Source organism: Novosphingobium sp. AAP1 (assembly GCF_001295765.1).
Taxonomy (GTDB): Bacteria; Pseudomonadota; Alphaproteobacteria; order Sphingomonadales; family Sphingomonadaceae; genus Novosphingobium; species Novosphingobium capsulatum.
On sequence record NZ_LJHO01000012.1, the window covers coordinates 1 to 54533 of the forward strand.

Here is a 54533-nt window from a genome sequence, read left to right on the forward strand (position 1 = left end):
GACGGCAGGAGTGTTGTTCATGACCACCGGTTTTTCCGCCCCCTGCATGTGGATGCGCGGCGGCACGTCGAAGGGCGGCTATTTCCTCAAGAGCGATCTGCCCACCGACGTGGCGGCGCGCGATGCCTTTCTGCTGGCGGTGATGGGCTCGCCCGATCCGCGCCAGATCGACGGGATGGGCGGCGCCGATCCGCTGACCAGCAAGGTGGCCGTGGTGAGCAAGTCCACGCGCGAGGGGATCGATGTCGATTACCTGTTCCTGCAGGTCTTCGTCGACCAGGCGATCGTGACCGACGCGCAGAACTGCGGCAATATCCTGGCGGGCGTTGGCCCGTTTGCGATCGAGCGCGGGCTGGTGGCGGCGACGGGCGATGAAACCCGCGTGGCGATCTTCATGGAAAACACCGGGCAAGTGGCCGTGGCGACGGTGCAGACTCCGGGCGGCACGGTCAGCTATGCCGGCCAGGCCGCGATCGATGGCGTGCCCGGCACCCATGCCCCGGTGCCGCTGGAATTTCGCGATACGGCCGGTTCCTCGTGCGGGGCGCTGCTGCCCACCGGCAACGTGGCCGATACGATCCAAGGCGTGGCCGTGACGCTGATCGACAATGGCATGCCCTGCGTGGTGATGAAGGCGCAAGACGTGGGCATCACCGGCTATGAAGACCGCGAATGGCTGGACAATGCGACCGACCTGAAAGCGCGGATCGAGGCGATCCGGCTGGAAGTGGGCCCGCTGATGAACCTGGGCGACGTGAAGGAAAAGTCGGTGCCCAAGATGATGCTGGTGGCCCCGCCCAAGCACGGTGGCGCGATCACGGTGCGCAGCTTCATCCCGCATCGCGCACATGCCACGATCGGCGTGCTGGGCGCGGTGTCGGTGGCGACGGCCTGCCTGCTCGAAGGCTCTCCGGCGGCCGAGGTCGCGCAAGTGGGCGAAGGCAGCCGCAAGACCCTGTCGGTGGAGCATCCCACCGGCGAAATGAGCTGCGTGCTGGAGGTAGACGAGAGCGGCGCGGTCAAGACCGCCGCCCTGCTGCGCACCGCGCGCAAGCTGATGGATGGGGTGGTGTTCGGGTGAACGTGTGCTTCTCGCCCTGCGACAGGCTCAGGGCGAACGGCGTGCGAGATTTCAAATAGGTTGCCGTTCGGGCTGAGCGTGTCGAAGCCCGGTTTTCAAGGACAAGACCATGACCGACCGTATCATTTCCTGGCACGGCAACCCGTCGAAGCCGCGCTATACGCCGCCGGCCGGCGCGATTGATGCGCATTGCCATGTGTTTGGCCCGATGGCGCAGTTTCCGTTCAGCGCCAAGGCCAAGTACCTGCCCGAAGACGCCGGGCCGGATATGCTGTTTGCGCTGCGCGATCACCTGGGCTTTGCCAAGAACGTGATCGTCCAGGCGAGCTGCCATGGCACCGACAATGCCGCCACGCTCGATGCCATTGCCAAGAGCCAAGGCAAGGCGCGCGGCGTGGCCGTGGTCGATCCGGCGATTTCCGAGGCTGATCTCGCCGCGCTGCACGTGGGCGGCATCCGTGGCATCCGCTTCAATTTCCTGAAGCGGCTGGTGGATGATGCGCCCAAGGACAAGTTCCTGGACGTGGCCAAGCGCCTGCCCGCTGGCTGGCACGTGGTGATCTATTTCGAGGCCGATATCCTGGACGAACTGCGCCCGTTCATGGACGCCATTCCAGTGCCCTTGGTGATCGACCACATGGGCCGGCCTGACGTGACCCAGGGACCCGACGGGGCCGACATGAAGGCGTTTCGCGCGTTCCTCGATTCGCGGCCCGATATCTGGTTCAAGGCGACCTGCCCCGACCGGCTCGACCCATCAGGGGACCCGTGGAATGCCTTTGCCGATGCGGTGGCGCCGCTGGTGGCGGACTATCAGGACCGGGTGCTGTGGGGCACCGACTGGCCGCATCCCAACATGCAGGATGCCATTCCCGATGACGGGCACCTGGTCGACATGATCCCGCGCATCGCGCCGACCGAGGAATTGCAGCGCAAGCTGCTGATCGACAATCCGACCAAGCTTTATTGGGCCGATTGAGCAACGAAGGGGGCGAGATGATCGCCCCCTTTCTTGTGGGTCAGAACGCATAGCCCAGGGTGAGCACCGCGGAGCGCCCTTCACCCGGCACGGCCCAGCCATTGTTGCGGATCGACGTGTAGTACTTCTCGTCGGTCAGGTTCTGCACGTTGATCTGTGCCGAAAGGCCGTTGTCCAGCTTGTAACCCAGCGAAATGCGGTGGGTGAGGTATGACGGCGCCTTGTACATCGGCGCGCCGGTGGAATTGGTGAGATACCAGCTGCCCTGGTAGGTGAGGCCATAGCCCACCTCCAGCCCGAACGGCAGGTGATAGCTGGTGTAGAGGCTGCCCGACCAGCGTGGCGTGTTGGTGACCGGGTTGCCGGCCTGCACGTCGCTGGTGGGGCAGGTCACGCTACCGCCCGTGGGCAGCGTCTGCGTGGCGCCCAGGTGGTTCTTGCAGTAATTCGAGATCGACTGCTTGATCACGCCATCGAGGTACATGGCGTTGGCAAAGATCGTCCAGGCGGGCGTGATCTTGCCCGACAGGCCCAGCGACACGCCATCGACCTGGCTGCGCCCGTCGAGCACGTTGGTGGTGCCGACCAGCGGATCGTTGGCGGCGACGGGATAGTTGGTGCGCTCGTTGCGGAACACCGAGGCGGTGAATTGCAGCTTGCCCTGCGCCAGATCGACCTTGCCGCCCAGTTCGAAATTGACGGCGGTTTGCGGGGCAACGTTGCAGGGGTCGCCCAGCAGAGTCGTGCTGGTCACGCCGCAACCGCTGCGCACGGTGGACGAGGCCGGTGTCTTGCTGTTGCCGTAGGCGACATAGAGGCTGGCGTTGGCCACCGGCTTGTAGACCAGGCCCAGGCGATAGCTGAACAAGTCGTCGGTGTTGTTCTGCGGCGCGCCGGTGGTCACCGCGCCGCTGACCGCCACGGTATCGCTGCGATAGCGGGCGCGGTTGCTTTCCCAGCGAATGCCGCCATTCACTTCGAACCCGCCGCCCAGCTTGACCGCATCGAACGCATAGAGCGCGATGTTGCGGGTGGAGCCATGGGCAATGGCCGTGGTGATGTAGTTTACCGGCCCGGTATAGATGGCATTGGGATTGGCGATGTTGATCGCATCGAGTGTGGGCGTGGTGCCATTGGCATTGCGCAACCCGTTGCCGGAATCGACGTCATAATCTTCCTGCGAATATGCCGCGCCCAGTGCCAGGGTGTGTTCGAGGCCGAAAGTGGAGACCTTGGCGGAAAGATCAACCTGGTCATACCAGATCGAGGTGTCGGTCAGGCGGAACAGCCCACGCGGACCGCTGGGGTAATAGGTGCCCGCCGCCTGGGTTGGCGAGCAGGCCGTGGCCGCGCCGGTCGAATTGGCCAGCGTGCCGTTGGCCAAGCACCAGGCACCCTGCGGCGGATCGACGAAGGTATCCTGCTTGACCTTTTGGTAGCGCGCCAGATTGCGGATCGAGACCGCATCGGAAAAGCGGTGGTCGAGGATGGCGGTGGCCTGGTCCACCGTCTGTTCCTGGCGATCGTAGTTCTTGTAACCGTAATAGCCGGCATAGCTGGCGCCGGGCAGCAAGCCGCCATAGACCGCGTAATAGGGCACGCCATATTGCGGGATATTCTTGTCACGCTGGTGCAGGTACAGCAGCGTCAGGCTGGTATCGCCGGTCAGCCCGAACTTGATCGACGGCGCCACGCCCCAGCGGCGGCTGTATTCGAAATCACGGCCGGGCACATCGGCGCTGTGGCCCATGGCGTTGAGGCGCACGGCGACCTCGCTGCCCAGTTGCCAGTTGCTGTCCACCGTGCCGCGCCAGTAATTGGCCGTGCCTACCCCGCCCTGCACGGTGGTGCTGGTTTCGTCCTTGGGCCGCTTGCTGACCAGGTTGACCGTTCCGCCGATCGAGCCCGAGCCGCTGAACACCGAATTGGCGCCGTTGGTCACTTCCACCTGCTCGATATTGAACAGGTCGCTGCGGGAATACTGCGCGCTGTCGCGCACGCCATCGATCTGGATATCGGTATTTGCGCTTTGCCCACGCAGATTGATGCTGTCACCATAGCCGCCGCCGCCTTCGCCCGCGCCCAGGGTAATGCCGGGCAGGATCGACAGCGCATCCTTGAGCGACAAGAGGTTCTGCGCCTCGATCACCGCGCGGCCGACCACGGTGACCGTCTGCGGGGTATCGAGCAGCGGGCGCACATACTTGGGCGATTCCGCCCGCTCTACCTTGACCGGCGCTTGCGCGATCGCGGTATCGGTCACGGTCACCCCGCCCAGCACGGTTTGCGCGGCATCCTGGGCCTGGGCCGGCATGGCGGCGATCACGCCGATACAGCCGGCGGCGAGAAATGCGGGACGCAAGGGCGAGGCGGCAGGCACGTGCCCGCTTGGCATGGGTGACGCGCGACGAGACCGGGATGCATTGATCATGATGGAATTTTTCCCCTTTGCGCGGATCAGGCAGCGGCGCCCGGTCCGGATGGGTAGCGCTTTATTGCGAGTGATTTTCATAATCAACCATGTTGATAATGATTCTCATTTTTTATTAACCCGCGCAAAACCAGGGTGACATGGCCGGCGCCCCATGCCAGGCTGATGCGGTCATGAGCCAAGCCCTTCACCCCGCCGACGCGGTGCAAGCCGCGCCGCTGCGCCAGGCCAGCACCACGCTGACCCTGCATACGCCCGGCCCCGGCCTGCACGAATTCACCCGCGAAACCGCGCAGTGGGTGGCGGCCCAGGGCATGGACAGCGGGCTGCTCACGCTGTTCTGCCGCCACACCTCGGCCTCGCTGTGCATCCAGGAAAATGCCGCGCGCGAGGTGCGCGGCGATATCGTGCGCTGGCTCGATCGCCTGGCACCGGAAAGCGCGGCCTATGCCCACGACGATGAAGGCCCGGACGACATGCCGGCCCATTTGAAAAGCATTCTGACCGGGGTGAGCCTGTCGATCCCGCTGCTAGGTGGGCAGCTCGCGCTTGGCACCTGGCAAGGCATCTACCTGTGCGAGCACCGCCGCATGGCGCATCGCCGCCAGATCGTGCTGCACCTGTTGGGCGCGTGATCATGACGGCACAGTTCTCTTGCACGTTCACCGCCCTGCCCGAGCATATCGACGAGCTGGGCCACGTGAACAACGCGGTGTGGGTGCGCTGGATGGAACAGATCGCCACGCGGCATTGGGAAACGGTGGCGCCACCGGAACACGTGGCGGCCTATGTCTGGGTGGTGACCCGGCACGAGATCGACTATCGCGGCAATGTTGGCCAAGGCGAGAGCGTGGTGGCCACCACCTTCATTCCCGATCCGCCCCACGGCGCGCGGTTCGACCGCTGCGTCGATTTCGCCAACGCGACCGGCAAAGTGATCGTCAGCGCGCGCACGACCTGGGCCCTGATCGATAAAAGCAGCGGGCGCCTGGTTCGCGTTCCTGCAGAAGTGGCAGCGCCCTTTTACTCTCAGGCGTAAAGCATTGCTGGAACAATATGTAAAATAGCGTATTATGGCGCCAAGTTGGATCTATTCTGTTTTTTGACAAGGATCGAATCATGGCGCGCGCTGGTCTCCAACGGTGTTGCAGAGCGACACGGTATTCGGCACTTGTGTTGGCGGTTCTGCTCGCCGCGTGTGGCGATGGCGGTGGCGTTGCCAGCACGAACTCTCCCAACCCGCCGCCTTCTCCCCCGCCCAAGCCGACCAACGACGATCTGGTGGGCAGCCTGGTCAGCGAGGCCTTCGTCAACGATGCAAAAACCCAGACGGCCTATCAACCGATCACGTCCGCCCAGCCGAACACGGTTACAAGCAAGCCTTTGACGATCGAATACAAGGCATCCACGCAGACCTACACGATTGCCACGCAAGGGCGGACACAGGATTTCGGACCGGCGCAAAAGGATGCCACGCTCAGCAATGCCGCAGCCACGGTTTACAAGCGCAGCGAAGGCGCGCTGACGGAGACACTGTCGCTCAGCACGAATACGACCGATCCCGGCACGCCCGACGCACCCCTTTTCCGCTATGTCGGTGCCGGCCTTTGGCAACGGACGCAGACCGATGGGCCGAACGCCACAACGACCATGGACTATTTCACCTATGGCGTCCCCACGCCCGCATCGGCCATGCCGACCACCGGGACGGCCACATTCGGTGTGCGCCTTGATGGGCAGGCCGGCTATCCTCAGCAAAACTATGTGCTGACAGGCGGCGGTCGCTTCCAGGTGGATTTCGCCAGCGGCGGCCTGGTTGGCAGCGGCACGATCGATCGTTACAGAAATAGCCTGTATGAAGGCACTTTAAACTGGACGTCACAGGCAAAGCTGAAAGCAGGTAGCACGACGTTTTCCGGCAGCTTCAACTTCGGCGCGCGGCCGGGTGCGATCGACGGCCGTTTCTATGGCCCCCATCATGAAGAGTTCGGCGCGGTCTGGAACACCAACCTTTACGACAACGTGGTGGCGAGCGGCACGATCCTGGGCCGCGACACCGCGACGATGCCATCCAACAATGGCCTGGCGAACCTGGTAATCAACGAAGACCTGGGCGGGGCAGCCGTGGCCGTCAGCTATGGCCGCTCCACACGGTGGGACCAGCAAAACCTGACAACGCGCTCGTTGTACATTACCTATTCCGAAACGCAGAAGGCGCTGACGATACGTGCTGGGATCGACGGATATTCCGGAAATCCACGTGCGCTCACGCCCGCGATCCGCGACGCGGCGCACAGCGACGCCACGTACGATGCCTATTCCGTTACGACGCAAGCGAGTTCGTTGAGCGCGGGCACGCTGCGCGTTTCGCGCCCCGGCCCCAGCAATCCGCTGATTGCGTTGACCTATACCGGCTTTGGCACGTCTGAAACGGTACTGGCACCGTCGCAATCCTCCACATTCCCCTACACCGATTTCGCCTATGGCTTTGGCGAGGCGACGCCGGCCTCAGCGGTGCCGAGCAGCGGCAGCGCTACATACAATGGCGTGATCCTGGGCTATTCCGGGGTTCCGTCTGATGGCAACACCCGGCCCTATGCGATCAGCGGAGACGCGCGCATGGCGTACAACTTCGGCGCGGCAACCTTGACCGGCACGCTCAACCCCGTGGCGACAGACCGCGATACCGGAACGTCCTACGCGCTTGGCGCCTATGCTTTTTCCGGCACGGGCGACGCAGGCAAGGCAACGTTTGCGGGCACCTTTGACAAAATCATCAACCTGCCATTCAGCGGCGACACCCGCGGTTCGATCAAGGGGCAGTTCACCGGTCCGCATGCTGAAGAATTCTATGCGACCTGGCTCATTGGGATGCGCGATCCCAAGGGTGGCAGCAATATTCCCGTGGGCGGTGTGATCGTGGGCAAGCAGGGCAAGTGATCCAGTCCCCCTTTGCCTAGGACCGCTTTGCGCCTAAGGGCCGCGGTCATGACCGCATCGCTTGCCCTGACCCGCCTTTCGCGCCTGATCGCCGCCAGCCATTCGTGGGAAACCGCGCGCACGTTCAAGGCGTGGAGCCCGAGCGAGGACGACAAGGCGCTGATGGCCACCCGCGCGCAGGACGTGCTCAAGGTCATGGCGGGCAAGGACGTGACCGCGCCGATGCTGGGCGCTGCCTATGCCGTGCACCTGGCCCGTGCCCTCGATGCGCCGATCATGGTGGTCGAAGGCACGCTGAGCGTGGCGGGCGAAGTGGTGGCCGATGACCATGGCTGGGTAATGATCGGGCCGTGGGTGGCCGACATGGCGCTGTTTTCACGCGCCTATGCGCCCGACGCGCCGCCGCGCCTGGCTGCCCATGTGCTGCGGGCGTTTGGCCCCAACAAGGGCCTGTTCTGCGATGCCTGGCGCCGCACTGCGCGCCTGGGCCTGGGCTATGACCCGCGCCGGGTGTTGACCGAGGCAGAGGTGACCGCGCTGGTCGGCGAGGCGACCGTGGCGCTGCGGGCGGCCTGAGGGAACACCCCTCCACCACCCGCTGCGCGGGCGGACCCCCTCCCCGTCGGTGACGGGGAGGATCTATGGCCCGAAAGCATCCCCAACGGGTAACAAGCCTTTTCCCAGGCCGTTCGCCCTGAGCTTGTCGAAGGGCCATTGCCCGGTGACCGGGCATTGCAAGCCATCCGGGGTTACAGCGGGTTGCCATCCTTGTCGCGGTAGATCTCGCGGCGGCCGACGTGGTTGGCCGGGCCGACCAGGCCATCCTGCTCCATGCGTTCGACCCACTTGGACGCGGTGTTGTAGCCCACGCCCATCTGGCGCTGAATCCAGCTGGCGGAGGCCTTCTGGCTTTCGAACACGAGCTGGCAGACCTGGCGATACTTGCGGTCTTCGGGATTGTCGGAGGTGTCGAGTTCGTCGAAGCCGTACGAGCCTTCCTCGGGTTCCTCGGTGACCGAATCGACGTATTCCGGCTTGCCCTGGCCGCGCCAGTGATCGGCCACGCGCTCCACTTCCTCGTCGCTGACGAAGGGACCATGGACGCGTTTGATCGGGTCGGTGCTGGGCTTGTAGAGCATGTCGCCCTTGCCAAGCAGCTGTTCGGCGCCCTGTTCACCCAGGATCGTGCGGCTGTCGATGCGGCTGGTCACGGCAAAGGAAATGCGCGTGGGCAAGTTGGCCTTGATCACGCCGGTGATGACATCGACCGAGGGGCGTTGCGTGGCCATGATCAGGTGGATGCCGGCGGCGCGGCTCTTTTGCGAGAGGCGCTGGATCAGGACTTCGATTTCCTTGCCGACGCTGACCATGAGATCGGCCAGTTCGTCGACGATCACCACGATCTGCGGCAGCACCTGGTATTCGAGCTGCTGTTCCTCGAACAGTTCCTCGCCGGTCTCGGGATCGAAGCCGACCTGGATGCGGCGGCCGAGCGGCTTGCCCTTGGCCTGGGCAGCGCGGACCTTTTCGTTGAAGCCCGACAGGTTGCGCACGCCAATCGACGACATCTGGCGATAGCGCCGCTCCATTTCCTCGACCGCCCACTTGAGCGCGCGCACGGCCTTGGCCGGCTCGGTCACCACGGGCGAGAGGAGGTGCGGGATATCGTCGTAGGACTTGAGTTCGAGCACCTTGGGATCGACCAGGATCATGCGGCACTGCGCCGGGGTAAGCCGATAGAGCAGCGACAGCAGGATGCAGTTCAAGCCCACCGACTTGCCCGAGCCGGTGGTGCCGGCGACGAGCAGGTGGGGCATGGTGGCCAGATCGGCCACGATCGGTTCGCCGGCAATGTCCTTGCCCAGGATGATCGGCAAGAGGCCCTTGGCATTGACGAACTTGTCGCACGCCACCAACTCGCGGAACGAGACCATGTCGCGGATCTGGTTGGGCAATTCGATGCCCATCACGGTGCGGCCGGGAATGGCCGAGACGCGTGCCGACACCGCGCTCATGTTGCGGGCGATATCGTCGGCCAGGCCGATCACGCGGCTGGCCTTGATGCCGGGCGCGGGTTCGAGCTCGTACATCGTCACCACCGGGCCGGTGCGCACGGCGGTGATCTCGCCCTTGACGTTGAAATCGTCGAGCACGTTTTCGAGCAGGCGCGCGTTGCGTTCCAGCGCGAGCTTGTCGATCTTGGGCTGGGCCGAGGCGGGAATTTCCTCGAGAATGTCGATCGCGGGTAGCGCGAACTTGTCGAACAGGTCGCTTTGCCGGGCCTGCGCCTTGGCCGCAGGCGCAGGGGTGCGCTGCGGATCGCTGATCTCGGTAGGGCGGCGGGGCGCGGCAGCATCCGCCGGGATCACCGGCGCGCGGGTATCGAACGGCGGCGCGTCATCATCGGCGCCATCGTCATCATCGGCGAGCAGGGCGTCACCGCCGGCTGCGGCCTTGGCCTTGGGCGCGCGGCGCTGGCGGGCCGGGGCGCCGTCGGCCGCCGCCTCGCGCGGAGTGCGGCGCAGAAACGCCGGGATCGACAGCAGCCGCGCCCAATCGAGCGCAAAGACGCGCCCGGTCAGGAACAGGCCGCCGCCAAAGGCGAGCAACGCGATGGCCAGGATGATCCAGCCCTGCGCCACCGGCACCAGGCCAGCCAGCGCGCGCACCCCGGCCGCGCCGAGCAGGCCAGTGGCGCCGCCAAACCCGGCGGGCAGGCTGCCGCCCGGGCCGGTGAACGCCAGCGCCAGCGCCGTGCCCGACAGCATCATCGCCACCGACAGGCCGAGCGACAGGCGCCACCAGGCCGGTTCGGGCGCGGGCGCTTCTTCATCCTCGTCCACGTCGATCAGGTCACCGGCGGCATCCCACAGGCGGCGGGCAAACACGAACAGCAGCGGCACCAGCAGGCCGCCGGGCAGGCCGAACAGCACCAGCACGCGTTCCGCCGCCCAGGCGCCGGGCAGGCCCATCCAATTGTCCACCGGGCTGCCCGAGGCGGTGCTGCCGGAAGGATCGGTCTGGGTATAGCTGACCAGCGCCAGCGCGAGGAACACCATGGCGCCAAACAGCGTGGCGCCGCCGATCAGCTCGAAACTGCGGCGAAAGCTGCGCCGCAGCACGGCGCGCCAGTTGGGGTTGCCCCGGCCAGGGCCGAGTTTCCCGCCGCCAGGCGCGGTCGAACGGTTGGGGGTGAGTGCCCGCGAAGCCATGATGCTGAATATTCCCTTCTGGCGCCATCATCGCCCCAAGCGCTGCCGGGGTCAAGAATCGCCCAAGAAAACCCACGGAATTGCGCGGATTTTCACGACAGTCCGTCGATTGCGGCCCAGCCCTGCACGGCACCCTGGCGTGGCAGGCGGCGCGCGGCGGCGCGGTTCATCCCGCCCAGCGCCAGGACCGGCACCGGGCTGTGGCGCGCCAGCAGCAGGAAGCGCACCATGCCCAGCACCGGCGCGCCGGGATGGCTGCGCGTGGGCAGCACGGGAGACAGCAGCACGGCATCGGCACGCACCCGCGCCGCCGCCGCGATTTCGCGCAGGGAATGGGCCGTGGCCAGGCGCAACCCGGATTCGCGCCCCAAGGCATCCGGCGCGCCATAGCGCCCCTGCCCGCCCCGGCCGCAACGCGCGCCCGCTGCGATCAGCGCCACGCCGCGCGGCGCCGCCAGGCGGCGCAGCGCGGCCCAGCGCTGGCGGCTCGCCTCGGGCGCCAAGTGGTAGTGGCGGAACACCAGTGCACTACCGCGCGGCAGGCGCGCCAGGGCGCGGGCCAGCACGGCATCGTTGCGCGCATCGCTGAGCAGGACCAATCGCGGCACGGGGTAGCGCTTTGCCATGACGACGCTATAGCACCGCGCCATGACCGGACCAGAGCATACCCCGCTTGAAGACATTCGCGCCCGCATCGCCCAGGCTGCGCGCATTGCCCGCCGCGCCCCTGCCGAGGTGACGCTGGTGGCCGTTTCGAAAACCCACCCGGCCGAGGCGATCCGGCCGCTGATCGCCGCCGGGCAAACCGTGTTCGGCGAAAACCGCGTGCAGGAAGCCCAGGCCAAGTGGGCGCCGCTGCGCGAGGAGCATGCCGGGCTGGAACTGCACCTGGTCGGCCAGCTGCAATCGAACAAGGCCGAAGAGGCCGTGGCGCTGTTCGATTGCATCCATTCGCTCGATCGCCCCTCACTGCTGACCGCGCTCGCCCGCGCGATGGACAAGGCCGGGCGCCGCGTGCCGCTGTTCGTGCAGGTCAACATCGGCGCCGAAGAGCAGAAGGGCGGCTGCGCCATTGCCGATCTGCCTGCCTTGCTGACCGAGGCGCGATCGGCCGAACTGCCGGTGATCGGGCTGATGTGCGTACCCCCGGCGGGGATCGAGGCCGCGCCGTTCTTTGCCCTGCTCGACAAGCTGGCCGCCGACAATGGCCTGGCCGGCCGATCGATGGGCATGAGCGACGACTTTGAAACCGCGATCCAGCTGGGCGCCACGCATGTGCGCGTCGGCTCTGCCCTGTTTGGCGCGCGCGGCTGATCATCGTTAGCGGCCTGCGCCACCCATCATAGGCATTCATGCGCAGGCGCGCGTTCAGCCTGCTCCACCTGCCCTGTCCGTAAGAATGGCCGTGCCCGGCATCCCCCGGGACGATGCAGGTTTCGGAACGGGAGCTTTCTGAGCGTGGTGGACGAGCAAGCGCCATTCCTGCGTCGGCTGCGCCTGCCGGAATGGCGCGGCACCACGCGGCAGCGCCTGGGCCTGATGTATAATGGCGCGATCGCGCTGCAGCTGCTGTCCATCGCCCTGGTGGCGGTGCACGAAATGCTCGACCGCTGGCAGCCTGGCGGCAACGACATGCTGCTGGTGCTGGCGCTGGGCTTGCAGGTGGCCGTGGCCACATCGCTGCTGGGCTTTCGCACGATCCTGATCACCCATCACAACCACGAACAGCACATGCGCGCGGATTCAGAGGCAGCGCGGCGGCGCACCGCCGAACTCTTTGCCATGACCGACATGTTGCAGGCCGCCGAAACCAACGAGGAAGCCGGCGCCGTCCTGATGGTCACCGCGCGGCGCCTGCTGGGTGGGCACGGCGCGGCGCTCTATGTGCTCAACAATTCACGCGATCGGTTGGACCTGGCGCGCCAGTGGGACTTGCCGGATGGCTATGTCGCACCCGATTCGTTGGCGCCGAGCCACTGCTGGGCGTTGAAGCGCGGCAAGGCGCACGTGAATGCGCCGGTCGAAGGCGGGCTGTGCTGCTCGCACCATGGCGGCGACAATGCCGTGCTGGAAATTCCGATGATGGCCGGTGGCCAGGTACAGGGCCTGCTCGTGCTGGCGCGCAGCGATGCGCCAGTGGCGCTGGCGGGGGGCGAGGAACTGGCCAACTTGCGCCATCTCGGCACGGCGCTGGCGGATTCGATGTCGCTGGCTTTGTCCAACATCGCGCTGCGCGATCGGCTGCGCACCCAGTCGCTGCGCGATTCGCTGACCGGCCTCTATAACCGGCGCTATATGGAAGACACGCTGGAGCGCCTGATTGCGCTGTCGCAGCGATCGGGCAATCCCACCGCAGTGATCATGATCGATCTGGATAACTTCAAGGAACTCAACGACAGCTATGGCCATGCCAAGGGCGATGCGGTGCTGCGCGACGTGGCGGCGCAGATCGTTGGGGCGCTGCGCCCCACAGACGTAGTCTGCCGCTATGGCGGGGAAGAGATCATCGCCATCCTGCCCGATTGCGCGCTGGCCGATGCCGTGGCCAAGGCCGAGCAGATCCGCCTGCGCGTGCTCGGCGTGACCGATATCCAGGGCTGCCCGGTCAGCGCCTCGCTGGGCGTGGCGGCCATGCCGGAAACGTCGGTCAGGGGCGAGGAACTGATCCCCGATGCCGATGCCTCGCTCTATCTGGCCAAGGCATCGGGCAAGAACTGCGTGTTCGCGGCCGAACGCGTCACCTCGGGCCTGACGGTGGCCCGGGTGACGGACAAGACCTGAACGCGCCAGGTCTTGTCAGGGCTGCTCAGTCGGCCTGGTGCTGCTTGAGTTCGTCGCCGGTGAGGGTGACGACATGCAGCAGGTTGGTGGCCCCCGGCGTGCCGAACGGCACCCCGGCCAGCGCCACCAGCTTGGACCCGGCGGTGCCGAAATCGTGGCGCAGGGCCATGCGCTTGCCCTTGGCGATCATTTCTTCAAAGCTGCCGATGTCCTTGGTGGCAACCGCGTGGGCACCCCACAGCAGGCCGACCTTGCGCGCGGTCTTCTGGCTGGGCGTGAGCACCAGCATCGGCACGCCCGGCCGTTCACGCGCCACGCGGCGGGCGGTGGAGCCCGAACCGGTGAACACGATGATCCCCGAGATCGGCAGCGTTTCAGCGATCGAGGCGCAGGCCTGGGCCAGCGCGTCAGCCGTGGTGGGATCGGGCAGCGTTTCGATGAAGTGGACGCGGGCGGCATAGCCGGGATCGCTTTCCACCTGCACGGCGATGCGGTTCATGATGCTGACCGCCTCTTCCGGCCAGGCGCCAGCGGCGGTTTCGGCCGAGAGCATGACCGCGTCGGCACCGTCATAGACCGCGTTGGCCACGTCCGACACTTCGGCGCGGGTGGGCGTGGGCGCCTCGATCATCGATTCGAGCATCTGCGTGGCCACGACCACCGGCTTGCCCTGGCGGCGCGCGCTTTCGACGATGCGCTTTTGCAGCGGCGGCACTTCTTCGGGGTTGAGCTCGACGCCCAGGTCACCACGGGCGACCATGATGCCGTCGGACAGTTCGATGATCTCTTCCAGGCGCGAGATCGCGGCCGGCTTTTCGATCTTGGCCATCAGCGAGCCATAGCCGCCCATCAGGCGGCGCGCCTCGGCCACGTCTTCGGGGCGCTGCACGAATGACAGCGCGATCCAGTCGGCGCCATGCTCCACGGCGAAGGCCAGGTCGCGACGGTCCTTTTCGGTGAGCGCGGGCACCGGCACCACCGCGTCGGGCACGTTGACGCCCTTGCGATCGGAAATCACGCCGCCCACTTCGGCCGAGCAGAGGATTTCGCTTTCGCTGGCGCGGATCACGCGCAGGCGCAGCTTGCCATCGTCGATCAGCAGGCGCTGGCCCTTTTGCAGGATGCCGAACAATTCGGGATGAGGCAGGCAGACGCGGTTTTCATCGCCCGGCTCGGGATTGCGATCGAGCGTGAAGTGGCCCGAATGGCGGATGACGGCGCGGCCTTCCTTGAACGTGCCGACGCGCAGCTTGGGCCCCTGAAGATCGCACAGCACGGTGATCGGGCGCTTTACCCGTTCTTCCAGCGCGCGGATATTGGCGATGGTTTCGGCGTGGATGGCGTGTTCGCCATGGCTCATGTTGACGCGAAAGGCATCGGCACCGGCCAGGAAAAGCTTTTCCAGCATTTCCGGGGAACGGCTGGCCGGCCCCACCGTTGCGAGGATCTTGACCTTGCGTTCGCGCTTGTCAGGCTGGCCCATGGTGCAAAAAACTCCTCTTCACTATCGAACCCGGCAGGCTTTCATTCGGCCTGCCCTATGGCCTATGCCGGGGCAAAACCCAAGGGATGATAACCATGGATACGAATGCTTCGACCGGCCAAACCACCCATTCTGGCGCTGATCCGCTCGATCAGCTCGATGATGCGGTGGCCGCGGCTGCCTTTCGCCACCTGGTGCGCCATTTGCGCCACCGCCACGATGCCCAGAACATCGATCTGATGGGCCTGGCAGGCTTTTGCCGCAATTGCCTGGCCGACTGGATCATCGAGGCCGGCGCCCCGCTGGACAAGGCCGCCGCCCGCGAGGCGATCCACGGCCTGCCCGCCGATGAATGGAAGGCCCGCTACCAGACGCCGGCCACGCCCGAACAACTGGCACGGATGGACGAGAGCATGAAGCGCAACCCGCGCTGACACCGGCCAGAACCCGGACACAACCCGGCTTGCGCGCGACAGCGGCGCAATCTTTCCACAGGATCGGCTTTGCCAGCGTGGGCGTGGGCGGCTATTTGCCCGCGGCTGAAGGCCGCAACGGCCGCCCACACAGAGATTCGGAGCTTATCCCATGGCCGACGCCGCCGACGACCGCCTGCGCCTCTTGATCGAGCGCATCGAACGCCTGGAAGAAGAAAAGAAGGGCATCGGCGACGACATCAAGGATGTCTACAGCGAAGCCAAGTCGGCCGGCTATGACGCCAAGATCATGCGCCAGATCGTCCGCCTGCGGAAGATGAAGCCCGACGATCGCCGCGAAATGGAAGCGATTCTCGACGTTTACAAGAACGCCCTGGGCATCGACTGAGCACCAGGGACTGAGCCACGCGGCGCTTGGCCGCCCCGCTCACTGCACCAGGAATGCCACGGTTACCGCCGCCAGATTGCCCAGCGCGTGGGCAAGCATGGCGGCGGGCAGGCTGATCCGCACACGGATGAAGCCGAACACCAGCCCGGCCCACAGCTGCGGCAGCACCATCGGCACCAGCGCCAGCGTGATGCGCGGATAGTTGCTGAGGTGAAACAGCGCGAAGACCACCGCGTGCAGCATGAACAGCACCGGAAACGCCGCGACGAACCACGCCGGGGTTTCCCGCCGACGCAGCACGAACCAGCCCAGCGCCGCACCCAGCACGCCCAGCAGCAACAGCAGCAGCGCCACCGGGTGGGCCGCGCCATCGCGCACCGTCCATAGCGCGGCAGCCGCCACAACCAGCCCCGCGATCAGCGCGAGTGCGCGCGGCCGGCCCGATAGCCAGCCCCGGAACACGCATTCCTCGGCCACCGGCGCGAGCAGCGTGACAGCAGGCAGCAGCAGGGCGGGCGGCACTTTGCCAAAGGCGTCGGGTGAAGGCAGGCCCATGACCCGCTGCCACATGTGCAGAACCAGCGCGAGCACCAGCAGCCCGGCCAGATAGAGCCCGGTTGCCCCGCGCCACAGCGCCCAGCTTTCCGCGCTGCCCAGCCCCATCGGGCGCGTCCAGCGTGGATGACGCAGGAAGTGGGCCAGGGATTGCGCAGCGGGCAGGGACAGGCGGACCATGGCAAGGGCCATACCGCGCCAGCGGTTAACGCCGCGTTTGCCGATCTGCTCCGGTTGCTGGGCCGCCCCGTTGTTGGCCAGGCGCGCATTGCCGTTTTGCGCCGGTTGGTCTAGGGGCCGTGGCAAACCCCAAGTTCCCACCATCAGCCGCAAGAAGCAGATCCATGGCAGGCCATTCCAAATTCAAGAACATCATGCATCGCAAGGGCGCGCAGGACAAGAAGCGCTCGGCCATGTTCTCCAAGCTCTCCCGCGAAATCACCGTCGCGGCCAAGATGGGCATGCCCGACCCGGACATGAACCCGCGCCTGCGCGCCGCGATCAACGCCGCCAAGGCGCAGTCGATGCCCAAGGACAACATCCAGCGCGCCATCGACAAGGCGAGCAAGGGCGATGGCGAGAACTATGAAGAAGTGCGCTACGAAGGCTATGGCCCGGGCGGCGTGGCGATCATCGTCGAAGCGCTGACCGACAACCGCAACCGCACCGCCACCAACGTGCGCACCGCCTTTGCCAAGAACGGCGGCAACCTGGGCGCTTCGGGCGCGGTCAGCCATGGCTTTGAGCGCCTGGGCCTGATCGAATATCCCGCCAGCGTGGGCGACGAGGAAAAGGTGCTGGAAGCGGCCATCGAAGCCGGCGCCGACGACGTGGAATCGGACGACGATACGCATCAGATCTGGACCGCGATCGACAACCTCCACCCCGTCAGCCGCGAGCTGGAAAAGGCGCTGGGCGAAGCCGAAGCGGTGAAGCTGGCGTGGAAGCCCAGCCTCAAGACCACGGTTTCGGCCGATGACGCCGCCACCCTGCTCAAGCTGATCGACGTGCTGGACGACGACGACGACGTGCAGACCGTGTGGGGCAACTATGAAATCCCCGACGACGTGATGGAAAAGCTGGGCTGATCAGGCCCGTGGCTGCGCGCGCTGGCGATCGATCCTCCCCCTCGCAGAGGGGGAGGTGGCGGCCGTCAGGCCCTCAGAGGGGGCTCCCCCTCCACCACGCGCTGCGCGTGCGGCCCCCCTCCCCCGCGATGCGGGAGAGGATCTTGCAGTCATGATCATCCTGGGCATCGATCCCGGCCTCACCTGCACCGGCTGGGGCGTGGTGGCCAAGTCTGGCAGCCGGCTCAGCCACGTTGCCAATGGCCAGATTCGCACCGATGCCAAGGCCACCATGGCGCAGCGCCTGGTGGAACTGGATGCAGCGCTGACCGACGTGATCCTCACCCACCGCCCCGACGAAGGCGCGGTGGAAGAGGTCTTCGTCAACGTGAACCCGCAATCCACGCTCAAGCTGGGCCAGGCACGCGGCGTTGCCATGCTCAGCCTGGCGCGCTCGGGCATGCATGTGGCGGAATATCCCACCAAGGTGATCAAGAAGGCGCTGGTCGGCACCGGCGGCGCCGAAAAACAGCAGATCCAGCACATGCTCAAGATCCTGCTGCCTGGCGTGAAGCTGGCCGGCGAGGACGCCTCTGACGCGCTGGCCGTGGCGATCACCCATGCCAACATGCTGGGCAGCCACCGCTGATCCCGAACGGGCACGGGAACGCCCGCGCCCGCCCGGCGTAGCGTTCTTCATGAACATCGCCGCCACCGACGAAGCCTGGATGGCCCGCGCCATCGCCCTTGCCATCCGCGAAAAGGGCGATGACCCGGCCAATACGCCGATTGCCGCCCTGGTCGTGCGCGATGGCAGCCTGGTGGCTGGCGCGGTCAACCGCACGGTGGAACGGTGCGATGCCACCGCCCATGCCGAAGTGGAAGCGCTGCGCGCGGCGGGCCAGGCAGTGGGCGACATGAAGATCGACGGCGCCACGCTCTATACCACGCTGCAGCCCTGCGGCATGTGCACGATGGCGGCGATCTGGGCTGGGATCACCCGCATCGTCTATGGCGCCGGACGCGATCAGGTGCACGAGATGTATTTCGAGGACCGCCACCTTTCGACGGTCGATTACATCCGCGATGCCTTCAAGGACGACCTGTCGCTCGAAGGGGGCGTGGCTGCGCACGATTGCGCCAAGCTCTATTACGGCCCCGACGATGTCGTGCCCGAGGATCAACAGGCCAATACCTGAACCCCGGTTGCGCGCGGGAAAGTTCCCTGCCATAGGGAACAAACCATGATCGCCAAATTGACCGGCATGCTTGACGACACCGGCCCGGATTGGGCGATCATCGACGTGAACGGCGTCGGTTACCTGGTGCAATGTTCCGCCAAGACGCTCACGCACCTGGGCGTGCGCGGCGACAAGGTGGTGGTGCACACCGAAATGCAGGTGAGCGAAACCGACCAGCGCCTGATCGGCTTTGCCAGCGCGGGCGAACGCGCGTGGTTCCGCCTGCTCACCGCCGTGCAGGGGGTGGGATCGAAAGTGGCCCTGGCCATTCTCTCGGCCCTGTCCGTGGACGAATTGCAGCGCGCCTGCGCCGGTGGCGATGCTGCCATGGTAGCGCGCGCCAACGGGGTGGGGCCAAAGCTTGCCAGCCGCATCGTCAACGAACTCAAGGACAAGGCCGGGGGCCTTGCCGGCATGACTGGCGGCTTGGGCGTTGCGGCAGAGGCAGATGTTGCGCTGCCGGCCGGCTCGGCCAGCGCCGACGCGATCTCGGCCCTGCAGAACCTGGGCTTCAAGCCCGCCGTGGCAGCCAGCGCCGTGGCCTTTGCGATCAAGGATCTGGGCGAAGACGCCCGCCTCAACGACCTGGTGCGCGTGGCGCTCAAACGGGCGACGGGGTGATGGCCGTTACGGCGGGAAAGGCGGCATGCTGGACCCCGGATCAAGTCCGGGGTGACGGGGATTTTGAAGTCAAACGTTGCCTGCAGAACGGTCGTCACCCTGAACTTGTTTCAGGGTCCAGGGTGAGGCTTGCCCTGCCCCAACGGCGGAAAACCGAGGTCGATAGCAAGATCGCGCCAATCGGGATTGGCCGCATGGACCAGATTGAGCTTCCAGTCACGGCGCCAGTTCTTGAGTTGCTTTTCGCGGACGATCGCCTGCTCCATATCGGCGAAGATCTCGAAGTGGACCAAGCGGTAGACACCATAGCGTGCGGTGAAACCGCTGGTGATGCCTTCGCGGTGCTGCCACAACCGCTGCATCAAGGCCGACGTGACCCCGATGTACAAGGTGCCACGCACCCCGCTCGCGAGAATGTACACGCATGGTTGCCGTTCCCGTCGCATATCCCATCGTGGCCACGGGCAGATCAGTGGACAATGACCGTTGCTGCCGAATTGGCCGAAAGCCCTGATTCCGCATGACCGATAACCCCCTCCTTTCCGCCCAGGCCCAGGCCGAAGACCTCGACGCTGCATTGCGGCCCAAGACGCTGGCCGAGTTCGTTGGCCAGGAAGCCGCGCGCGAAAATCTCAAGATCTTCATCGAGAGTGCCAAGCAGCGGCGCGAGGCGATGGACCATGTGCTGTTCTTTGGCCCGCCGGGCCTGGGCAAGACTACGCTGGCGCAGATTATCGCGCGCGAGCTGGGGGTGAATTTCCGGGCCACGTCCGGGCCGGTGATCGCCAAGTCGGGCGATCTGGCGGCGCTGCTGACCAACCTCGAATCGGGCGATGTGCTGTTCATCGACGAAATCCACCGCCTCAATCCCGTGGTCGAGGAAGTGCTCTATCCCGCGATGGAAGACCGCGCGCTGGATCTGATCATCGGCGAAGGGCCTTCGGCACGCTCGGTGCGGATCGATCTGCCGCCGTTCACCCTGATCGGTGCGACCACGCGGCAGGGCCTGTTGCAGACCCCGCTGCGCGATCGTTTCGGCATCCCGGTGCGCCTGCAGTTCTATACCGTGGCCGAACTGGAACGCGTGGTGACGCGCGGCGCCACGCTGATGGGGGTGGGCATCGATAGCGAGGGCGCGCGCGAGATTGCCAAGCGTGCGCGCGGCACGCCGCGCGTGGCCGGGCGCCTGCTGCGCCGGGTGCGCGATTTTGCCCAGGTGATGGGCGATGGCACGATCACCCGCGCCCTGGCCGACCAGGCGCTGACCCGGCTTGAAGTCGATGCGCTGGGGCTCGATCTGCAGGATCGGCGCTATCTCATGATGATCGCCGATATCTACAAGGGCGGCCCGGTGGGGGTGGAAACCCTGGCCGCGGGCCTTTCCGAACCGCGCGACACGATCGAGGAAGTGATCGAGCCCTATCTGATCCAACTGGGCCTGGTGGCCCGCACGGCGCGCGGCCGCTGCCTCAATGATCGCGCCTGGCAGCACCTGGGAATCACCCCGCCCACGGCGCAGATGCCGGGCGGCCTGCCCGGCACCCTGCCCGGTCTGTTTGACCCCGACAGCGGCGAGTAGGCGGATTTGCCTGTCGGAATCGGCAACACCCGGGCCGGCAAAAGTTCCAGATTGGGACAGAGTTAACACACCGGCGCGAAAAGTGACGAAATATGGCCCGCTGCCGTGCCGATTTCAGGTTAACGCGATGGACGCTGACGCTATGATCTGCGTTGTTCATCTGCGGGAAAGGCCGGCAGCCACCTGTTAAGTGGTTTCTGCTAGGCCGGCCCCGGGATTTAGCGAGAGCAACGATCATGTCGGTTAGGATGGCATTGGCAAAACTGGCGGCCTGCGCGGCAGGCGGCGCAGTTCTGGGCGGGGGCGCGGTGCACGTGTCCGAAGCGCCATCGACCGGCGAGATTCACCACACCAAGCCGATCAAGATCAAGCAGGCCAAGCCCCGCCGCGTGGTGCGCCGCGCGCCGCCGCACGTGGTGCACCGCCAGCGCAAGATCGTGACCACGGCCACCACCAAGGTGTGCGATCCGCCGCAGCAATATGCCATGGCGCCGGTGCCCTACATGGCGCCCCTGCCGCCCCAGGCGCAGGGCGGCGGCGGTGGCGGCGTGCCGGTGGTGATCGGTGGTGGACCGGTGGGCGGCTTTGGCGGCGGGTTCTTCGGCGGCTTCTTTGGCGGCAGCGGCGGTGGCGGTGGCAACGTGGTGGTATCCTCCACCAGCACTGGCTCCACCTCTACCTCGGGCGGCTCCAGCTCGACCTCCGGCGGATCGACCTCGACCTCGGGTGGCTCGACCTCCACGTCGAGCGGCAACGTCTCCACCTCCAGTGGCAATGTCTCGACCTCGTCGGGCAGCGTATCGACGTCCTCGGGCAGCGTTTCCACCTCGAGCGGGAACGTGAGCACCTCGTCCGGCAATGTCTCGACCTCTTCCGGCAACGTCAGCACCTCGTCCGGCAACGTGTCGACCAGTTCCTCGACCTCGACCTCGTCGGGCAATGTCAGCACGTCGTCCTCGACGAGCAGCAGCACCTCCTCGTCGACGTCGTCCTCCACCTCCTCGTCGACCTCCAGCTCGACGAGTTCCTCCAGCTCCACCAGTTCGTCCAGCTCCACCTCGTCTTCGTCCAGCGGATCGACGAGCAGCGGGACGACCACTGGCGGCACCGACGTGCCCGAACCATCGATGGTTCTGCTGTTCGGCGCCGCAGCCGCCGCGCTGGTTGCACGCCAGCGCTGGGGCCGGAGCCGCAAGCCGGCTTGAAACCACGGTCAAGCCCGGTTCTGTCGGGCTCCACGGAAGGGGCGGTCTTCGGGGGGAGGCCGCCCCTTTTTCGTGGGCTTAATGGCCCCTCCACCACCGCTTCGCGGTTGTCCCCCTCCCCATCAAAGATGGGGAGGATCTTGGTTATCCTCCCTGCCGCAGGCGGGGAGGGGGACCGCCGGCATAGCCGGTGGTGGAGGGGCATTTTCACCCCCGCACCAACGAAAAAGGGCGGCCCCGGTGGGAGCCGCCCTTCTTGCATTCCGGCGTTGAGGCCGGCGGCGATCAGGCCGCCAGCTTGCGCAGCACGTAGTGCAGGATGCCGCCGTTCTTGAAGTATTCCAGCTCGTTGGCGGTATCGATGCGGCACAGCGCATCGAACGTGAACGTGCTGCCATCGGGGCGCGTCACCTTGACGGTCACGGTCTGGCGCGGCTGGAGATCGGCGACGCCTTCGATGGTGAAGGCATCGTCGCCGGTCAGGCCCAGGCTCTGGCGGGTCTGGCCATCGAGGAACTGCAGCGGCAGCACGCCCATGCCGACGAGGTTCGAGCGGTGGATACGCTCGAAGCTTTCGACGATCACGGCGCGCACGCCGAGCAGGTTGGTGCCTTTGGCCGCCCAATCGCGCGAGGAGCCGGTGCCGTATTCCTTGCCGGCGATGACCACCATCGGCGTGCCATCGGCCTTGTACTTCTGCGCCACGTCATAGACCGCGCCCACTTCGTCGCCATAGCGCGAGAAGCCGCCTTCGGTGCCGGGGACCATTTCGTTCTTGATGCGGATGTTGGCAAAGGTGCCGCGCATCATCACTTCGTGATGGCCACGGCGCGCGCCGTAGGAGTTGAAGTCAGCCTTGGCGACCTGGTGATCCTGCAGCCACTTGCCCGCCGGGCTATCGGCCTTGATCGAGCCGGCCGGCGAGATGTGGTCGGTGGTGATCGAATCGCCCAGGATCAGCAGCGGCTTGGCGCCGACGATGTCGGACACCGGGGCAGGCGTCATGGTCATGCCTTCGAAGTACGGCGGGTTGGCGACATAGGTCGACCCGGCGCGCCACGAGTAGGTTTCCGAACCCGTCACGTTGATCGCCTGCCAGTGCTTGTCGCCCTTGTAGACGTCGGCATAGCGGGCCTGGAACATCGCGCGGTTCATCGCGCCCGACATGACCGAGTGAACCTCGGCGTTGGTCGGCCAGATGTCCTTGAGATAGACAGCGGCGCCGTCCTTGCTCGTGCCGATCGGGGTGGTGGTGAAGTCTTCGACCACCGTACCCTTGAGCGCATAGGCGACAACCAGCGGCGGCGAGGCCAGGAAGTTGGCGCGCACGTCAGGGCTGACGCGGCCTTCGAAGTTGCGGTTGCCCGAAATCACCGAGGCGGCGACGATGCCGTTCTCGTTGATCGCCTTGCTGATCGGCTCGGCCAGCGGGCCGGAGTTGCCGATGCAGGTGGTGCAGCCATAACCGACCAGGTTGAAGCCGATATTGTCGAGGTGCGACTGGAGACCGGCCTTGATCAGGTAGTCGGTCACCACCTGCGAGCCCGGTGCCAGCGAGGTCTTGACCCAGGGCTTGGGCTTGAGGCCCAGCTCGTCGGCCTTCTTGGCTACCAGGCCGGCCGCGATCAGCACGCCGGGGTTCGACGTGTTGGTGCAGCTGGTGATGGCGGCGATCACCACGTCACCGTCACCGATGTCATGGTCCTTGCCTTCGACGGCCACGCGCGACTGGGTCTTCTTGTAGACGTCGCCCAGGTCCTGGTTGAACACGTCGTCCACCTGCGGCAGCTCGACCTTGTCCTGCGGGCGCTTGGGGCCGGCGAGCGAAGGCACGACCGTCGACAGGTCGAGTTCGAGCGTGGAGGTGAACACCGGCTCGACCGAAGGATCGATCCAGAAGCCCTGCTCCTTGGCATAGGCTTCAACCAGCGCGATCTGGTCTTCATCGCGGCCGGTCAGGCGCATGTAGTCCAGCGTCTTTTCATCGATGCCGAAGAAGCCGCAGGTGGCGCCATATTCCGGCGCCATGTTGGCCAGCGTGGCGCGATCGGCCAGCGTGAGGCCAGCCAGGCCGGGGCCGAAGTATTCGACGAAGCGGCCGACCACGCCATGCTTGCGCAGCATGTTGGTGGCGGTCAGCACGAGGTCGGTGGCGGTCACGCCTTCCTGCAGCTGGCCGGTGAACTTGAAGCCCACCACTTCGGGGATGAGCATCGAGACCGGCTGGCCGAGCATGGCCGCTTCGGCTTCGATGCCGCCCACGCCCCAGCCCAGCACGCCCAGGCCATTGACCATGGTGGTGTGGCTGTCGGTGCCGACGCAGGTGTCGGGATAGGCGACCAGGTTGCCGTCCTGGTCTTCGCTGGTCCACACCGTCTGGGCGATGTGCTCCAGGTTGACCTGGTGGCAGATGCCGGTGCCCGGGGGCACGGCGTGGAAGTTGGAAAGCGACTTGGAACCCCACTTGAGGAAGTCGTAGCGCTCGCCATTGCGATAGTATTCGATCTCGACGTTCTGTTCGAACGCCTTGGGGTGGCCGAATTCATCGACCATGACCGAGTGATCGATCACCAGGTGCACGGGCACCAGCGGGTTGATCTTGCTGGTGTCACCGCCAAGCTTGGCGATGGCGTCGCGCATCGCGGCCAGATCGACCACGCAGGGCACGCCGGTGAAATCCTGCAGCAGCACGCGCGCCGGGCGGTACTGGATTTCCGCGCTGCTCGACGGGTTGTGCTGCCAATCGACCAGGGCCTTCACATCGTCGGCCGAAACGGTGAAGCCACCGTCCTCGAAGCGGAGAAGGTTTTCCAGCAGCACCTTCATCGAGAAGGGCAACCGCGAGACATCGCCGAACTTTTCGGCGGCCTTCTTGAGGGAGTAGTAGGCGACGTTCTTGCCGCCGACGGTAAGCGTGCTGCGCGTGCCGAGCGAGTCCTGTCCGACCTGGGTCATGGCTAAGCGAAATCCTCCTGCCGTTTGCGAGGGACCGCGGGCGCGAAGGCCGCTACCTGTTCCGGGGGCAAAGCCCATTCCGGGGGCAACGAAAGCCAGCGGGCCTCTCGTGAACGGCGCCGCGATGCGCTGTCAGGACCGACTCGTCAAGGGCGGGAAATGGCTAAATTTGCGAGATTTGGCTTATTGCGACGCAATAGCATAAGTATTGTCTCGCGTGGGGTGCAGTTCGTCGATTTGGGGCGGGTGGAACCGGCGGCGCGGCCGTGCTTGGGCCGATCCGGCCGCGCTCGATAGATGTCACGCAGCAGGCATTGATCGCGAACTTCGCCGAATCTTGCCATAACGCTTATTGTGGCAAACGCCCCGAAGGAGTTTTGCCATGAAAGTCATCCTGACACCGGAACTGGAATCGCTGATCAATCACAAGGTGCGTGCGGGACGCTACACCTCCGCCAGCGAAGTGGTGCGCGAAGCACTGCAGCTTATGGCCGAACGCGACCAAGTGCAGGAATTGCTCAAGGCATCCATGCGCGAAAAGGTCGCGGCGGGGATGCCCTCGCCGCGCGTCGGGCGCGGCAGCGACGGCGAAGCGTTCATGGCACAACTCGATGCTAATCTTGCCGCCATCGAGGCCAAGGGCCGGAAGTGACTGGTCGCTACACCCTCTCGCCTGAAGCGCAGCGGGATATCGAGCAGATCAGGGAATACTACCTCAACGAGGCCGGAGCCCCGGTTGCGCGCCATGTGCTGGCGCAGATCACAAAGGCGCTGCGCTTCCTTGCAGGAACGCCCGGCGCCGGACATCGGCGGATGATCTTACCATCGAGGACGTGCGGTTCCGGCCAGTGCTGTCCTATCTGATCGCCTATGATCCAGAGACGCGGTCCATCGGCATCGCCCGAGTATTGCACACCAGGCGCGACCTTGAAACGCTGCTCAACAGGTTGCCGCCGCGCATGTAATGTTGCCAAAATTTGGCTCAATATTACTATGATTGGCGCCATTCCTAATTGCCCAAAACATGCGATCAGGCGAGTAGGTCTTAAGCCTCACTTCGCCATAAACGAGCTATAATTGCGCCTGTCTAGAGACTCCGACATCTCCCGCCGTAGTTCCCCATATCCAATGGAACGGGCGGTGCGCCGATTTGTACTAACTCGCGATGACGCGGTCATGGACGTCTTTACGCAATTCTGCGCTCGCATTCAGTCCGAATGTCGTAGTAGGCTTGCGCGGTTCCGATATCCCAAGCGCGATCGGTACTCATTTGAGTTTGTGAGCAAAATGCGAGCAATTCGTGAAAATTTAAAAACGTTACGGGATCCAATCCTGGTAGCAATTCAATATGCCGTATTTGCGTGATGATAGAACCAATGGTTGCGTTAAAAGGACCGATATTGCTTTGCGCCAACGAAGCATCGATTGAGAGAATTATTTTTCTGTATAATTCCAATCTATAATTTTCGTAACGTTGCACTATTTCCGCTTGCTGCGCGCGATTGGCATCTGCGGCTGCCTTACTTTTGAAATGCTCCCAAAGAGCCAGCCCGAGGGCCATGACGACAGCCAAAATCGTTCCAATTGCTGAAAACCAATCTGCAACACTCCCCCACTCGATATCTGCTGGACAAAACACGATAACCCCCGACACAATAATAACTCGACAGTGACAATCCTTACAGCTTGATCAACCCTCATTCAGCGACTTGATCAACGATCACTGACCCCATCGCGGCTACAGTTGCCAACTATCTTGGCATTGGACAATGCAACCTACGGGCCCACACACCGACACCGCACTTTGCCCCTGCCCGCCGCGTTCTGACATGAGAGGATAAGTCTGCCGAATCTTGCATCCCCGGAATCCGGGGACCGTATACTTAATCGCCATCACGACTCGACATTCTCGGCGCAAGCAAGAGTGTACGGCACTCTACCAGCGGCGCTTCACGGCAAAGCCATCGAACAACGCCTCGTTCGACACCAGCGTCATGTCCTCCACCTGGGCCTGGGCGATCAGCAGGCGGTCAAACGGATCTTCGTGGGGGATGTTCATTTCCCCCGCAAGCCGGGCGTGGCGGACGCTGATCGCCAGTTCGGCAAAGCCCTGGCCGGCGACAATCGCCGCGAAATCCTGCGCCAGCAGGGCTGCACCGGGCAGCTTGCCGATGCGGAACTTGGTGGCCACTTCCATAGCGGAGGCCGCGCTGACGGCAATGGTATTGGCCTCGTCGGCGATGGCTTCCTGGGCGCAGCGGCTCAGTGCCTCGTCACCGGCCGGCCACCAGATCAGTGCATGGGCATCGAGCAGCAGCCTCAAGCGAGGTTCCACCCGCCGAGTTCATCGTCCGGCAAAGGCTCGTCAAACCGCGCATCCAGGGCGATCTGCCCCTTGAATGCGCCGAAGACGCGACGACCGCGCGGCTCGACCGGCACGAGGCGCACCACCGGCACATTGCCACGGGCTATCACCAAGTCACCACCTGCAAGCGCTTCGGCGATCAGGCGGGACAGGTTGGTCTTGGCGTCGTGAACCGAGAACTGCGCCATTGGCGATCTCCTTAGCCATAAATATAGCTAAGTGCGCCTAGCCCAGCAAAGGCCACTCTTTCCGCACTGCCGCCGTGTCAGCGCAGCAGGCACCCTACATCGGCTCGGGATGCGGATCGCCGCGCCGCGCCGCCAGGATGCAGCCGGCCACGATCAGCGTAACGCCGGCGACCGTGCCACGCGTCACCGGTTCGCCAAAGGCGACATAGCCGGTGATCGCGGCCCAGATGAACGCGGTGTATTCCAATGGGACCAGCACCTGTGCCTGGGCGCGGGCATAGGCCCAGGCCATCAATAGCATGGCGATCACCGACATGATCGCGCCGGCCACCACCAAGCCCCAGGCGAGCGGGGTGGGCCATGTCGTCCATGCCAGGGCGATGGGTGAAAGGGACGTGGCGGTCACCAGGCTTTGGTAAAAGGCGACTTCGACCGGGCTGGCCACTTGCGCCTGGCGGCGCTGGAGCACCAACGTCGTCGCATAGAGCACGGCAGAGGCCAGAATTTCGACCAGGCCGCGCCAGGCGCCCGGCCCGGGAGCCGCGCCCAGTTGATCCCTGGCGATGACAGCCACGCCCACCAGCGCCAGCAACGAGCCCATCACCGCGCGGTGGCTGACGCGTTCACCCAGGGTCAGCGCGGCCAGATAGAGTGCGATCAGCGGCGCCAGGAATGACAGCGCCATGCCCTGCGCCAGCGGCATGCGCACCACGCCATCGAAGAACAGCACCCCCATGCCCGCCGTGACCACACCGCGCAGCACGTGAAGCCGCAAGATAGCCGGGGGCGGCAAACGCCCTTTCCGGTGCAGCAGCGTTTCCCGCAGCCAGAACGGTGCCACGACCACGGCGCTGGCCGTGCTGCGCCAGAACACCGCGACAAAAGCCCCCAGCATGAGCGAGGCACCTTTCATGGCGCCGTCCATCACGCTGAAAAAAACAAGGCCGATCAACGTGGCGATGATCGGCAGGAGCGGGCGCGGCGTATGCATGGGCGGCGCATAGCCGAGTGCCGGCAGATTGGCTATCATCGCGCCAATGCGTTTGGCGGAAACGATGAACCGTGTTTATCGTTTGGAAGGAAAAGCAGCCATGTGCATGCCTGATTCAGCTTGGCGAAAGCCTCGCTGCTTGATTGGCGGTGGGGCATGGGGCAGTAGATGAACCGTGCACCACGTGCGTGCAACCGAATGGCAACAGGGAATTTCGAACCGATGACCCCCCGCAAGACCTGGCCGCAGCGCCGCAACCGTGCGCGTCTTTTCGGCGCGACGACGCTGGCCATGGCGCCCCTGGTTGCCACGTCGCTGGTTGTTACGCCCCTGCTAGCCACGCCAGCCCTTGCCCGCACGCAGGACAACAGGGGCCCGGTGGACCTGACCGCGCAGGCGCAGCAGCCGGCGCCCCCACCGGCCAAGGTACCGCCGGCCAAGCTGCCCCCGGCTCCCGCTGTCAGCCCGGCCGTCCCGCCCGCGCCCGGCGCGGCCGTGGCCTTGCCCGCGCCGCCCCCTGCCCTGCCCGAGGTGGAAGCGCCGCCGCCAGTGGCGGTGTGGACGCTGCAGGATGCCAAGGACCTGCTTTCGGCCATTCGTGGCATCGGCAGCGAAGGCCTGTTTGCCCGCGATTACCAGCCTGCTGCGCTCGCCGCCGCGATCACCAAGGGGGAAGGCGACGATCTCAACCAGCTGGCCAGCAAGCTGTTCGTGTGGCTGGCCGAAGACCTGCGCGACGGGCGCACGCCGATGACCGCGCGCGAGCAGTGGTTTGCGGTGGACCCCGACCAGGACCTTCACCCCAATTCGGCGCTGCTGGCCCAGGCCACCGAAACCCATGACGTGAAGGGCACGCTGCGCGCGCTGCTGCCCACGCACCCCGATTACGCCCTGCTGCGCCAGCTGTTGCAGACCACCAAGGAGCCTGCCAAGCTGGCCCTGGTGCGCGCCAACATGGACCGCTGGCGCTGGCTGGCCCATGACCTGGGCCTGCAATACCTGATGATCAACGTGCCCGAGCAGATGCTGCGGTTGACGGTGAACAACCAGATCATCACCACCTATCGCGCCATCGTGGGCAAGCCCGGCAGGACCGCGACGCCGCAGCTGGCGGAAATGGTGGAGAACGTGGTGTTCAACCCCACCTGGACGGTGCCGCAGTCGATCGTGAAGGGCGAAGGCCTGGGCGCCGATCTGCTGGCCCACCCGGCCAAGGCCAAGCGCATGAACTATGCCGTCAAGCAATTGTCTGACGGCACGATCCAGGTGGTGCAGCAGCCGGGCGAGAACAATTCGCTGGGCCGGGTCAAGCTCGACATGCCGAACGAGTTCGCCATCTATATCCACGATACGCCCAACCGGAACCTGTTCGCCCAGGAAAACCGCGCGCTGTCGCACGGTTGCATCCGCGCCGAACGCGCCACCGAACTGGCCATGACCATGGCGATCCTGGGCGCCGACCTGCCCAAGGAAACCGCGGTGGAATACAACCTGTCGGGCAAGTACACCAAGGTGCCGATGACCAAGCCGTTCCCGGTCTACATTACCTATTTCACCGTGGCGCGCGATGTGAACGGCGTGATGCGCAGCTTCAAGGACATCTATGGCCGCGATCCGGCCGTGCTCGCCAGCTTTGCGCAGCCGCGCCAGCTGCACACCACGCAGCGCAAGAGCAACGAAGCCGTGATCAAGCTGGACAACCCGCTCTAAGCATTGAGCAGGCCAGACGATACAAAACGAAACGGCGGCGAATCATTGCTGATTCGCCGCCGTTTTGCGTGGATGGGGTGTGATCAGCGGCGGTTGCTGGCAAAGCGGATAGTGGGAGCCATGCCGGGCTGGTTGGCCACGGGATTGGCCAGCACGATGCACACGCCGCCCTTGGCCTTGACCGAGCCGCACAGCGAGCGCGCCGGGCTGGCGCTGGCAAAGCCGGCGGCCTGGGTGCGCCAGAACTGCTTGCCGTTGACGACTGCGGCGGTGATCACCGGGCGATAGCCCTTGAGCGCGGGATTGATCGCCAGGTAATGGCGCCAGGCGCGGTGCGCACCTTCCTGCGTGGAAAAAGCGCCGAGCTGCACCAGGTGGGTGCCAGCCGGCATGGCCGGCGTGCGCGCGGCGAGCGTGGCCACGCGGGCCTGGGCCGCCTTGGCCACCAGGGCAGGCGCACGATCGGCGCGATCGGCGGGGCGCAGGCGGCCGGTGATGACCGGAGCGGCCGCGTGGGTGGTGCCGGGGCGCGGGGCGATGGCCCAGGCCGGCACGTTGGCGCTGGCGACGGCCGAGGGAGCGCCTGACGCGGACGACGGCGGCATGTCGATCGCGGCGAGCTTTTCCGCCGTGGGCGCGGCGCTGGCATCGGCCACCTGGGGCTGGGCCGCGCCATTGTCGACTGCGGGCAGTTCCTGCGCGGCAAAGCTGGCGAGCACCGGAGCCTGTGTCGCGGCGGGCGGGCTGGCCGGCGTGGTGCCGATCGCCGCCTGTGCCGTAGCGGCCTGGGCAGCCTGGGCCACGGCCTGTCCGGCACCGGCAGCGGGGAAATTGGCGAGCGCCAGCGCGGTGGGCTGGCCTTCGTCTTCGATCTGGCCGGGCACGCCGAGCACGCCGGCCACGCGCAGGCGCATGTTGCCCGGATCGTTGAGCTGGGCCCACTGCGCCATGCGCGCGGTGAGCTGATCGGCAGGCACATCTTGCGCGGCCATGTCGCGCGCCTCGCGCCAGTGGCCGGCCATGGCCATGGCATAGGCCAGGTTCTGGCGGGTCTTGGGCGTATCATCGCCGCCGCGCACCGCGCCGGTCAGCACCTCCACCGCCTGGTCGGCATGGCCGGCCAGGGCCAGGGCAAGGCCATAATCGGCCACCGGAATCTGCTGGCGATGGGTGCCGAGCGTATCGACCGCGACATCGGGATGGCCGAGCGCAATGTCGGTCAGCGCCAGGCTGAGCGCGACCTTGCCATCATCCTGGCCCAGTTCCATCGCATCGTCATAGGCCTGGCGCGCCGCCACGAAGCGGCCGGCGCGCAGATAGGCGCTGCCCAGCAGCATGCGATAGCCCGGGTTGCGCGGATCGGCCAGGACCGCCTGCTCTGCCAGGGCGACGGCCTTGACCGCTTCCCCCCCGGTCAGCGCCGATTGCGCGCGGGCGGCGGACTGCCCCGGATGGACCGAGCCCTGGGCACAACCGGCGACGAGGCCGGCGGCCAGGGCCGTGGTGGCCAGCGAGAGGATCATGCGATGGGACATCATGGGCGTTTCCCGCAAAAGCATCAGCGCGGCCGCCGCAACGGGGCGGCGCGCGTGGAGGGCAAGGGTTCGGATTGAGGCAACTGGGCCAGCACGTCTTCAAGGCCGGGCGTGGCATCGACCAGGCGATCGAGCGCCTCGATCAGCAGCGACTGGGCACTGCGCCGCTCGGCCGTGCAGCAGGCGCGCAGCAGGGCATGGCGGCGCGGATCGAGCCGCAGCGTGAAGGCGACCTTCTTGCCGGGCAATTGTTCCACATCGAGCGCGGCGCGGCGGTTGGCCGCCACCTTGCGGTCAAGCACCGCCGAAAGCTGGGCGATCTGGCGCAGCACTTCGGGGCGGCTGTCATCCTCGCCGGCCTCTTCCAGGGCGACGACTTCGGCCAATGGCAGCGCGGGCTCGGCGTCAGGCACGATGGCCGCGTCGGGTTCGATGCCGGCCCAATCGAGCGAGACATGGCTGCGCATCGCCGGGCGCGCGGCGCCCTTGCGCGCCAGCAGCGATCCGGTGAGCGAGGCAAATGGCTTGGTTTCAGGCGTGCCCATGGTTGCGTCTCCCTCGCTCACGAACCGGCCACGCGGCGCCCGAAGCTGCCGACCGGGCGCGGCGCGGCGCCGCCCAGCGCGCGCACCGGGGCCATGCCGGGCTGGCTCTGCTGCGGCACGGCAAACACGGTGCGGCGGAAATTCTTTTCCAGGCGTTCGGAAATATAGGCCCACAGCTGCGCCACTTCGGCGGCAGAGCGGCCGGTGGGATCAACCTCCATCACCGTGCGCCCATCGATCATCGAGGCGGCAAAATCGGTGCGATGGTGCAGGGTGATCGGCGCGACAGTGCCGTGTTGCGACAATGCGACGATCGCCTCGGCCGTGATGCGCGCCTTGGGCGTGGCGCCGTTGACGGCAAAGATCAGCGGCTTGCCCGCGCGTTCGCACAGGTCGACCGTGGCGCCCACGGCGCGTAGATCATGTGGCGAAGGGCGCGTGGGCACGACGATGAGTTCGGACAGCGCGATCACCGACTGGATCGCCATGGTGATCGCTGGCGGAGTATCGATCACGGCCAGCTTGAAACCCTGCTGGCGCAAGACCTGGAGATCCTGGGCCAGGCGACCCACGGTGGTCTGGGCAAAGGCGGGAAAATCAGCCTCCCGCTCGTTCCACCAATCGGCCAGGCTGCCCTGGGGATCGATATCGATCAGCACGACCGGCCCGGCACCGGCGCGTTGCGCCTGCACGGCGAGGTGGCCGGACAAGGTGGTCTTGCCCGATCCCCCCTTTTGCGAAGCCAAGGCCAGTACGCGCAATGTGTCCCCCTGAGGCTGGCGTGCGATCAGGCCTGAGGGATTCGCAGATTGCGCTGAAATTTTGGTTAACACCCCCGGTGTTTCCGGGGCCTGGGGCAGCGCCCGGCCATGGTGTTGGCAAAATACCACGCAAGCGCGCGCGGGCGCATCGAGGCGATGACGGCGGGGGAAAACTTGTTTACCATTTTCCCCGCAAGAGGCCTGAGGGAAAGCCCGCAGAGACCTGCCCTGGCAAGAGATTCGCGTTCAACATGATCACGCCGCGCCCCAAGACCGCTTCGCTTCGCGCCATGGCCACGCTGGCTGCCGTGGCGGCCCTGTTTCCCACGCTGGTCTGGGCCGATGTGCGCGACGGAGTAAACGCCTGGTCGCGCGGGGATTATGCCGGGGCCGTGCGCCAGTGGCAGGGGCCGGCCGCCAAGGGCGACGCTGATGCGCAGTTCAACATGGGCCAGGCGGCCAAGCTGGGCCGGGGCATGCCCAAGGACATGGCCAAGGCCGAGGACTGGTTCCACAAGGCCGCGCGCCAGGGCCATGCCCGCGCCGCCGACAACTATGGCATCCTGCTGTTCCAGACCGGCCGCCAGAGCGAAGCGCTGCCCTGGCTCACCGCCTCGGCCGATCGCGGCGAGCCGCGCGCGATGTATGTGCTGGGCGTGGCGGCGTTCAACGGCGATTTCCAGCCCAAGGACTGGGTGCGCGCCTATGCCCTGATGACGCGGGCGGCAGCCGTGGGGCTGCCCCAGGCGATCGAAAGCCTCAAGACGATGAACCAGGTGATCCCGCTGGAACAGCGCCAGATGGGCGCATCGCTGGCGAGTGACCTGGAAACCCGCACCAGCGACCAGCGCTCGCGCGAATTGGCCGCCGCCGAACTGGGCGTGAGCGCTCAAGCCACCGATGGCGCCCCCGCCGGCACGATGGCCGCTGCTGCGCCGGTGCCCGCCCGCGCCGCGCCCGCCGCGCTGACCCCGGTTGACCTGCCGCCGGCGCAGACCGGCGATGGCACCATGACGACAGCGCCCGGCCGCGTGATGGCCGGCGCCAGCTATGCCAATCCGGTAGAGGTGCCGCGCGCCGCGGTGGCCGCCCCCCTGCGCCCCGGCCCAAGCCGACGGCGGCGGTCACGCCGCCCAAGCCGGCACCGGCTGCCGAAGCAAAGCCCGCACCAAGGCCGGCACCAAAGCCGGCTGGCGCGCCACGGCCCGCTGCCACGGCAACCGGCGCCTGGCGCATCCAGTTGGGGGCCTTTTCGCAAAAGAGCAATGCCGATGGCCTGTGGGCGCGCGTGCGGGGCCGGGCCGAACTGGCCGGGCACCCGCGCATCGACCTGGCCGAGGGCAAGGTTACGCGGGTTCTGGCGGGGGGCTTTGCCAGCCAGGCCGAAGCCGCGCATGCCTGCGCCGCGCTGAAAGGCGCGGGCGTGGATTGCATCACCTTGAAGCCCTGACGGTTTGGTCTTTCCGGCAGGCCGCGCGCGGTGCATGGGCGTGGGATGACCACGCTCGCCGCTTCGCCTGCCCCAGACCTGGCCGCGCCGTCCCGCATCGCCGCGCTGGACTTCCTGCGCGGCTGCGCCGTGCTGGGTATCCTGGCGATCAACATCACCGGATTTTGGGGGCCGCAACTCGCCAGCCTGAGCCCCGCCCTGCCGCGCCTGGATAGACCGGGCCTGATCTGGTTCGTGATCAGCTACCTGCTGTTCGATGGCAAGATGCGCGGCCTGTTCACCCTGCTGTTCGGGGCGAGCATGGTGCTGTTTGCGCAAAGCGTGGAGCGGCGCGGGTTGTCGCCCGATACCATGCAGGTACGCCGCCTGCTGTGGCTGCTGGTGTTTGGCTATCTGCACTATGCCCTGCTGTGGTGGGGCGATATCCTGTTTGCCTATGCGCTGTGTGGCATGCTGGCGCTGGCGCTGCGGCGGCTCGATCCGCTGCCGCTGCTGGCGATCGGCGTGCCGGTGCTGGTCTTGGCCCATGCGTTTGATGCGCTGGCCGCCCTGCCCGCGATTGCCGGGGAACAGCGCGTGCTGGCCGGGATCGGCACCCCGGCAGACCGCGCCGCCGTGGCCGATATCGCCGCGCGCGTGGCGCAATCGCTGGCGGCCGACGCGCGCGTGCTCCATGCCGGCTGGATCGAGAGCGTGGGCTTGCGCACCCTGGTAACGCCAGCCTTCCCGCTGACCGCCACGCTCAACACCTTCAGCGAGACGTTTCCGCTGATGCTGATCGGCATGGCCTTGTTCAAAAGCGGCTTTTTCACCGGGCGCTGGCCGCGTGCGGCGATGCTGGGCCTGGCGCTTGGCGGCGTAGCGCTGGGCGGCGGCGCCACCGTGGCGCTGGCGCTGTGGGCCGATCGCAGCGGCTGGCCGGCGCAGCTGACCTTTGCCGTGACCACCGACATGGCTGCCCTGCCCCGGCTGGCGATGACGCTGGGCTATGCCGCAGCGCTGCTACTGGCCTGGCCAGTGCTGGCGCGGCGGGCGCCGGGCCGCGCGCTGGCGGCAGCGGGGCGCTGCGCCTTTACCAATTACCTCGGCACCAGCCTGATCATGAGCGCGCTGTTCTGTGGCTGGGGCGCGGGGCTGGGTTGGGGCAATGCCCATGCCGTGCCGCGCGGCAGCCTGCCGCTGTTCGTGATCCTGGGTTGGGCGATCATGCTGGCCTGGCCGCAAGCCTGGCTGGCCCGCTTTGGCCAAGGGCCGCTGGAGCGGCTGTGGCGGCGGCTGACCTTTGCCGGCGTTACACCGCCTGTGGGTGGCGCGGGGTAAGGATCAGCACGCCTTCTTCCACCCGCCAGCCTTTGAGGCGGTTCAGGAAATTCATGCCCAGCACGTTGAGACCGCCGGTCGTCTCGCTGACGATCACGTCCATGTCGCGCGCGACGATCGAGCCGAACTTGAGGGTTTCCAGCCGCGCGGTCTGTGCCTCCACATCGCCGTTGGCAGTGTGCATCACCACCGGCAGGCGCAGGGGATCGGCCGTAATGCCCGCCTCGCTGGCGCCTTCGGCCGACAGCGTGGTGATCGTGGCGCCGGTATCGACCATGAAGCGGGTGCGGGTGCCGTTGACGTTGGCCTCGATCCAGTAGTGCCCGTCAGCCGCCAGCGGCACGCGCACTTCGCCGCCCGAAACCTGCGCTTCGGGCAGGCCGATGCTGGGCATGAAATGGGCGAACGAGGGATCGAGGTGAACGAAGCGCAGGCACGCCACGGCAAACACGCCCAGCAGCACGAGATTGCCGAAAAAGCGCATGAGCCGCGCCAGGCCACCGCCACCCAACCCCGCCAGGGTGACCAGCACCATCGCCACCAGCGCTGCGGCAAGCAGCGGCGGCGGGCTGATAAGCCAGGGCGGCAGGGCGCCAAGCATGTGGCCGGGATCGATCATCACCCGCCTTTTGCCACGGCCAACCTTGCCCCAAGCTGAAAACGCATGCGCGCGGCCGCCATGCCGTAACGCTTGGGAAACCACGGTGATTTACGATAGAACCCAGGCTTGTCCCGGGGCGGGACAGGCAGCCCGGCGTGCTGGCCACGGTCAGCGCGAACGCTATTATCCGGGGCGAAAGGAAAATCTGGCATGGCTGGCAAGCCGGCGTGGTGGCGCAAAGCGCTGTGGCCGAACGGAAAAGACGGGTTGAAGACGAGGCAAGGCCGCCAGGCCGCGTGGCGCCGCCTGGCGGTGCTGGGCGCGGGCGCCTGTGCCACTGGCCTGGCCATGCTCCTGGCGTTTCATGTGGGCCAGGACCTGGCCCGCAGCCTGGCGGGCGGGGATGACGATGCGCCCCAGGCCCTGCCAACCGCGCTGGCCGAGGCGGCCCCTGCCCCGGCCGCGCAAGCCGCTACCCCGCCGGCAGCGGCTGCGCCTGCCGTGCAGACCCCGGCAGCCGACACACCGTTCGTGGTCAAATCCGTGCTCAAGATCGATGGCCCGATCCGCTTTGGCCAGTTCTATTGGGATGAAAGCCAAGGCCAGGCCGGCCCGGTGGTGATCACCGTGGACCTGACCGCGCGCGTGCTCTCGGTGTTCCGCGATGGCCACGAGATCGGCGCCACCGCGATCCTCAAGGGCTATGGCGACAAGCCCACCCCGCTCGGCGTATTTCCGATCACCCAGAAGGACGCAACGCACGTGTCCAACCTCTATGACGCGCCGATGCCCTGGATGCTGCGCCTGACCAACGATGGCGTCTCGATCCACGGATCAAAGGTGGAAAAGGGCTATGCCACCAACGGCTGCGTGGGCGTGCCCGACGAATTCGCCAAGCGCCTGTTCAAGGTGGCGAGCCTGGGCGACAAGGTGATCATCACCGACGGCAAGCGCCTGGGCCTGGGCGGGTCGATCAATCCTGGGGCTTAGGTGGATGGGCGCGGTTGCGCGCCGTTGCTGATGGGGAGCCGGCAGGCTAATGTTCCGGCATGCCAATAGTGGAAGCCTTTGATCGAGAAGACGCGTTGACACCGCTGTTCACGGCGGAGTTCGATTTCCTGCCGCGCAAGGGAGAATACCTCTCAATCGATGCGTCGACGGGATATTTCACATACTATAATGTTGTTGAGATTTGGCATCGACAGGACAGTGAGGGTGGTCCTTTTCGTGCGTGCATACGCCTTGAAGTGATCGACTGATAAATCGCTCTCGTTCAACCACTTGTATTCCATTCCACCGTGATAACCGCGCAGGCGGGAATGACGAAGTGGGAGGGAGCACGGGCAGCTTGCGATCCATGCAGGCTGCGCCATTTGCGCTCGATTGGCTTAACCGTGCCCGCTGGTCCGTCTCCATTAAATCCACACGAAGCCACGAAGACACGAAGGAGGCTAAAGACGTCTTTCTTCGTGTCTTCGTGGCTTCGTGTGAAATTATCTTGGGACCAGGTCGCGACTTGGCCGCTGCGTGAGGCCTGAAGAAGAAGCGGGACCCCGGATCAAGTCCGGGGTGACGAGGAATAGGACGGTCGTTTGTGGAATGACCGTCACTGGTGATCCCCCCGCCGGGGAGGACATCACAGCACGTCGAACCCGCTGCCCAGGCCAGCGCGCAGTTTGTCCAGGGCCTGGGCCTTAAGCTGGTGCACGCGCGGGACGGATACTTCCAGCACCTGGGCGATTTCCGCGAGGTTCAGTTCCTCCACGAAATAGAGCTGGATCACCAGTTGCAGCCGCTCGGGCAGTGCGGCGACGGCCTTGGCCACGAGTTGGCGGCTTTCGCTGTCGGCCAGCTGGGCAAAGGCATCGGGGCGATCGTCGGCAAAGGCGCTGTCGCTGTCGGAATAGGCGTCGTCGATCGCCTCGATCCGTACCGGCTCGCTCGCCGCGCGCAGGTCGGCCAGTTCGGTGTCGGTCAGCCCCAGGGCGCGGGCCAGTTCGGGCTCGCTGGGCATGCGGCCCAGTTCCATGGTCAGCTGGTTGGTCTTTTCGCGCAAGGTGCGCCGCCGATCGGACGAGGTGCGCGAAAGCGGCATGGTGCGCCGCACCAGATCCACCATCGCCCCGCGCACCCGCAGCTTGGCATAGGCGGCAAAGCCATCTTCAGTGGGGCCGGAATGCTTTTGCGCGCATTCGGTCAGCGCCACCAGGCCCGCCTGGACCAGATCATCGACATCCACCCCGGAATGGCCAGACCCGTGCACGTGCCAGGCCAGGCGGCGCACCATCGGCAGGAACCGGCGAATGCGATCGGCGGTGTCGTCACGATAGGCACGCGAGGCGGCAAAGCTGCGGTGATCGTGTTTCATGGAGTCTCGTTTTCTTTTTTGAAGACCAGGAAGAGGCAGGAACGGGCGCCGCGATCACGCCGCCAGGGCGGGTTGGAGCGGCGGCGGCTGCTGCGGCGGCCCGGTCGGCGTCTCCTCGCCGATCACGGCCACCACCTCGATCGGCTGGGTGGGTGGCAGTTCGGCGATCGACAGCACCACGCATGCCGGCGCGCGCTGGCGCATCAGCGCGGCCAAAGCCCGCCGCGCGCGCGGCTGCACGATCAGCGCCGGCGCAATCGCTCCGGGGCCGCGCTGGGTGACAATGGCGTTGACCCGTTCGCCGATAGTGCGCGCGAGGTCTGGCTCGATCACCGGCTGGCCGGTGACCGGATCGTGCATCCCGCCCACGATCATCCCTTCAAGCTGGCCCGAGAGGGTGAGCACGGGCAGCCGTTCGGTGGGGCCACAGACCCGCGCGACGATCAGCCCGCCCAGCTCGGCCCGCAGCAGATCGACCAGCTTGTCATGGTCGGTGGTCTGCAGCACGGCCTGGCTCAGCGCCGCCAGGATCGGCATGGGATGGGCGATGGTCACCCCGTCTTCGAGCAGGGCGTGGAACAGGCGGGTGAGCGCGGCAAGCGAGAGCGGCTGCGGATGCAGCGTTTCGATAAGGCCAGGCGCGCGATCGCGCACCGCGTCGAGAATGGCGCGCACTTCATCCGGGCCGAGCAGCAGCTGCGGCCGTTCACCCAGCAACTGGTTGAGGTGCGTGGCGATGACCGTGCTGGCGTCGACCGTGAGGAAGCCTTCGGCGATGGCCTGATCGCGCAAGTGGTTCTCGATCCACAGCGCCGGGCAGCCAAAGCTGGGGTCGCGCGTCGCCTCGCCAATGAGGCCATGATCGCCGCGCGCCTCGCCGGCATCGATCGCCAGCACGCGATCGGCGCGCACCGTGGCCCCGCCCAGCGGCACCCCGCCCAGCATGATGCGATAATCGTTGGGGCCAAGATCGAGGCTGTCGCGCACGCGGAACTGCGGCACGACAAAGCCGAACGCCTGGCTCAACTGCTTGCGCACGCCGGTGATGCGGGTGACCAGCGGGGAACCGCGCCGCTCGTCCACCAGGTGGACCAGGCCATAGCCCAGCTCGATAGTGACCAGCGTGTGGTCGCTGACCTCTTCCAGGGTGATGCGGGCCGGATCGCTGGGCGGCGCTTCGGGTTCGAGCACGGGTTCGGGGCGGCGGGCCCGCTGGCGCAGGGCCCACCACAGCCAGCCGGCCCCGGCCGCGGCGGGCAGGAAAACCGATTGCGGCATGGCGGGAATGGCGCCGATCGCGCCCAGGATCACCGCCACCGGCAGCCAGGTGGCGGGATTGGCGAACTGGTGGCCGATCTGGCCGGCCAGATCGCGCGTATCGGCCACGCGGGTGACGATCACTGCCGCCGCGATCGACAGCAGCAGCGACGGCACCTGCGCCACCAGCGCATCGCCCACCGCCAGGGTAATATAGCGCTGCGCCGCCTCGCCAGCGCTCAACCCGTGGGTGATCATCCCCAGGCAGAAGCCGGCGATGATATTGACGCCCAGGATCAGCAGCGCGGCAATGGCATCGCCTTTGACGAACTTGCTGGCGCCGTCCATCGCGCCATAGAAATCGGCTTCGGTCGCCACTTCGCGGCGGCGGGACTTGGCTTCATCGGCGCTCATCAGCCCGGCGGCAAGATCGGCATCGATCGCCATCTGCTTGCCCGGCAAGGCATCGAGGGTGAAGCGCGCCGACACTTCTGACACACGGCCCGCGCCCTTGGTCACCACCACCAGGTTGATGATCATCAGGATCATGAACACGAACAGGCCAACGGCGAAATTGCCGCCGACCAGGAACGCGCCGAAGGCCTCGATCACGTGGCCAGCGGCGGCCTCGCCCTCGTGGCCGCGCACCAGCACGATGCGGGTGGACGCCACGTTGAGCGCCAGGCGCAGCAGCGTGGCAAACAGCAGGACCGAGGGGAACGAGCTGAAATCGAGGGGCTTTTCGGCGTTCATCGCGGCCATCAGGATCGCCACCGACAGCGCGATGTTGACCACGAAGAACACGTCGAGCAGCACCGAAGGGAGCGGCACGATCATCAGCACGATAAGCATGAGGATGCCGGCCGGAAGGGCCATGGCACCGGGCGAGCCAAAACGCTTGAACATGATCGGTTAGAGCCCCATCGCCTTGAGCCGGCTATAGGCACGGGCCACATGATCGCCACCCGACGTGCCTGGCGCGGCCAGGGCAAAGGTATCGCGCAGGGTCTCGGCCATCGAGGCGCGCGGCGTGGCCGCCGGCCCGCCGGGGCTGCCGGCATTGGCCGCTGCCTGCTGGAATTCCTGCGCCATGGGGCCGCCGGTTGGCACCGGCTGCATGGTCTGTGCCCCCGGCAGATCGAGCGCGGAGGGAGCGCCATAGGGCGTGGCCGCCATCGCCCATGAGCCCGAGAGCGGCGGCAGCGGGCTGCCGCTGCCGGCAGCCTCGAGCCGGCTGCGCAAAAGGTCCATCACGCCCGAAAGCGAACGCGGCGCGCCGTTGGCGGAAAAGAAGATCGCGCGGTTGGCCGCTGCCGCCTTGGGCAGCAGCGCCGCCGCGCTGGCATCGGGATCGGCGGCCAGGCCGGCAAGAAAGCGCCCGGCGCCATCGGCACCGAGGAAATGCGCGAGATAGAGTTCGGCATTGTCGGGATCGCGGCCCAGCGTGGTGGAGAGCGCCACGCGGTTATCGTTGGCCAGGTCTCCGGCCAGCAGGGCAGAAAGCTGGGGGTCATGGCGCATGGCCAAGAGGCGGCTGCGCAGCGCGGGATCGCTGGCGGCGCTGCCCACGGCATCGCCGGCCCAATCCAGCCCATGATCGGCGCCGTGGCGCGCCAGGGTGCCGAGCCAGGTCTGCCCGGTGAACTGGTAAAGCCCGGTCGCGCTGGAGGTGCGGGCGCGGGCATGGGGATCAAGCCCGGATTCGAGCCGCGCCTGCGCGAGCAGATAGCCAAAGTCCACGCCGGTGGCATTGGCGGCCCGCGCGATCGCCGCATGCACCGCGCCGCCTTGGGACGCGCTGCCGCCCATGATCGCGCCGGTTGCCGGATCGGCAATGCTGCCGGCAGAGTTTTGCACTGAACTCAAGGCCCACATCCTTGTGCTTGCGGCGAAAGCCAGACGATGGCGCGCCGCGACAAGGAGAGTTCAGCAAGGGTTGTGCCAGTTTTTCGAAATCCTGAAAAAGGATGCGGGATTCAGCGCTTTGCCGCGCACAAAAAAGGCGCTGCGGGCCGGCCCGGCAAGGGCAGCGACACGCAGCGCCAGACAAAACTTGCCGTTGGGGATCAGCGCACGCGCGCGGTGCGGGCGTGGTGCGCGCGCACCTGGCCGGCATGGGCGCGATAGAGCGCGGGGGTTCCGGTAAGCGCATCAAGCCGCGCGGCAACGTTGGCGGCGATCAGGTTGCGCACGCGGCGGTTGGCTTCGTTGAGGCGGCGCGCGGCATCGACCATGCCCCGGCATTCCTCGTCGATCGCCTCGCTCGCCACCGTTTCCAGGCGGCTGCACAGATCCGCCTTGTCGACCGCGCACCCCATGATCGCGTCCATGTCGAGGCCGGCCAGCGCCTGGCGTTCTTCATTGAGCACGGCAATCATCTGGCCCAGCGCGCGGGCGAGATCGGTGGGGTGGCAAATCGGTGCGTCAGCGGTCATTGGGGGGTCCTCAGCAGCATGCCGGCGGCAATCATGGCATCGGCGATCCGGGCGGGAATCACCGGGTAATGGCCCTCCGCGATGGCGCGGCGAATCTGGGCGACGCGATCGCTGCTGACCGGCACCTCGCCGGCGCGGGTGGCATCGCTGGTGGCAACAGTGGCAGCGGCGGTGGCCGCGCTGGCCTGGGCGGCAGGCGCGGCCTGCGCCACGGCTGCCGCCGTGGGGTCGGTCGCCTGGGGCGGCACATCGGATGCGGCAATCTTGACCTGGACCGCACCAACCGGCCGCGACGGTCCGATTTCGATGTTGGACATGGTCGAGCTCCTCGGGGGTTATGCCGGGAAGAACGGCATCGCGCCGCAGAGTTTAAGACCATGCGGCGGATTTTTGCCGGGTCAATCTGCCTTAGGGAAATTGCAGTGGTGCGCGCCGGTTCACTCGACCGGCACTTCGACCACGCCGGGGCGCACGATGCGCCCGCGCAGGGCATCGGCCTTGGCCCCGGTGCGCACGCGGATCCAGCCGCCCACCGGGCCAGGATCGAGCGCCTCGCCGGCCTGCTCGACCGAAAAGCCATCGCCCACCATGGCGATGGTCACGCCATCGCCGCGCAGCACCGCCGGCGCTGCGGCCGGGCCAGCCGGCGCTTCGGCAACCGCGGCCACTACCGGCACGAACAGGCGCCAGCCGCCGGCATCCGGGCAGCGCACCAGGATGCTGTCATGCGCGCCGGCACGCCAGCCCAGGGCCAGCGGCGCCGTGCACGCCACCAGGCGCAAGCGCCGATCGACCGGCTGCGCCGCGCCGCCCGGCACGCCGATGCTGCGGCCGGTGAACTGCGCAACGGCCTGATCGATGGCGGCCAAATCGGCAAAGCGCGTGGCCGGCGCCTGCGCCACCTGCGCCCGCGCCACAGGGCCAGTGGCCAGCAGGGCGGCAAGCGTACCGGCAATGAGGGCGGCAAAAACAGGCCGGTTGGGGGCAGCGAACATGGCAATTTCCTGAAGCGGGAGGCGTCTCTCCCGGTTTTCAGCAAGAGCCATGCCATTCAACGCTCTTCATCATAGCCCAGCGTGACGCTGGCGCCCGGCTGCGCGCCAGGTTCCACCACCAGCCGCGCGCTGGCGGCGCGGGGGCCGGCGCTGCGCGCCAGGCTGGCGGCCTGGTCCAGCGCCGCCTCTCGCCCGCCAGGCCCCGTGGCGTAGCGCACCACAATCGACAGGCGCAGGCGCGGATCGGCCGCCTGTTCGGCCAGCCATTGCGCCAGCGGCGGGGCGCCGGGCCCATCGCGCCACACGCCCACCGGCTCTGCCTGCAGCGACGGGGCAACGGGCTGAACCGCAGGCGGCGGCGCCGGGGCGCGCAGCGGGGCCGCCTGCGCCCTGACCGCAGGCGAGGCCGGCCCTTCGGCCACGGACAGGGCAGAGGCGCAGATCATGAACAGGATCAGCGCGAGATCGGCCAGGATGGTCTGCCATCCGGTCTGCCCGGGCCGGGTGATCATGCCGTTTCGCGCGGATCGAGGGGGCGCAGCCCCGTATCTGCCGCCATGCCATCGGCGTTTGCCGCCCTGCGTGGCAGCGTGACGCCGTGCGGTGACAGCGGCGTGGCGCGCTGGCGATCCGGGCAGGCCGGCCCCACCTGCTGGGTCAGCCAGGTCATCACTTCTGCCCGCGCCTCTTCCTCGGCCTGGGAGGCGCGCTCTACCGCGCGGCCCAGCGGCCCCATGACGATGTGGGCCAGCAGCAGGCCATAGAGCGTGGTCAGGACCGACATGGCAATGGCGCCGATGAAATTGCCATGGGCCAGGCTTTCCACCTTGAGCTGGCTGAGCGCGACGAGCGTGCCCGCCAGGCCGAACACCGGCGAAAGATCGGCCGCCTGCGCCAGGGTGCGTGCGGCGGTGGTGGCGCGGCGCAGGCGCGCGCGGCGCCAGGTTTCATGCTGTTCGACCAGCCCGTCGAGCGAGCGAGTACGCACCAGCGCGCTGGTGGCGGAATCAAATTCGCGATCGGCCAGGCGGCGCGGGTTGGCCCGGATCACCCCATCGCGGCGGATCAGCGCCACCTCGTGCGCGAGTTCGGAACGCATCGCCGCGGCATTGAAGCCAGGGCGCAGCAGCCCCGCCACCGCGCGCACCGCTACAAGGCTGTCATGCCAACCACAGCGCAGCACGGTGCCGACCAGCGTGCCGCCAACAACGATCACGGCCGATTGGGCATCCAGCAGGTGGGTTAAATCCATGGGCCTTGGTCTTTCGCGAAATCCTGGCACGAAGAACGGCAGCGCGCGCGCGGGTTTCAGGGGGGCGGCAGCCCGGCTTGCCGCCTTTCGGCAAAGCCTTGCCGTGCCTGGCGGGGTGGCCTGCAACCGTGGTGCCAGATTCCGGGCCATTGGCGCACTTGGCACGTCCCTTGCTGAACCACCGGCATCATTCGTCTGCCCAAGGAAAGCGAGAGCACCGCCGATGAGCCAGAGTGCATCATCCGACAGCCTGTTCGGCATCCATGGCGCCGCGCTGGAACTGCGCGCCACGCGCCTGGGGCTGCTGTCCTCCAACATCGCCAATGCCGCAACGCCCGGCTACAAGGCGCGCGACATCGATTTCGGGGCCGCGCTCAAGGCGCGCCTGGCCGGTGCCAGCGAAAGCCAGGCCGAAGCCGGCGCGGCGCTCTATCGGGTGCCGGTGATGCCCAGCCTGGATGGCAATACGGTGGAAATGGCCACCGAACAGACCGCCTTTGCCGAAAACGCGGTGGGCTATTCCGCCACGCTGGAATTCATCCGCGGCCGCGTGGGCGAAGTGACCCGCGCGCTCAAGGGCGAATGACCATGGCGGGCAACGGCAACACCCCCCTCACCCTGTTCGGCGTGACCGGCCGCGCGATGTCGGCCCAGCTGGTGCGGATGAACGCAGCGGCATCGAACCTGGCCAATGCCGGCAACGTCGCCGGCAGCGAGGCGCAGGCCTATCGCCCACTGCGCCCGGTCTTTGCCGAGGAACTCGATGCGCGGTCCGGCCTCGCCACGGTCAAGGTCCAGGGGGTCTATCGCACCGATACCACCGCCGTGCGCACCCACGATCCCGACAATCCCCTGGCCGATGCCAATGGCGATGTCTGGGCCGCCCCGGTCGATGAAAATGCCGAGATGGTCGAGATGATGGAAGCCAGCCGCCAATACCAGAACGTGGTGGAGGCGATGCAGACCGCCAAGCAGCTGATGCTCGATACGATGAGGATGAAGTGACATGACCACCGTTACCTCTACCAGCGCCACGGGCACCGCAGCGGCCCCGGCCAAGACCGGCTGGGCCAGCCTTGGCGCCACCGATTTCCTCAAGATGCTGACCGCGCAGCTGCAGAACCAGGACCCGACCTCGCCGGTGGACAACACCCAGATGGTGGCCCAGCTGGCGCAGTTTTCGTCGCTGTCGAACTCCACCGAGATGAACTCAACGCTGAGCGCCATTTCCGACAAGCTCGACAAGCTGAACACGGCCAGCGCGTCAAACGCCGATGTGGCCGCCACGCTCAAGACCATTTCGCAACAGTTGGCCGCGATCGGCGCGGCCCAGGCCGCCGCCGGCACCACTGGCACGACGGCGGGCGGCACGGCGACGGGCACCACCACCGCCACCACCGCCGCCTGATCCCTTTCCCCAACCGACAGGAAAACACGCCATGTCGTTCTATACCTCGCTCAACGGCATCAAGAATGCGCAGACCGATCTCAACGTCGTCAGCAACAACATCGCCAACTCGGAAACCAACGGCTTCAAGAAAAGCACGGTGAGCTTTGCCGACGTGGTTGCCGGCACGGCATTCACCAACCCGCGCCTGATCGAGGGGATCGGCGCCAAGGTCGAGGCGATCACCCAGAACTTCAAGCAGGGCGCGCTCGATTCCACCGGCTCCTCGCTCGACGTGGCGGTAAGCGGCGACGGGTTCTTCACCGTCAAATCGCCCACCACCGGGCAGACGATGTACACCCGCAATGGCGCCTTCCAGATGGATGCCGGCGGTTATGTCACCGACGCGCAGGGCAACCGCGTGCAGATGTATCCCACCGACGCCACGGGCACTGCCACCAGCACGAGCCTGCAGGACACGCTGGTGCCGATCACCAACGCCGCCGGATCGGAATTTGCCGGGATGACGGTTTCGGAAAACGGCAATGTCGCGGCCAGCTATGCCGACGGGTCCAACACCGTGATCGGCAAGATTGGCCTCGCCACCTTCCTCAATCCGCAGGGCCTGCGCCAGCAGGGATCGGCCGATTGGACCGCCACCAACCTGTCGGGCACGGCCAACTATGGCGAGCCGACCAATGGCCAGTACGGCAAGCTGATGTCGGGCTATCTCGAACGCTCCAACGTCGAGGTGTCGGACGAGCTGGTGGGCCTGATCGTGGCCCAGCGCGCCTATCAGGCCAATGCCAAGGCGATCGATACCGCCACCCAGGCCACCCAGGCCATTCTCAACCTGCGCAGCTAAGGCTTAAGGGAGGCAAGCGGCCATGGACCGGCTGATCTATACCGCCTATTCCGGCATGACCGGATCGATGGTGCGCGAGCGCGTGATCGCCAGCAACATGGCCAATGCGCAGACCGTGGGCTTTCGCCAGGAAATGCTCAGCGCCACGCCGGTCACGCTCAAAGGCCCCGCGCTGGAAGCCCGCGCGATGACGCAGGGCTATGTCCAGGGTTCCAGCATGAAGCAGGGCGCCACCATGGCGACCAACAACCCGCTCGACGTGGCGTTGAGCCGGGACACCATGCTGGCCGTGCAGGCGCAGGACGGCAGCGAGGCCTATACCCGGCGTGGCGACCTGACGATCACCACCGATGGCGTGCTGCAGAACGGCGACGGGCGGCCGGTGATCGGCGATGGCGGGCCGATCACCGTGCCGACCGGCACGATCGTGACCATCGCGCCCGATGGCACCGTGCTGGCCGGCGACCCTCAGAACCCGTCCACCCCGCCCCAGGCGGTGGCGCGGATCAAGCTGGTTTCCACCCAGGGCAGCCAGGTGGGCAAGGGGCTGGACGGGCTGTTTCGCGTGACGGGGCCGAACAATACCATCGGCACCCTACCGCAGGACGAGGAGGCCCGCCTGACCCCCGGCGCGCTGGAGCAGTCCAATGTCGATCCCACGCAAGTGCTGGTCGAAATGGTGGAAGCGCAGCGCCTGTTCGACATGCGCACCAAGGTGGCCTCCACCGCGCGCGAGGTGGACGAGAAATCCGCATCGCTGATGCGCCTCAACACCTGAAAATCACTTTCGGAGAGATCCTGCCATGCCCAGTTCCGCCCTTCACGTTGCCCGCACCGGCCTGGAAGCCCAGGACACGCGGATGCGGGTGATCGCCAACAACCTGGCGAACGTGAGCACCACCGGCTTCAAGCGCGACCGCGCCAACTTTTCCACGCTGGCCTATCAGGACACGCGCGTGGCCGGGCAGCAGTCTTCCAACGAGACCGCCTATGCCACCGGGCTCAACCTGGGCACCGGCGTGGCGCTGCAGGGCACCGCGCGGATGGAAAGCCAGGGCCAGCTGCAAAGCACCGGCAATGCGCTCGACCTGGCGCTCGACGGTGATGGCTTTTTCCAGGTGACGCTGCCCGGCGGCCAGCTCGCCTATACCCGCGCGGGCAATTTCAGCCGCTCGGCCGACGGCACGCTGGTGACCTCGCAAGGCTATCCGCTGCAACCGGCGATCACCGTGCCCGAAGGCGCCAGCGCGATCACCGTGGCGCAGGACGGCACCGTGACCGCCACCCTGCCCGGCGCGACCGAGGCGACCACGCTGGGCCAGATCACCATTGCCAGCTTTGCCAATCCGCAGGGCCTCAAGGCGCTGGGCGACAACTTCCTGGTGGAAACCGGCGCCAGCGGCGCGGCGCAAGTGGGCAATGCCGGCGACGCCGGGCGCGGCCATATCCAGCAGGGCTATCTGGAAGCGTCCAACGTCAACGTGGTGGAAGAACTGGTCGACATGATCGAGTGCCAGCGCGCCTACGAGATCAATTCCAAGATGATCTCGGCGATCGACGAGATGCTCAAGAACGCCAACCAGACGCTGTAAGGCCGGAAAGACGCTAAAGCCCATGGACTCTCCGTTCGATCCCCTGTTCGACAAGGCGCTGCATGCCGAGCGCGGCCGTGGGCTTGCCCCGCGCCATGGGCTTGCCCCGCGCCAGGGCCTGGGCCTGCGCCTGATGGCCATGCTGATGGTGCCGGCGATGATTACCGCCGGCATGCTGGTGGCGGCCCAGCCGGCCAAGGCGCGCAACCGCCCGGCGGCGGGGTTTGATCCAGCGCTGCCGGTCGAAAGCCCGGCCAAGCCCGCCGATGGCAGCATCCTCAACCTGGCCAATGGCTATGCCGGGCTGGTCGAGGGTGCGCGCGCCCATGCGGTGGGGGACAGCCTGGTGATCGTGCTGGCCGAACAGCTGACCACGTCGAAATCGGCGGCGAGCAAGACCGCCAAGTCATCCTCGTTCACGTTCACCCCGCCCAACAAGGGGCCGCTGTCGATCCTGTCGCAGAACGGCATCAACAATTCGGGCGCCAGCGCCTTTTCCGGCCAGGGCAATGCCTCGCAGACCAGCACGCTGGGCGGCGAGGTTTCGGTGACGATCGCCCAGGTGCGTCCCAATGGCACCGCGCTGGTCAAAGGCGAAAAGCGCCTGACGCTGAGCCAGGGCCAGGAATGGGTGCAGCTATCGGGCATCGTGCGCCTGGCTGATATCGACACGACCAACCGCGTCCAATCGGGCCAGGTGGCCGATGCGCGGATCACCTATGCCGGCAACGGCGATGTCAGCCGTGCCGCCCGCCAGGGCTGGCTGACCAAGTTCTTCAACCTTGTCAGCCCGTTCTAGGGAACCCTTGATGTCTATCGCTTCTCCCATCGCGTTCGATCTGGCCGCTGCGGCGCTGGCTGGGCTGGCCCTGCGCCCGCTGTGGCGGCGCGGCCTGCTGGCAGTGCGCCCCGGCCTGTGGCTGGTGATGGTGGCCGCAGCGCTGGCCGCGCTGCCGGTGCTGGGCACCGCCGCCCATGCCGAACGGGTGCGCGACCTGGGCGAGTTCCAGGGCGTGCGATCGAACCAGCTGACCGGCTATGGCATCGTGGTGGGCCTGCCCGGCACGGGTGACGACAACCTGGAATACCTGACCCAGGCGATGCGCGGGGTTTCGGGCCGGCTGGGCGTGCAATTGCCCGCCGGCGTGGCGCCGGGCCTGAAGAACGCGGCGGCAGTGATGATCACGGCCGATCTGCCGGCCTTTTCCAAGCCCGGCCAGCGCATCGACGTGACCGTATCGACGATCGGCAAGGCCAAGTCCTTGCGCGGCGGGGCACTGGTCTTGGCGCCGCTCTATGGTGCCGATGGGCAGATCTATGCCATGGCGCAGGGCAACCTTGCCGTGGGCGGCCTGGGCATTACCGCCAAGGATGGATCGCAGCTGACCGTCAACGTGCCCACTGTGGGTCGCATTGCCGAAGGCGCGACGGTGGAGCGCGCAGTCGATACCGGGTTTGATCGCAACGAGGTGTTGCGCTGGAACCTGTTCGACGCCGATTTCCTCAACGCCGCCCGCGTGCGCGATGCGATCAACACGCGCTTTCCCGGCACTGCCAGCGTGGAAGACGGCGTGACCGTGGCGCTGCGTCTGCCCAATGGCAGCGATGCCCGCGCCAGCGCCATGGCCGCGATCGAGGCGATCGAGGTGAGCCCGGCCGAGGCCGCCGCCAAGGTGATCGTCAACAGCCGCACCGGCACGGTGGTGATCAACAGCGCGGTGCGCCTGTCACCCGCCGCGATCAGCCACGGCAAGCTGGTGATCAAGGTGGATGAAAAACCGCGCGTGTCGCAGCCCGGCCCCTTTTCCAACGGCCAGACCGCCGTGGTGCCGAGCAGCCAGATCAGCGTGGAGGAACAGGGCAACCACGTGGCGCTGTTCAAGCCCGGTGCCTCGCTCTCTTCGCTGGTCAATGCCCTTAACAAATTGGGGGTTTCGCCGTCCGATCTGGTGGCGATCCTGGAAGCGCTCAAGCAGGCCGGCGCCCTCAAGGCCGAAATGGTGGTGATCTGATGACTTCTGCATCGACAAGCACCGGCGCCGTTTCTAGCGCCGCCGCAGCCGCCACGTCCCCGGCCAGCGGCCCCGATCGCGCCGCGCTGCGCAAGGCCGCGCAGGGTTTCGAGGCGATGTTCCTGCGCCAGATGTTGAGCACCGCGCGCAGCACCGACCTGGGCGGCGACGATCTGTTCGACAAGAAGCAGGACGATACCTTTACCCAGATGCGCGACGAACGCTTTGCCGAGATTGCCGCCAAGGCCGGCACCCTGGGCCTGGCCACGCGGCTGGAAAGCCAGCTGGCCAGTGCGGCTGCGCAAGCGTCTGGCGCCCCGGCCACTGGTGCCACGGCCAAGACCGGTGGGGGAGCCTGAGCGCCATGACCACCGACCTGCTCTCGATCGCGCGCAGCGCCACCCGCGCTGCCCGCACCCAGCTGGACGTGACCGCCCAGAACATCGCCAATGCCGGCACCGATGGCTATGTGCGGCGCACGGTATCCACCGAAGAGGTGATGACGCCCGGCTATGTCGCGGGCAACCGCGATGTGTCGCTGTCGGGCGTGCGGGTGACCGGGGTTATCCGCAATGCCGATGCCTTTCGCCAGGCCGAGGTGCGCCGCACCGGCGCCGATACCGCGCGCGCCGATACCGAAGTGGGCGGCCTTACCGATATCCAGTCCGCGCTTGAGGCGCCGGGCGTCTATTCGGCGATCACCGGCTTTGAAACCGCGCTGACCCAACTGGCGCAAAGCCCCACCGACACGCCACTGCGCGCCTCGGTGATCGCGGCGGCGCAGACCCTGTCCAACAGTTTCAACATCGCCTCAAACCAGCTTGATGCCGTGGCCAAGGGCCAGCAGGGCGGCGCCAGCGACGGCGTGAACCAGATCAACACGATGTCGGCCGAATTGGCCAAGGTCAATGGCCGGCTGGCGCGCATGGCCGATGCCAGCAGCGATCGCACCGGCCTGCTCGACCAGCGCGACATGCTGCTCGAAAAGCTGGCGGGCTATGCCGATATCGCCACCAGCTTTGCCGGCAATGGCGCGGTTGATGTGACGCTGGGCGGCGCATCGGGCGCGCCGCTGGTTACCGGCGCCACCGCGCAAGCCATGGCGGTTACCACCGCCGCCGATGGCACGATCGGCTTTACCGTCAACGGCGGTGCCGTCACTCTGTCGGGCGGATCGCTGGCGGGGCAGCAACAAGTGCTGGCCAGCCTCGCCGATGTGCATGGCCAGCTCGATACCCTGGCCAAGAGCGTGATCGACACCGTCAACACCGTGCAGGGCAATGGCGCTGCGCTTGACGGGTCAACCGGCCCTGCCCTGTTTGCCGGCACGGGCGCTGGCAGCATGCAGCTTGCCACCACCCAGGGCAGCGCGATCGCCACGGCGGCCGCAGGCGCCGCCGCCGGCAGCCGCGATACCACCAACCTCACCGCGCTGCGCAATGCGCTGACCAGCGCCGATCCGGCCGGCACGATGGACACCCTGATCTACCAGGCCTCTGCCACGGTGCAGGCGCGCACCACCACGCGCGATGCGCTCAAGACCATTTCCGATGCGGCCAAGACCGCGCTTTCCGCCCAGGCCGGAGTCGATCTCGACACCGAAGCCATCAACCTGACCCGGTTCCAGCAGGCGTTCCAAGCCTCGGGCCGGGTGATGCAGGTTGCCGGCAACCTGTTCGACACCATCCTCTCGATCAAGTAGGTCGCCCATGTCATCCAGCGTATCGACCACTACGTCCGCGTTCTACGATCGCTCCGCGCTCGATCTCAACGGCTTGCGCACCCAGATGGAGCAGGTGCAGACGCAGATTTCCAGCGGCAACCGGCTGACCGCCTCGTCAGACGATCCGCTCACCGCCTCGCGCCTGCGCAACCTGCAACGCCAGGATGCCATCGCCAAGGTCGATGCCGGCGCGGCCAACCGCGCCACGGCCGATCTCAACCTGACCGATTCGGCGATGACCGAGATGATCAACACGCTGCAGCGCACGCGCCAGCTGGCCAACCAGGCGGCCACCGGCACGCTGTCCAACGAGCAGCGCACCAGCATTGGCCAGGAACTGGCCGAATTGCGCAACAACCTGGTCTCGCTCGCCAATTCGCGTGACAGCGCGGGCAATGCGCTGTTCGGCGGCGATGCGGCGGGCGCGGCCTATAGCGTGGATGCCACCACCGGCGTGGTCAGCTATGTCGGCAGCGGCAGCGCCGGCACGCTGGAACTGGGCGACGGGCAGAGCGTGAAGCGCAGCCTGACCGGGCCGGAGTTTCTCAATTTCTCGTCGGGCGGCACCAGCAGCGATGTCTTTGCCGCGCTCAAGACCCTGACCGACGCGATCAGCGCGGGCGGCCCCGGTGCGCAGTCTGCCGCCAACAGCGCGCTCACCACGCTTGATGACGCCATGACGGCCGTATCCACCGGGCAGACCGTGGTAGGCGCGCGCCTGTCGTGGATCGATCTCAATACCGAGCGGCAGACCACGATGGGCGAGGCGCGTAGCCAGGACCAGAGCACGCTGGGCGCCACCGACATTCCCACTGCCTATACCCGGTTGCAGGAACTGGCCACGGTGTTGCAGGCCAGCCAGGCCAGCTTCACCAAGATCTCGGGCCTTTCGCTCTTTACCATGATGTCCTGAAAGTGCGCGCGCCCGTGCCGTTCTGCATTGCAGCAACGGCCGGGCGATAGCGCCGGCTTTCACGGTTTATCGACAGGGTCACCGCTTCATGTTTGCTGGTATCGGCATCGTCGTCCTGCTCGCCATGGTTTTTGGCGGCTTCATCATCACCGGTGGCGCAATCGGCCCGGTGGCCGAAGCCATACCCCACGAAATGCTCATCATCGGCGGCGCGGCGCTGGGCGCCACGATCACCGGCAATTCCATGCACGAACTGAAGGGCATCGGCGCGGGCCTAGGCAAAGTGTTCAAGGGCCCCAAGCACAACAAGCAGGACCATGTCGATGCCATCGTGCTGTGTGCCAAGCTGATGAAGATCCTGCGCAGCGATGGCCCGGTGGCGCTGGAAAGCCATGTGGCCGATCCCAAAAGCTCGGCCCTGTTTGCCGAATATCCGCGCATCCTGGCCCATAGCGCGCTGGTCTCGCTGATCTGCGATACGCTGACCCTGATCGTCGTGTCGTCCGGCACGCTGGAAGTGCATGCCGTGGAAGACGTGATGGACCACGCGATGAAAACCCATTTTCACGAGCAGGAAGAAGCGCAGCACGCCCTCCAGGGCCTGGCCGACGCCCTGCCCGCGCTGGGCATCGTGGCCGCCGTGCTGGGCGTGGTCAAGACCATGGGCTCGATCGACAAGCCACCCACGGTGCTGGGCGCGATGATCGGTTCGGCCCTGGTCGGCACGTTCATGGGCGTGCTGCTGGCCTATGGCATCGTCGCGCCGCTGGCTGGCCGGCTCAAGCAGGTGCTCGATCAGGATGCGATGATCTACCAGGCGGTCAAGCAGGTGATCGTGTCATCGCTACATGGCTGGCCGCAGCCGCTGGTGGTGGAAAGCGCGCGTTCGGGCCTGGGCCATGCGTTCCGGCCCGGCCTGTCGGAACTGCTCGACGCGCTGCGCGGCCGCTAAGCGAAAGGGATCGCCATGGCCAAGCCACCCAAAGGCAAGGACGCGCCCAAGCCGATCATCGTCAAGAAGATCACCGTGGTGGCCGGCGGCCATCACGGCGGGGCCTGGAAAGTGGCCTATGCCGATTTCGTGACCGCGATGATGGCGTTCTTCCTGCTGATGTGGCTGCTGGGCGCAACCACCGAAAAACAGCGCAAGGGCATTGCCGACTATTTCACCCCCACCCTGGTCAAGACGCGCAAGGGCAGCGCCGGGTCTGACGGGCTGCTGGGCGGCTCGTCGCTGACCGATGCCGACAACTATCCCCACCGCGCCGGGCAGACCGGCACGCGCACGATGACCATTCCGCGCGATGCCACCGGCG

General features: G+C 66.5%; 59 protein-coding genes (1 of these 59 running past the window's edge). 36 read left to right on the forward strand and 23 right to left on the reverse strand.

Going from position 1 to position 54533, the window contains the following annotated elements; all coding sequences use genetic code 11:
• Positions 1-19 precede the first annotated feature (19 nt).
• Together IP65_RS16915 and IP65_RS16920 are read left to right on the forward strand one after the other, a co-directional pair.
• Positions 20-1081, forward strand: coding sequence for a 4-oxalomesaconate tautomerase (locus IP65_RS16915; protein WP_022675099.1), 1062 nt, complete (start codon positions 20-22; stop codon positions 1079-1081).
• A gap of 109 nt (positions 1082-1190) precedes the next feature.
• On the forward strand, positions 1191-2060 hold the full coding sequence (locus IP65_RS16920; protein WP_022675098.1) for an amidohydrolase family protein: 870 nt from the start codon (positions 1191-1193) through the stop codon (positions 2058-2060).
• Between the two features lie 40 nt (positions 2061-2100).
• Here IP65_RS16920 and IP65_RS16925 read toward each other — a convergent pair whose 3' ends face one another.
• Positions 2101-4374 (reverse strand): TonB-dependent siderophore receptor, encoded by a 2274-nt coding sequence (locus IP65_RS16925; protein ID WP_231627763.1) that lies wholly within the window; start codon positions 4372-4374, stop codon positions 2101-2103.
• Here IP65_RS16925 and IP65_RS21755 point away from each other — a divergent pair.
• The 5 genes from IP65_RS21755 (at position 4373) to IP65_RS16945 (ending at position 8007) form a co-directional block, all read left to right on the forward strand.
• A complete protein-coding gene (locus IP65_RS21755) occupies positions 4373-4630 on the forward strand; it encodes a hypothetical protein (RefSeq protein WP_171800885.1) in 258 nt (85 codons plus the stop codon). The two genes, IP65_RS16925 and IP65_RS21755, sit on opposite strands and share 2 nt — an antisense overlap.
• Positions 4631-4709: 79 nt before the next feature.
• A complete protein-coding gene (locus IP65_RS16930) occupies positions 4710-5126 on the forward strand; it encodes a secondary thiamine-phosphate synthase enzyme YjbQ (RefSeq protein ID WP_054132433.1) in 417 nt (138 codons plus the stop codon).
• Between the two features lie 2 nt (positions 5127-5128).
• Positions 5129-5530 (forward strand): thioesterase family protein, encoded by a 402-nt coding sequence (locus IP65_RS16935; protein WP_054132396.1) that lies wholly within the window; start codon positions 5129-5131, stop codon positions 5528-5530.
• Positions 5531-5667: 137 nt separating this feature from the next.
• Positions 5668-7431 carry a transferrin-binding protein-like solute binding protein gene (locus tag IP65_RS16940; RefSeq protein ID WP_054132397.1) on the forward strand — a complete coding sequence of 588 codons (1764 nt, stop codon included), beginning with the start codon at positions 5668-5670 and terminating at the stop codon, positions 7429-7431.
• A 48-nt stretch (positions 7432-7479) separates the two neighbouring features.
• Positions 7480-8007 carry a hypothetical protein gene (locus tag IP65_RS16945; RefSeq protein WP_022675093.1) on the forward strand — a complete coding sequence of 176 codons (528 nt, stop codon included), beginning with the start codon at positions 7480-7482 and terminating at the stop codon, positions 8005-8007.
• 173 nt (positions 8008-8180) lie between these two features.
• Here IP65_RS16945 and IP65_RS16950 read toward each other — a convergent pair whose 3' ends face one another.
• Positions 8181-10643: a DNA translocase FtsK gene (locus IP65_RS16950; protein ID WP_054132398.1), complete on the reverse strand. Its 2463-nt coding sequence runs from the start codon at positions 10641-10643 to the stop codon at positions 8181-8183.
• Positions 10644-10735: 92 nt separating this feature from the next.
• Positions 10736-11269: a thiamine phosphate synthase gene (locus IP65_RS16955; RefSeq protein WP_054132434.1), complete on the reverse strand. Its 534-nt coding sequence runs from the start codon at positions 11267-11269 to the stop codon at positions 10736-10738.
• A gap of 22 nt (positions 11270-11291) precedes the next feature.
• Between IP65_RS16955 and IP65_RS16960 the strand changes: the two genes are divergently transcribed.
• Both IP65_RS16960 and IP65_RS16965 read left to right on the forward strand, forming a co-directional pair.
• On the forward strand, positions 11292-11957 hold the full coding sequence (locus IP65_RS16960) for a YggS family pyridoxal phosphate-dependent enzyme (RefSeq protein WP_054132399.1): 666 nt from the start codon (positions 11292-11294) through the stop codon (positions 11955-11957).
• 144 nt (positions 11958-12101) lie between these two features.
• On the forward strand, positions 12102-13424 hold the full coding sequence (locus IP65_RS16965; RefSeq protein WP_108338589.1) for a diguanylate cyclase: 1323 nt from the start codon (positions 12102-12104) through the stop codon (positions 13422-13424).
• Between the two features lie 25 nt (positions 13425-13449).
• On the opposite strand, the gene pyk is transcribed toward IP65_RS16965, so the two are convergent.
• On the reverse strand, positions 13450-14907 hold the full coding sequence (gene pyk / locus IP65_RS16970; protein ID WP_022675851.1) for a pyruvate kinase: 1458 nt from the start codon (positions 14905-14907) through the stop codon (positions 13450-13452).
• Positions 14908-15002: 95 nt separating this feature from the next.
• Here pyk and IP65_RS16975 point away from each other — a divergent pair, with 95 nt between their 5' ends.
• Positions 15003-15341 (forward strand): DUF1244 domain-containing protein, encoded by a 339-nt coding sequence (locus tag IP65_RS16975; protein ID WP_022675852.1) that lies wholly within the window; start codon positions 15003-15005, stop codon positions 15339-15341.
• Positions 15342-15492: 151 nt separating this feature from the next.
• Complete coding sequence (locus IP65_RS16980; RefSeq protein WP_022675853.1) at positions 15493-15729, forward strand: DUF2312 domain-containing protein; 237 nt, start codon at positions 15493-15495, stop codon at positions 15727-15729.
• A gap of 39 nt (positions 15730-15768) precedes the next feature.
• On the opposite strand, the gene IP65_RS16985 is transcribed toward IP65_RS16980, so the two are convergent.
• Positions 15769-16464 carry a type II CAAX prenyl endopeptidase Rce1 family protein gene (locus IP65_RS16985; RefSeq protein WP_158441959.1) on the reverse strand — a complete coding sequence of 232 codons (696 nt, stop codon included), beginning with the start codon at positions 16462-16464 and terminating at the stop codon, positions 15769-15771.
• Positions 16465-16628: 164 nt separating this feature from the next.
• Here IP65_RS16985 and IP65_RS16990 point away from each other — a divergent pair, with 164 nt between their 5' ends.
• The 4 genes from IP65_RS16990 to ruvA all read left to right on the forward strand — a co-directional run bounded on the left by IP65_RS16990 (position 16629) and on the right by ruvA (position 19213).
• Positions 16629-17372, forward strand: coding sequence for a YebC/PmpR family DNA-binding transcriptional regulator (locus IP65_RS16990; protein WP_022675855.1), 744 nt, complete (start codon positions 16629-16631; stop codon positions 17370-17372).
• 151 nt (positions 17373-17523) lie between these two features.
• Positions 17524-18000, forward strand: coding sequence for a crossover junction endodeoxyribonuclease RuvC (gene ruvC / locus IP65_RS16995; protein ID WP_022675856.1), 477 nt, complete (start codon positions 17524-17526; stop codon positions 17998-18000).
• Positions 18001-18049: 49 nt separating this feature from the next.
• Positions 18050-18550 (forward strand): nucleoside deaminase, encoded by a 501-nt coding sequence (locus tag IP65_RS17000; protein ID WP_022675857.1) that lies wholly within the window; start codon positions 18050-18052, stop codon positions 18548-18550.
• A 45-nt stretch (positions 18551-18595) separates the two neighbouring features.
• Entirely contained in the window at positions 18596-19213 is a 618-nt protein-coding gene (gene ruvA / locus IP65_RS17005) for a Holliday junction branch migration protein RuvA (RefSeq protein ID WP_022675858.1), read from the forward strand.
• A 110-nt stretch (positions 19214-19323) separates the two neighbouring features.
• Here ruvA and IP65_RS17010 read toward each other — a convergent pair whose 3' ends face one another.
• Positions 19324-19659, reverse strand: coding sequence for a GIY-YIG nuclease family protein (locus IP65_RS17010; protein WP_054132402.1), 336 nt, complete (start codon positions 19657-19659; stop codon positions 19324-19326).
• A 74-nt stretch (positions 19660-19733) separates the two neighbouring features.
• Here IP65_RS17010 and ruvB point away from each other — a divergent pair, with 74 nt between their 5' ends.
• Together ruvB and IP65_RS21440 are read left to right on the forward strand one after the other, a co-directional pair.
• A complete protein-coding gene (gene ruvB / locus IP65_RS17015; protein WP_054132403.1) occupies positions 19734-20792 on the forward strand; it encodes a Holliday junction branch migration DNA helicase RuvB in 1059 nt (352 codons plus the stop codon).
• Positions 20793-21040: 248 nt separating this feature from the next.
• The gene (locus tag IP65_RS21440) at positions 21041-21997 is read left to right on the forward strand and encodes a PEP-CTERM sorting domain-containing protein (protein ID WP_231627758.1); all 957 of its coding nucleotides are present in this window, start codon (positions 21041-21043) and stop codon (positions 21995-21997) included.
• 285 nt (positions 21998-22282) lie between these two features.
• On the opposite strand, the gene acnA is transcribed toward IP65_RS21440, so the two are convergent.
• Positions 22283-24952: an aconitate hydratase AcnA gene (gene acnA / locus IP65_RS17025; RefSeq protein WP_022675863.1), complete on the reverse strand. Its 2670-nt coding sequence runs from the start codon at positions 24950-24952 to the stop codon at positions 22283-22285.
• A 382-nt stretch (positions 24953-25334) separates the two neighbouring features.
• Between acnA and IP65_RS17030 the strand changes: the two genes are divergently transcribed.
• Positions 25335-25604 (forward strand): type II toxin-antitoxin system ParD family antitoxin, encoded by a 270-nt coding sequence (locus IP65_RS17030; RefSeq protein WP_054132405.1) that lies wholly within the window; start codon positions 25335-25337, stop codon positions 25602-25604.
• Positions 25601-25816, forward strand: coding sequence for a type II toxin-antitoxin system RelE/ParE family toxin (locus IP65_RS22245; RefSeq protein WP_082350216.1), 216 nt, complete (start codon positions 25601-25603; stop codon positions 25814-25816). The genes IP65_RS17030 and IP65_RS22245 overlap by 4 nt, the downstream gene beginning before the upstream one ends.
• Before the next feature lie 322 nt (positions 25817-26138).
• On the opposite strand, the gene IP65_RS21445 is transcribed toward IP65_RS22245, so the two are convergent.
• The 4 genes from IP65_RS21445 to IP65_RS17045 form a co-directional block, all read right to left on the reverse strand.
• On the reverse strand, positions 26139-26606 hold the full coding sequence (locus IP65_RS21445) for a hypothetical protein (RefSeq protein ID WP_156306676.1): 468 nt from the start codon (positions 26604-26606) through the stop codon (positions 26139-26141).
• 282 nt (positions 26607-26888) lie between these two features.
• Positions 26889-27275 (reverse strand): type II toxin-antitoxin system VapC family toxin, encoded by a 387-nt coding sequence (locus tag IP65_RS17035; RefSeq protein ID WP_054132406.1) that lies wholly within the window; start codon positions 27273-27275, stop codon positions 26889-26891.
• Positions 27272-27505: a type II toxin-antitoxin system Phd/YefM family antitoxin gene (locus tag IP65_RS17040; RefSeq protein WP_054132407.1), complete on the reverse strand. Its 234-nt coding sequence runs from the start codon at positions 27503-27505 to the stop codon at positions 27272-27274. The genes IP65_RS17035 and IP65_RS17040 overlap by 4 nt, the downstream gene beginning before the upstream one ends.
• A 94-nt stretch (positions 27506-27599) precedes the next feature.
• Positions 27600-28496, reverse strand: a complete 897-nt coding sequence (locus IP65_RS17045) for a DMT family transporter (protein WP_028657750.1) — start codon at positions 28494-28496, stop codon at positions 27600-27602.
• Positions 28497-28718: 222 nt separating this feature from the next.
• Between IP65_RS17045 and IP65_RS17050 the strand changes: the two genes are divergently transcribed.
• Entirely contained in the window at positions 28719-30206 is a 1488-nt protein-coding gene (locus IP65_RS17050) for a L,D-transpeptidase family protein (RefSeq protein ID WP_054132408.1), read from the forward strand.
• Between the two features lie 83 nt (positions 30207-30289).
• On the opposite strand, the gene IP65_RS17055 is transcribed toward IP65_RS17050, so the two are convergent.
• The 3 genes from IP65_RS17055 to IP65_RS17065 are packed head-to-tail and all read right to left on the reverse strand — an operon-like array spanning position 30290 to position 33047.
• Positions 30290-31744, reverse strand: coding sequence for an SPOR domain-containing protein (locus IP65_RS17055; protein ID WP_133726814.1), 1455 nt, complete (start codon positions 31742-31744; stop codon positions 30290-30292).
• Positions 31745-31764: 20 nt separating this feature from the next.
• Positions 31765-32286, reverse strand: coding sequence for a hypothetical protein (locus tag IP65_RS17060; RefSeq protein WP_054132410.1), 522 nt, complete (start codon positions 32284-32286; stop codon positions 31765-31767).
• A 17-nt stretch (positions 32287-32303) separates the two neighbouring features.
• A complete protein-coding gene (locus tag IP65_RS17065; protein WP_054132411.1) occupies positions 32304-33047 on the reverse strand; it encodes a ParA family protein in 744 nt (247 codons plus the stop codon).
• A 1240-nt stretch (positions 33048-34287) separates the two neighbouring features.
• On the opposite strand from IP65_RS17065, the gene IP65_RS22020 reads away from it, so the two are divergent.
• Together IP65_RS22020 and IP65_RS17075 are read left to right on the forward strand one after the other, a co-directional pair.
• On the forward strand, positions 34288-34497 hold the full coding sequence (locus IP65_RS22020; RefSeq protein ID WP_231627759.1) for an SPOR domain-containing protein: 210 nt from the start codon (positions 34288-34290) through the stop codon (positions 34495-34497).
• Between the two features lie 45 nt (positions 34498-34542).
• The gene (locus IP65_RS17075) at positions 34543-35817 is read left to right on the forward strand and encodes a DUF418 domain-containing protein (RefSeq protein ID WP_054132413.1); all 1275 of its coding nucleotides are present in this window, start codon (positions 34543-34545) and stop codon (positions 35815-35817) included.
• Here IP65_RS17075 and IP65_RS17080 read toward each other — a convergent pair.
• On the reverse strand, positions 35789-36436 hold the full coding sequence (locus IP65_RS17080) for a TIGR02281 family clan AA aspartic protease (RefSeq protein WP_022677761.1): 648 nt from the start codon (positions 36434-36436) through the stop codon (positions 35789-35791). The two genes, IP65_RS17075 and IP65_RS17080, sit on opposite strands and share 29 nt — an antisense overlap.
• A 192-nt stretch (positions 36437-36628) precedes the next feature.
• Between IP65_RS17080 and IP65_RS17085 the strand changes: the two genes are divergently transcribed.
• On the forward strand, positions 36629-37408 hold the full coding sequence (locus IP65_RS17085) for a L,D-transpeptidase family protein (protein ID WP_231627760.1): 780 nt from the start codon (positions 36629-36631) through the stop codon (positions 37406-37408).
• A 646-nt stretch (positions 37409-38054) separates the two neighbouring features.
• Here IP65_RS17085 and IP65_RS17090 read toward each other — a convergent pair.
• The 8 genes from IP65_RS17090 to IP65_RS17125 form a co-directional block, all read right to left on the reverse strand.
• A complete protein-coding gene (locus IP65_RS17090; protein WP_022674685.1) occupies positions 38055-38786 on the reverse strand; it encodes a sigma-70 family RNA polymerase sigma factor in 732 nt (243 codons plus the stop codon).
• A gap of 54 nt (positions 38787-38840) precedes the next feature.
• A complete protein-coding gene (locus IP65_RS17095) occupies positions 38841-40949 on the reverse strand; it encodes a flagellar biosynthesis protein FlhA (protein ID WP_054132414.1) in 2109 nt (702 codons plus the stop codon).
• Between the two features lie 6 nt (positions 40950-40955).
• Positions 40956-41900, reverse strand: coding sequence for a lytic transglycosylase domain-containing protein (locus IP65_RS17100; protein WP_231627764.1), 945 nt, complete (start codon positions 41898-41900; stop codon positions 40956-40958).
• 209 nt (positions 41901-42109) lie between these two features.
• On the reverse strand, positions 42110-42478 hold the full coding sequence (locus IP65_RS17105) for a hypothetical protein (RefSeq protein WP_022677654.1): 369 nt from the start codon (positions 42476-42478) through the stop codon (positions 42110-42112).
• A complete protein-coding gene (gene flgM, locus IP65_RS17110; RefSeq protein WP_082350217.1) occupies positions 42475-42795 on the reverse strand; it encodes a flagellar biosynthesis anti-sigma factor FlgM in 321 nt (106 codons plus the stop codon). Before flgM ends, IP65_RS17105 begins: the two co-directional genes overlap by 4 nt.
• A 120-nt stretch (positions 42796-42915) precedes the next feature.
• Entirely contained in the window at positions 42916-43473 is a 558-nt protein-coding gene (locus tag IP65_RS17115) for a flagella basal body P-ring formation protein FlgA (RefSeq protein ID WP_082350218.1), read from the reverse strand.
• Between the two features lie 56 nt (positions 43474-43529).
• Positions 43530-43985, reverse strand: a complete 456-nt coding sequence (locus tag IP65_RS17120) for a hypothetical protein (protein ID WP_054132415.1) — start codon at positions 43983-43985, stop codon at positions 43530-43532.
• A complete protein-coding gene (locus IP65_RS17125) occupies positions 43982-44725 on the reverse strand; it encodes a MotA/TolQ/ExbB proton channel family protein (RefSeq protein WP_054132416.1) in 744 nt (247 codons plus the stop codon). Before IP65_RS17125 ends, IP65_RS17120 begins: the two co-directional genes overlap by 4 nt.
• 223 nt (positions 44726-44948) lie before the next feature.
• Between IP65_RS17125 and flgB the strand changes: the two genes are divergently transcribed.
• From flgB to IP65_RS17190, 13 genes are all read left to right on the forward strand, one after another.
• Positions 44949-45311, forward strand: a complete 363-nt coding sequence (flgB, locus tag IP65_RS17130; RefSeq protein ID WP_022676873.1) for a flagellar basal body rod protein FlgB — start codon at positions 44949-44951, stop codon at positions 45309-45311.
• Complete coding sequence (flgC, locus tag IP65_RS17135; protein ID WP_022676874.1) at positions 45308-45730, forward strand: flagellar basal body rod protein FlgC; 423 nt, start codon at positions 45308-45310, stop codon at positions 45728-45730. Before flgB ends, flgC begins: the two co-directional genes overlap by 4 nt.
• Before the next feature lies 1 nt (position 45731).
• Complete coding sequence (locus IP65_RS21000; RefSeq protein WP_022676875.1) at positions 45732-46133, forward strand: flagellar hook assembly protein FlgD; 402 nt, start codon at positions 45732-45734, stop codon at positions 46131-46133.
• Between the two features lie 31 nt (positions 46134-46164).
• Positions 46165-46977 (forward strand): flagellar hook-basal body protein, encoded by an 813-nt coding sequence (locus IP65_RS17145; RefSeq protein ID WP_022676876.1) that lies wholly within the window; start codon positions 46165-46167, stop codon positions 46975-46977.
• A 22-nt stretch (positions 46978-46999) separates the two neighbouring features.
• Positions 47000-47755 (forward strand): flagellar basal body rod protein FlgF, encoded by a 756-nt coding sequence (locus tag IP65_RS17150; protein ID WP_054132417.1) that lies wholly within the window; start codon positions 47000-47002, stop codon positions 47753-47755.
• Between the two features lie 25 nt (positions 47756-47780).
• Positions 47781-48569: a flagellar basal-body rod protein FlgG gene (flgG, locus tag IP65_RS17155; RefSeq protein WP_022676878.1), complete on the forward strand. Its 789-nt coding sequence runs from the start codon at positions 47781-47783 to the stop codon at positions 48567-48569.
• A 22-nt stretch (positions 48570-48591) separates the two neighbouring features.
• Complete coding sequence (locus IP65_RS17160) at positions 48592-49368, forward strand: flagellar basal body L-ring protein FlgH (protein WP_022676879.1); 777 nt, start codon at positions 48592-48594, stop codon at positions 49366-49368.
• 127 nt (positions 49369-49495) lie between these two features.
• The gene (locus IP65_RS17165; protein ID WP_043609634.1) at positions 49496-50581 is read left to right on the forward strand and encodes a flagellar basal body P-ring protein FlgI; all 1086 of its coding nucleotides are present in this window, start codon (positions 49496-49498) and stop codon (positions 50579-50581) included.
• On the forward strand, positions 50581-50940 hold the full coding sequence (locus IP65_RS17170) for a rod-binding protein (RefSeq protein ID WP_054132418.1): 360 nt from the start codon (positions 50581-50583) through the stop codon (positions 50938-50940). Before IP65_RS17165 ends, IP65_RS17170 begins: the two co-directional genes overlap by 1 nt.
• A gap of 5 nt (positions 50941-50945) precedes the next feature.
• On the forward strand, positions 50946-52283 hold the full coding sequence (gene flgK, locus IP65_RS17175; RefSeq protein WP_022676882.1) for a flagellar hook-associated protein FlgK: 1338 nt from the start codon (positions 50946-50948) through the stop codon (positions 52281-52283).
• A gap of 7 nt (positions 52284-52290) precedes the next feature.
• Positions 52291-53217 carry a flagellar biosynthesis protein FlgL gene (locus IP65_RS17180; protein WP_054132419.1) on the forward strand — a complete coding sequence of 309 codons (927 nt, stop codon included), beginning with the start codon at positions 52291-52293 and terminating at the stop codon, positions 53215-53217.
• 88 nt (positions 53218-53305) lie between these two features.
• The gene (gene motA / locus IP65_RS17185) at positions 53306-54169 is read left to right on the forward strand and encodes a flagellar motor stator protein MotA (protein WP_054132420.1); all 864 of its coding nucleotides are present in this window, start codon (positions 53306-53308) and stop codon (positions 54167-54169) included.
• A gap of 15 nt (positions 54170-54184) precedes the next feature.
• Positions 54185-54533 carry the start of a flagellar motor protein MotB gene (locus IP65_RS17190; RefSeq protein WP_054132421.1) on the forward strand. The gene runs 488 nt beyond the window's last position, so 349 of the gene's 837 nt are visible here — the first part of the coding sequence; it begins with the start codon at positions 54185-54187; its stop codon lies beyond the right edge, outside the window.

Excerpts from the sequence above, each read along its gene's own strand:
- IP65_RS16915 (WP_022675099.1), top strand. The coding sequence starts at position 20 with ATGACCACCGGTTTTTCCGCCCCCTGCATGTGGATGCGCGGCGGCACG.
- IP65_RS16920 (WP_022675098.1), top strand. The coding sequence starts at position 1,191 with ATGACCGACCGTATCATTTCCTGGCACGGCAACCCGTCGAAGCCGCGC.
- IP65_RS21755 (WP_171800885.1), top strand. The coding sequence starts at position 4,373 with ATGGCGGCGATCACGCCGATACAGCCGGCGGCGAGAAATGCGGGACGC.
- IP65_RS16925 (WP_231627763.1), bottom strand. The coding sequence starts at position 4,374 with ATGCCGGCCCAGGCCCAGGATGCCGCGCAAACCGTGCTGGGCGGGGTG.
- IP65_RS16935 (WP_054132396.1), top strand. The coding sequence starts at position 5,129 with ATGACGGCACAGTTCTCTTGCACGTTCACCGCCCTGCCCGAGCATATC.
- IP65_RS16945 (WP_022675093.1), top strand. The coding sequence starts at position 7,480 with ATGACCGCATCGCTTGCCCTGACCCGCCTTTCGCGCCTGATCGCCGCC.
- IP65_RS16950 (WP_054132398.1), bottom strand. The coding sequence starts at position 10,643 with ATGGCTTCGCGGGCACTCACCCCCAACCGTTCGACCGCGCCTGGCGGC.
- IP65_RS16955 (WP_054132434.1), bottom strand. The coding sequence starts at position 11,269 with ATGGCAAAGCGCTACCCCGTGCCGCGATTGGTCCTGCTCAGCGATGCG.
- IP65_RS16960 (WP_054132399.1), top strand. The coding sequence starts at position 11,292 with ATGACCGGACCAGAGCATACCCCGCTTGAAGACATTCGCGCCCGCATC.
- pyk (WP_022675851.1), bottom strand. The coding sequence starts at position 14,907 with ATGGGCCAGCCTGACAAGCGCGAACGCAAGGTCAAGATCCTCGCAACG.
- IP65_RS16975 (WP_022675852.1), top strand. The coding sequence starts at position 15,003 with ATGGATACGAATGCTTCGACCGGCCAAACCACCCATTCTGGCGCTGAT.
- IP65_RS16980 (WP_022675853.1), top strand. The coding sequence starts at position 15,493 with ATGGCCGACGCCGCCGACGACCGCCTGCGCCTCTTGATCGAGCGCATC.
- IP65_RS16985 (WP_158441959.1), bottom strand. The coding sequence starts at position 16,464 with ATGGTCCGCCTGTCCCTGCCCGCTGCGCAATCCCTGGCCCACTTCCTG.
- IP65_RS16990 (WP_022675855.1), top strand. The coding sequence starts at position 16,629 with ATGGCAGGCCATTCCAAATTCAAGAACATCATGCATCGCAAGGGCGCG.
- ruvC (WP_022675856.1), top strand. The coding sequence starts at position 17,524 with ATGATCATCCTGGGCATCGATCCCGGCCTCACCTGCACCGGCTGGGGC.
- IP65_RS17000 (WP_022675857.1), top strand. The coding sequence starts at position 18,050 with ATGAACATCGCCGCCACCGACGAAGCCTGGATGGCCCGCGCCATCGCC.
- ruvA (WP_022675858.1), top strand. The coding sequence starts at position 18,596 with ATGATCGCCAAATTGACCGGCATGCTTGACGACACCGGCCCGGATTGG.
- IP65_RS17010 (WP_054132402.1), bottom strand. The coding sequence starts at position 19,659 with ATGCGACGGGAACGGCAACCATGCGTGTACATTCTCGCGAGCGGGGTG.
- ruvB (WP_054132403.1), top strand. The coding sequence starts at position 19,734 with ATGACCGATAACCCCCTCCTTTCCGCCCAGGCCCAGGCCGAAGACCTC.
- IP65_RS21440 (WP_231627758.1), top strand. The coding sequence starts at position 21,041 with ATGGCATTGGCAAAACTGGCGGCCTGCGCGGCAGGCGGCGCAGTTCTG.
- acnA (WP_022675863.1), bottom strand. The coding sequence starts at position 24,952 with ATGACCCAGGTCGGACAGGACTCGCTCGGCACGCGCAGCACGCTTACC.
- IP65_RS17030 (WP_054132405.1), top strand. The coding sequence starts at position 25,335 with ATGAAAGTCATCCTGACACCGGAACTGGAATCGCTGATCAATCACAAG.
- IP65_RS17040 (WP_054132407.1), bottom strand. The coding sequence starts at position 27,505 with ATGGCGCAGTTCTCGGTTCACGACGCCAAGACCAACCTGTCCCGCCTG.
- IP65_RS17045 (WP_028657750.1), bottom strand. The coding sequence starts at position 28,496 with ATGCATACGCCGCGCCCGCTCCTGCCGATCATCGCCACGTTGATCGGC.
- IP65_RS17050 (WP_054132408.1), top strand. The coding sequence starts at position 28,719 with ATGACCCCCCGCAAGACCTGGCCGCAGCGCCGCAACCGTGCGCGTCTT.
- IP65_RS17055 (WP_133726814.1), bottom strand. The coding sequence starts at position 31,744 with ATGATGTCCCATCGCATGATCCTCTCGCTGGCCACCACGGCCCTGGCC.
- IP65_RS17060 (WP_054132410.1), bottom strand. The coding sequence starts at position 32,286 with ATGGGCACGCCTGAAACCAAGCCATTTGCCTCGCTCACCGGATCGCTG.
- IP65_RS17075 (WP_054132413.1), top strand. The coding sequence starts at position 34,543 with ATGACCACGCTCGCCGCTTCGCCTGCCCCAGACCTGGCCGCGCCGTCC.
- IP65_RS17080 (WP_022677761.1), bottom strand. The coding sequence starts at position 36,436 with ATGATCGATCCCGGCCACATGCTTGGCGCCCTGCCGCCCTGGCTTATC.
- IP65_RS17085 (WP_231627760.1), top strand. The coding sequence starts at position 36,629 with ATGGCTGGCAAGCCGGCGTGGTGGCGCAAAGCGCTGTGGCCGAACGGA.
- IP65_RS17090 (WP_022674685.1), bottom strand. The coding sequence starts at position 38,786 with ATGAAACACGATCACCGCAGCTTTGCCGCCTCGCGTGCCTATCGTGAC.
- IP65_RS17095 (WP_054132414.1), bottom strand. The coding sequence starts at position 40,949 with ATGTTCAAGCGTTTTGGCTCGCCCGGTGCCATGGCCCTTCCGGCCGGC.
- IP65_RS17105 (WP_022677654.1), bottom strand. The coding sequence starts at position 42,478 with ATGACCGCTGACGCACCGATTTGCCACCCCACCGATCTCGCCCGCGCG.
- flgM (WP_082350217.1), bottom strand. The coding sequence starts at position 42,795 with ATGTCCAACATCGAAATCGGACCGTCGCGGCCGGTTGGTGCGGTCCAG.
- IP65_RS17115 (WP_082350218.1), bottom strand. The coding sequence starts at position 43,473 with ATGTTCGCTGCCCCCAACCGGCCTGTTTTTGCCGCCCTCATTGCCGGT.
- IP65_RS17120 (WP_054132415.1), bottom strand. The coding sequence starts at position 43,985 with ATGATCACCCGGCCCGGGCAGACCGGATGGCAGACCATCCTGGCCGAT.
- IP65_RS17125 (WP_054132416.1), bottom strand. The coding sequence starts at position 44,725 with ATGGATTTAACCCACCTGCTGGATGCCCAATCGGCCGTGATCGTTGTT.
- flgB (WP_022676873.1), top strand. The coding sequence starts at position 44,949 with ATGAGCCAGAGTGCATCATCCGACAGCCTGTTCGGCATCCATGGCGCC.
- flgC (WP_022676874.1), top strand. The coding sequence starts at position 45,308 with ATGACCATGGCGGGCAACGGCAACACCCCCCTCACCCTGTTCGGCGTG.
- IP65_RS21000 (WP_022676875.1), top strand. The coding sequence starts at position 45,732 with ATGACCACCGTTACCTCTACCAGCGCCACGGGCACCGCAGCGGCCCCG.
- IP65_RS17145 (WP_022676876.1), top strand. The coding sequence starts at position 46,165 with ATGTCGTTCTATACCTCGCTCAACGGCATCAAGAATGCGCAGACCGAT.
- IP65_RS17150 (WP_054132417.1), top strand. The coding sequence starts at position 47,000 with ATGGACCGGCTGATCTATACCGCCTATTCCGGCATGACCGGATCGATG.
- flgG (WP_022676878.1), top strand. The coding sequence starts at position 47,781 with ATGCCCAGTTCCGCCCTTCACGTTGCCCGCACCGGCCTGGAAGCCCAG.
- IP65_RS17160 (WP_022676879.1), top strand. The coding sequence starts at position 48,592 with ATGGACTCTCCGTTCGATCCCCTGTTCGACAAGGCGCTGCATGCCGAG.
- IP65_RS17165 (WP_043609634.1), top strand. The coding sequence starts at position 49,496 with ATGGTGGCCGCAGCGCTGGCCGCGCTGCCGGTGCTGGGCACCGCCGCC.
- IP65_RS17170 (WP_054132418.1), top strand. The coding sequence starts at position 50,581 with ATGACTTCTGCATCGACAAGCACCGGCGCCGTTTCTAGCGCCGCCGCA.
- flgK (WP_022676882.1), top strand. The coding sequence starts at position 50,946 with ATGACCACCGACCTGCTCTCGATCGCGCGCAGCGCCACCCGCGCTGCC.
- IP65_RS17180 (WP_054132419.1), top strand. The coding sequence starts at position 52,291 with ATGTCATCCAGCGTATCGACCACTACGTCCGCGTTCTACGATCGCTCC.
- motA (WP_054132420.1), top strand. The coding sequence starts at position 53,306 with ATGTTTGCTGGTATCGGCATCGTCGTCCTGCTCGCCATGGTTTTTGGC.